Below are 57,671 nucleotides of genomic sequence, written 5' to 3' on the forward strand. Positions count from 1 at the left end.
GCTAAAAACGAAAAATTCCTGGCCTGGAAAATTTACTCCATTGTTACGGATGTTTATCACAGTAACCCGTCAAGAATGCGTGACTGGATCACCCAACCCCGTTCCACAGGATATGAAAGTCTTCACCTTACCGTTCTGGGCCCTGATAGAAAATGGATTGAAGTACAGATCCGTTCAGAAAGGATGGACGAAATTGCTGAAAAAGGAGTTGCCGCCCACTATAAATATAAGGAAGGCTATAAACAAAGCTCCGATGACCGTAATTTTGAAAAATGGGTTACGGAAATCCGTGAAGTCCTTGAGCAACAGCAGAACCTTTCTACTTCTGAACTTTTGGATAACATCAAGCTGAATCTTTATTCAAAAGAGGTGTTTGTATTTACTCCAAAAGGTGAAATTAAGATCTTACCAACCAACGCAACTGCTTTAGATTTTGCCTTCTCCGTTCACTCAGACCTGGGAATGAAATGTTTAGGGGCTAAAATCAACGGAAAACTGGTTCCGATTTCTTATGTCCTTCAAAATGGAGATCAGGTAGATATCCTTTCTTCTCAGAACCAGAAACCGAAGTCTGACTGGCTGGAATTTGTAGTAACTTCAAAAGCAAAATCCAAAATTAAAAGTTACCTGAATTCCCAGAAAAACCAACTGGTGGAAGAAGGTAAAGAAACACTGCAGAGAAAACTGCGTCATGCAAAAATCAATTTCAATGATGAGGAGATCAATAAATTACAAAAATTCTTTAATCTAAAATCATCACAGGAACTATTTCTTAAATTTCAGACCAACGAACTGGATGCAAGCAGTTTAAGAAAATATATTGAAAGTAAAAACGTATTCAATAATTTACTTTCCAGATTCAGAAAATCTCCATCCAAAAATGTTCATTTCGAGGAACCGAAAGAGCAAAACCTTGACATGATTATCTTTGGAAAAGATGAGGAAAAACTGAACTACAGCTATGCAAAATGCTGTACGGTAATCCCGGGGGACAAAATTTTCGGATTCATCACCATTTCCGATGGAATCAAAGTACACAGTGACAACTGCCCGAATGCCATTAACCTGAGAGCACAGTATGATTATCGTGTCATCCCTGCCAAATGGGTCAATGCAGAAAGCTTCAAGAACAGAGTGAAGATCGAAATCGAAGGCCTTGACAGGATGGGTATGATCAACGATATTACAACGGTCATCAGCGGAAGTATGGGTATGGATATGAAAAGTATGTCTATTGAATCCAACAACGGAGTTTTCACAGGAAACATCAATCTTGAAGTTAAGAATAAGGGGCAATTGGAGGAGACCTTCAAGAAGCTCAAGAATATTAATGGAGTCTCAAGAGTGAGACGACTACAATCGTAAACATGAATTTATCACTTTATTTTAAAAGATTTTTCAACAACAGTCAAGCCTCAGGAATTATCCTTATTTTCTGCGTGCTTATTTCATTACTTATTGCCAATTCATCTCTTGCTGAAAGTTTTCAGAACTTTTTAGACAAGGAGGTAGGAACTCATCTGTTTCAGCTGGAGTATCCTGTCAGCATCTGGATCAATGACGGTCTGATGGCTGTATTCTTCCTTCTGGTAGGACTGGAAATCAAAAGAGAGCTTGTAGAAGGTGAACTTTCTTCTTTTAAGAATGCTTCACTGCCTATTTTTGCAGCAGTGGGTGGAATGCTTGTTCCGGCGGTTATCTACAGTATTTTCAATTACGGAACGGAATACAGCAATGGCTGGGGAATTCCCATGGCTACAGATATTGCTTTTTCTCTTGCCATTATTTCTATGCTTGGGAAAAAAATCCCAAACTCAATTAAGATATTTTTAGCCGCACTGGCTATCGTAGATGATCTGGGAGCGATTCTTGTGATTGCTATTTTTTATACAGATCAGATTCATTGGACCTATCTTCTACTCTCTTTCGGAGTTACTGCTTTATTGTTTACTTTAAACTTTTTAAAGGTTACCAAAACAATATTTTATATTATTCCGGGACTGTTTTTATGGTATTTCCTTCATCACTCCGGAATTCATGCAACGATTGCAGGTGTTGTACTGGCATTTTCAATTCCTACCAATGCTTCCAATGTTGAAATTTCACCGCTGGAAAAACTGGAGCATCAGCTTCACATTCCTGTAAGCTTTTTAATCATGCCTATTTTCGCTTTGACGAATACCAATATTACTTTTTCAAGTGAAATGGTAGCAGGTGTTACAAGTACATTAGGATTAGGAATTATCTGCGGATTGATTCTTGGAAAACTGATCGGGATCAATCTATTTTCTTTGATTGCTATTAAATTAAGGCTCAGTTCTCTGCCTCAAAACAGCAACTGGACTCAGATGATCGGAGTAGGTTTGCTGGCAGGAATAGGATTTACCATGTCTATCTTTATTGCTTTATTGTCCTTTAAAGGGGAAATTCTCATCCAGGACGAGGCTAAATTTGCTATTCTGATCGCTTCCTTTATTGCGGCCATTTTAGGATTTACTATTTTAAGCATCAACTCTAAAAGAAATATGGAACCGGAAGAAGATTAATTCTTTTTCTGGTTTTCCAGCTTTCTACGATGTTCTTCATCACTTTCAAAATTGGGTTCTGTAACCTGTGCATGATACTGAACCGTTTCTTTCTGAATCTCATCCGAAAGCAGCTTTTCTATTCTGAGTTTTCTGATAGCCATATTCAATTCATTCCCGAAAAGTAAAAGATATACATTTACATTCACCCAAACCATCAAAAGGATCATACTTCCAATAGACCCGTAAAGAACGTTATACCGGGCAATATCTTTTACATAAATAGCAAAAATATAGGTCGTCACCAGAAACAGTATTGTGGTGAGAATCGCTCCGGGAATCGCCTGTCTGAACCTTGTAATTTTCACAGTCCCCAACCAATAGAATAAGGTTAAAAGGATAAAATAAAACAAAGGAAAAGAAACAAAACCAATGATACTGGAAAGGTTATCCACCAGCCATGTTACGTCATAAGCAGGGGTAAAAAGCTTCATTACAACCTCCACATAATAGACTCCGAAAAGTGTTAGAAAAACCATGGTAATGAAACCTATTGTGATAAAGAATGAAAGGATAAACTCTTTTACATCACTGAGTTTTTCTTCTGTATTTTCATTAAACCCATTAATCAGGGAAAAAGTACCATTTGTTGCAAATATGAGCGCCAATACGATTGTCAGGTTACTGATCCCTTTCATATTGGGAATAATATTGGTTTCGATATAGCCTCTCACATCGCCTTCCATATTGGATGGGAACACATTATGCATCAGTACATCAAAAATATAGAACTGTAGCTTGTCATAATGCGGCATATATGGCAGCACGGAAAGCAGGAACAGAATAAAAGGAAATAGACTCATGGTAAAACTCCAGGAAATAGCAGCTGCCTTTCGCCCTATCTTTCCTTTAAAAATCCCGGAGATATAGATCTGAAACATCTGCCAAAGCGATATTCCCAAAACGGGAATATGGATGTCATCAAAAAACTCCTGAACTTTCAGGATAAATCTGGGAACCTTTACACTCATCTATTGCTGCAATTTCGTGATTAGTCAAAAGATTAAATACCAACTCACCCAAATGATGAGTGTTTTTTGAAGATATTTTCTCGATCTCTCTTACAAATATAAACATTTTCCCTCTCCTGTTTCTCAATGTGAATTATATAGAATTGAGACTTATGGACATTCACCACAAAAATCCGGATAATTTCTCTTTTATAGATATGATCCTTTTTACATTAACTGCAGACTATTAAAATAATTAAAATTGTATTCAGCCCCTACACATTAAACTGCCGTAAATGATGATCCATATGTTTATAAACAAAAATACCGATTTCTTCTTTTGTCATCTTTCCAAAGAAATCATGAATAAAATCCGGGTTGGCATAACTATCATAGGAAGCTATTTGTCCTTTCCATTTCTTTTGAAGAGCTTCTGTGTCTCCTGATAATTCCTTTATTGCAAAACTTCCGGCAGGAGAGTTTTTGCCCATCGGCTTATCATCCTTTACCATTCCCTTAAGAACCATTTTCCCAAAGATCTTTCCTAAAAAATCCTGCTTATATCTGTATTGACTGCTTCCCAATACCCAATCATTCCAGTCCGTACAATGCTTTACCATCTGATAGAGGTTCATCTTTCCCCATTGCGCGGTATTCTTTTGAGAAAGTGTATCAATCCTGCCGATGAGCTCTTCTCTTGCGTTATTATCAAATATTGTTTTCATAATAAATCTTTTTGTAAAATTATTACAGTCCAGAAAGATCCTTACTACACAAAAATGACATCCAACAGTGTATTTTGTGCCAAAATTAATGTAACTTTAAGTACTAATAAACTGATATGAAGCACATTTCAATTATACTGTATGAAAATGTAATGTGTACAGCAGTCTCCAACACCATTGCATTGCTTACAAGCGCCAATGAAACAGCACTTAGAAATCATCTGCCTGCTCTTTTTCAAATAGAATTTATTGGGGCTGATCAAAAAGTGGTAAAAACCAATCTTCCCATACAGCTTCAATGTTCAAAAACTATAACTGATGAATTTAAGACAGATGTAGTCATTATTCCGCCTAATAATATCTCTTCTTCAGAACAGGCGGATGCATTATTAGCTGAAAATCTTCAGCTTCTTACATGGATAAAAGAAAAATATAACCAGAAAGCTGAAATAATCAGTTTGTGCACAGGCGCTTATTTTTTAGCTGAATGTGGACTGCTAAATGGTATGCCTGCCACTTCACACTGGGGCGCTTTGGAAGACCTGCAAAAAAAATATCCTTTAATCGACTTTAAGCCGGATCATGTAGTTACTCATTCTAAGGCGATCATCACAGGTGGCGGCGGATTTTCATCTTTAAATGCCCTGCTTTATTTTATAGAAAAGAACTCCACTAAGGAAATTGCAGTGGAACTCAGCAAATATTATGCATTAGACTATGGTCGTACTTCACAGAATATTTTCAGTATTTTTTCCGGACAGCGCCTCCACGATGATCATGAAATCCATCAAGCTCAAAATTATATTGAAAAAGGATTTAAAACTGACATTTCCGTAGAGCAAATTGCCAGCCGTGTCAATATGAGCAAACGAAATTTTATCCGAAGGTTTAAAAATGCAACCACTTTGAATCCTATAGAATATATTCAGCGAGTAAAAGTAGAAGCCGCCAAAAAAGCATTGGAAACCGGAGAATCCAATATTGCCGATATTACTTACAGCATTGGCTACAATGACCTGAAAACATTCAGAACTTTATTCAAACGAATCACTGGTCTTACTCCTATTGATTACAAAAACAAGTATAAGGGCAATTTAATTGATTAAAATGAAAAAGAATGGCGTCATTATCATCTTCCAACAGCCAATCTGAAATATTTATTCTTAAATTTCAACCGTTAAAAAATCACTATCTTTGCCGACTGAAAATTTTATCAATGCGAATCAGCTTACTTTGTATCGGAAAGACAGACGACAAGGAAATTACCTCTCTGATCACTTACTATCTTAACCGTCTTCCCAAGCACTGGAATTTTGAAATTACAGAGATTCCTGATGTTAAAAATGCCAAAAACTTATCTCCGGATCTTCTTAAAAAAGAAGAAGCTAAACTATTTCTGAATCATATTGATAAAAATGACCTAGTTGTGATTCTTGATGAAAAAGGAAAACAGTTTACCAGCCGTGAGTTTTCCCAGAAAATTGACAACTGGATGAATTCTTCTGTAAAAAAGGTGCATATCCTGATTGGTGGTGCTTACGGCTTTTCAGAGGATATTTACAGCAGGGCAAATGAAAAAATGTCATTATCAAAAATGACCTTTACCCATCAGATGATCCGTCTATTCATTGTTGAACAGCTTTATCGCGCAGATCAGATCCTTCAGGGGAAACCCTATCATAATGACTAAAAAAAGCCCTATCAATAATAAGGCTATATTTTTAATCCGATCTGTCTGTTAGCTTCTCCTACGACAAAAGCAACAGAATTGGCTATATTAAAACTTCGAATGAGTTTTGACATTGGAATGGTTAAATGGTGCTCAAACTGATCTAAGACTTCTTTACTCAGTCCTACACTCTCCTTTCCGAAAACCAACCAATCCCCATCCTGGAAAGTATTATCCAAATATGACTTTTCTGCATGGGAACTCATTAAGAATACCCGTGACGGATCTGGGATACTTTTTACCCATTCCTCTACATTAGCATATTCAGAGACATCAAGATGTACCCAATAATCAAGGCCGGATCGCTTCAGGTTTTTATCATTAATTACAAATCCGAAGGGATGAACCAAGTGCAGTCTGCAGCCTGTTCCCACACACAAACGACCAATATTTCCCGTATTATTAGGTATTTCAGGTTCTACAAGAACAATATTTAACATGTATTATCTTTTATATGAATAAAAAACTGCCAAAGCTAAGCGTTTGCTATATTCAGCTGTTCTTTATGTATGATTAAAATGATGATTTTCTACAACCTGTATATTCAAGTTGTCTTTTAGTCGCAGAAAAAAGTATAGCTTTTGGTGATATTATTTTCTATCACATTTAGTATAATAATCGGCTAATATTGCTTTTTCATACCCATATTTTACAGCTTTATCCAGGTTTTCACAAGCTTCTTTAGGCTTGGCTGTATTAAACAGGATCAATGCTTTTGTTACATATGACTGAGCAAACTTAGGATCAATGGCAAGGGCTTTATTGACGTCTGCAAGAGCATCCTTATTTTTTCTCATTTTTAAATAAACATCTGCCCGTCCGTTATACAGCAATGATTCTGGCTTTTCAGCAATGAGTTGATTATAGTCTTTCAGCGCATCCTCCAGCTCACCATTATTTTTTTTCAGATTGGCCAACCCTGTTTTAGCAAAAATATTATCCGGTGCAAAGTTCAGGATCTGATTAAGGTCCTTCTTGGCCAGATCTTTTTTTTCCTGACTTTCATAAATCTTGGAACGTGTAAGATAGAGATCAGTACTTTTATCATCTACTTTGAGCCCCTTTTCAATATAATCCAATGCTCTTCTTTTATCTCCTTTCTGGCTGTATAGAGAAGCAAGGTTCTCATAGACAGATACTGACATCGGGTTGGTCTTTAAGGCATTATCATACGATTTAAAAGCAGACTCTGTTTTACCCAGTCTTCTTTGTGCTGTTCCCAGATTATTATAATATTCGGATTGAATTTTTCGGATCTGTTCTTTATCTGCCAGTTTGGAATACTGTTCTTCAGCACATTTATAATCTGCTTTTTTAAAACATTCTTCGGCCATTTTTTTATCCTGGGCAAAGACATGGAATGAAAAGCTAACGAAAACTAAAAGTAATAAAGATTTTTTCATGAGGATATATTTTGTTTGTTGATTACTTTCCTGGCAAGTGCACCAAATATCACTCCCAATAAAGATCCAACAAACGCTCCCACCAAAATATCAATTGGAAAATGCACTCCTAAATATATTCGGCTGTAAGAAACCACTATAGCCCATACAAATATAGCATAAGGAAACCATTTAAGTTTATTTTTAAGCAAAATACTTAAAAAAGCGGCTAAAAAGAAGGTATTCGACGCATGGGCAGAATAAAATCCAAACTGTCCGCCACATTTCACAATTCTCATGTAGTGCTCCAGAGTGGGATCATGGCATGGTCTTAATCTTGCCACTCCATATTTGAATACGCTGGCAAGCTGATCAGAAACTGTTGCTCCCAATGCTAAGAATATAAGAATAAAAACTAAAGATTTTAGCTTATAATTTTTGTACAAAAAATAAAGGAATATAATATAAAGGGGTACCCAGATCCAGGTACTGGATATCAGCATCCAAAACTGATCAAAAGCCGGATCGCCTAAATTGTTAAGGTATAGAAACACCTGCTTATCTTCCTGAATGATTTCTTCCATACGTTATCTGCTTACTGGCCCTTCGTAGGTTTCATCATCGGCTGGCTTTGGTTTTGGAGGCTCCTGAGTGGCAGAGGTAGGCTCTGTAAGAATGTCTTTCTCGATATCCTTCATCGGGTTGAAGTCTTTAGCTGCATCTTTCACCTTCTCAATTTCACGTTTGATCTCAGAAACAGGATTATCCGTTTCCTTCATGATCTCGGTTTTAATATCTTCCACAGCGCCACGCATTTTTCTAACGCCTGCACCTAGGTCACGCGCGATCTGAGGCAGCTTATCAGGTCCGAATAATACAACGATTGCAATGGCAATCAATGCCATTTCTCCAATGCTTAATTCCATGCTGTAAAATTACGAAAGATTATACATTTATTGATGATAAACTAAAAATTTAAACAAATTTTAAGATTTTGACTGCGAGGCTGGTTTTAAGTCCTAGGTTTATGGTTTAATATTTAAGGTTTATAGTTGTACCTCTGGTATCCTGATTTACTTTCTCCCATCCCCATTCATCATCTATCTGTCTGTTATCTCTTCATTCCAACCCCTCTCCTTTTTTTAAATAGCATCTCAAACAGTAATTACATTCAAATTAACAAATAATTAATTCAAATGATTGAGAATTAATTAACATTTTATTACATTTACTATACACAATCTTAAATACATTTTATTATGAAAAAACTAGTTACTTCCTTTAAATTTATCGCTGTATTATCGGTATTAACCTTCAGCAGCTGTAGTGATGATAACAACGAAATTACAAAACAGGAAACCGTTCAGGCTAAAATCACCACTGCTGATCTTAAAAAAGAGACCACTCCTACTTCACAGACTGTTCCTGATGTTGTACAGATTCAACTGAGCGAATCTCAAAAGAACCTTGAAAAATATCTGAACAATGACCTTCAGATTGCCGGTGTGAATGTAATCGGAAAAATCTCAACTCAAAAAGGAATCGAACTGTCTCAACATCTTATTTCTGATAAAGATCAGTTTATTGCTGTGGGAAACCTTATGGATCTTTCTACTGTAAAATTGGGAAGAATTGGTGATCTGTATACAGGAGATGATCTTAGCACTGCCCAAACCGGATTAAAAGAAATGGTAACTGAAGAAATAAAAACAGGAACCAACGTTATGGAAGTAATCTGGAGCAATAAAAATGGAAAGTTTACAACGCTTTGCTTTTATAATGAATCAGGAATAATCTGGGATAATGTCCTTGGAAGCCTTACCATAATGGATACAAGAGGTACCGCCGAAGACTCTAATGCAGGAGCAACAGCAAAAGTGGCCTCTAAATGGTACAAGGAATGGTGGACTGCAAAATGGCTTTGGGGATCTAAAAGAGGTGAAGCAGGATATCAAATCACCATTTATTATACAGGCTCAAGTGTTTCCAATGCTGATGTAAATGACTGGTCCAACATCAGTTTAGGAAAGGCAAAAAGCGAAAGCAAGATCACTAAAAGAACAGGAGCTTACGGACAATGTCAGTATGCACTGGGTCTCTGTACTCCAACCGGTTCTTTAAGCTTTAATGCAAGTAAATTTTCAGTATCATTTTCAGGACTTGGAAGCAATATTGTAGCTAATGGCACAAAATCCCTCTATCCTTAAGCTATCAAAACATAATCCTACTATACTCATTACATTAATAATACAATCTAAACAATAAGATTATATCTCAGAAGGATTATAAAATTCATATTTAATCTTAAAAAATACAATGAAAAAAGCAAACATTATTTTCGTACACGGACTTTGGGCTGACGGCTCTGGTTGGAACAAACTTATTCCCACTTTATTAAAGGATGGCCACAAAGTAATTTCCGTACAAAATCCATTAACAACTCTAGAGGATGACGTATTAGCTACCCAAAAGGCGTTGGCAAGAGTGGAAGGCCCAACAATCTTAATAGGTCACTCATGGGGCGGAGCAGTAATCACTGCGGCAGGAAACGATCCAAAAGTAAAAGGACTGGTTTACGTTGCCGCACTAGCGCCTGACGAAGGGGAAAGTTTAGGGGAGCTTTCAGAAAAGTATCCCGCCGAAGCGTCAAATCACCTTGAAATTGCAGATGGCTTAATATGGATGGGACTTGAGGGAATGCAAAAGCACTTTGCAGGTGACCTTCCACAGGAGGAAACAGCATTGATGTACGCTACTCAAGGGCCTGCCTCCATAGCTTTATTTGGAGCACAGATAACAACAACACCTGCATGGAAAGAAAAACCAAACTGGTATATTATAGCAAAAAACGATCATACCATCAACCCTGAATTGGAACATTTTTTTGCTGACAGAATGAAAGCTACTACAATTGAATTGGAAAGCAGCCATGTTCCTATGATCTCACAACCGGATGCTGTATTAAAAGTGATTAGAGATGCAGCTACTTCTATACAATAGATCATTAAATTTCGTTAGAATTCAAATTATTAAAAAACCAAAGGGAGCGTGCTTCCTTTGGTTTTTATTTTTTTTAAAATTCTTTAAAATATTATTACTCTATTTTCTGCTTTAATAGATCAACTGCATTTTTTTTCAGCCCAAAAGTTTCTCTTAATATTTGGTATAACTGCTCGTTGTTTTCTACTATAACCGTTTCTTTTTCTCCAGTTCCCCGTCGTATATTTAATGTGTGGCCAGCGAGGGTATAACGTGCATTTTCATCTACTTTTGAAAGAATAAGGTTCTTTTTAAAATTGGATTCCGGGTAAGTAGAAAGATACCAATTGGAAATATCCAGATCCAGAGGTTCTACACGCTCAAGTTCAAACCGATATACTGGCAGCCAGTTTTCTCTTTGAGTCCAAAGTGTATAAGCTCCGTTTTTCTGTGAAATTTTAAATTGTTCATTAGGTGTCTGTTGAGGCTTTTCCTCATTCAGAAGTAAAGGTCCGGTAAGTGTCGCTGTTCCAAAGCCACAGTCTACAAGGTATTTCTGAGCATTTAGTTCTACAATCAGTAATAAGTGTGTTCTGGCGGAGCTGCTGTTTTCGTCTTTTCGCCACAACACTCTGCCCAACTGCAATTCTACTGTAAAGCCGATATATTTCAAGATTTCACTCAAAATCAGGTTCTGTTCATAGCAATAACCGCCCCTGGATTCAACGATTAATTTCTGAAAAATATCTTCGGGATCCAATGACGGCACTGTTCCTGTATAAGAATCTATATTTTCAAATGGAATATACTGAGGATGCAACTGATGAATATTTTTTAAAACCTCTATATTCATTTCCAAATTTCCCGAATAGTGAATTCTTTTAAGGTATTTTTCTAATTTTAATTGGTTCATAATATTCATTTATAATTCTTTTTTTAAGATATTTTTGGTGAAAACCCAACGGTCTACTGATAATTTTCCTCCACCTTCCATAAGCAAAGTTACAACTATTCCAATCGCAAGAATATCAAACTGACATCCCTCTCCTTTTTGGGTACCCAGCCAATTCATAAAAAAACCGTTATCCAGATGAGAAGAAAACATAATTCCAATCAGTAACCCTATAAATGATAAAGCCCAGAATCTGGTTGCCCAGCCCAATAACAGTGATATTGATCCCAAAAATTCTACCAAAATTACTGTACTTGCAACCATATAGGGAAGCTGCAAATTTTCTGTGAAAAATTTCATTGTTCCATCCCAACCCATTCCTCCAAATAACCCCAACGTTTTTTGAAGCCCATGAGGTATAAATACAATACCTACAGTCCACCTTAGCAAGGTTCCGGTCCAGGTATTATTCGTTTGAAAAATTAAATGTTTCATGTTAATTAAAAGAATAAAAAAGTTATAATAAAAAATGTATATTTCAATGAAACAGCCTGATCGCAGCAAATACTCCAAAATTCTGTTTACTTTCCTTAAAAGGTCCATAGTGATCCCAATTGGCACCAAGCCCAAAAGTGAGAAGTTTATAACTTACCCCAAGCCGAAGCATCAGATAACTGCGTGCGTGTGCTCCATCTTTTATAGTTTCTGAATAAAGAGCCTGAATTCGTGAATATCCTTTCCAATTTTCGTTGATTGAAGGTTTATATTCCAATAACATCATACCTTCTGCTATACTTTTTTCAGAAAACCCAATAAATCTGGGATTGAAAATGAGTAAAAATTCGGGGGTACTTAATGAATATAATATTCCTGCTGTAGGCCTAAGTCCTGTAGTAGGAGTATAATGCATTCCACCCAATACCCGGATATTCTTAATCACTTCAAAAGTTAGATTTGCCTGAATCATGGCATCATTGGAATGCTCTTCATTCCATTTTGAAGAAATGTTGGCAGCACTAAAAAAACCCAACCCTCTAATATCCTGAAAACCTTTATTGATAGTCATCTGGGTAGCAATTCCTTTATTCCCTGCTAAAGCTTCAAAGGCAATAGGAGAATTGGGAACCTGTTTATTATTTTGAGAGAAAAATAATAAGGGCATTAAGCCAATACTGAAAAGTAATATTTGTTTCATTTTCTAAGCCATCGTAATTGTATTTGCAAAATTCTCAAATACAACAAGATCAGGTTAGAACATATGCATCCATTACCAGGATAAATCAATCTTTTTTTTATAATCTGACGGACTTAGACCCGTGTGCTTTTTAAAAAGACGAGAAAAATAAGAAGCATCATCTATACCTAAGGCCACTGCAACTTCAGAAACAGTATATTGAGGTAAAGACAGCAAAGCTCTAGCCTCCATCACAAGAGCTTCAATAATAATTTCGGAAGCCGTTTTTCCAGTTGCTTTTTTTATTGTTTTATTCAAATGATTAGGGGAAACATTAAGCAGATCAGCATATTCTTTTACAGCATGTAAATTCTGAATCCGACTTGTAATTAACCTCCTAAATTTCAACACAACAGTTTCATTAGCTGATAGATACTCTTTCGGAAGCTTTTCTATAAAATGCCTGATCTCTCCCAATAAAGTAAAAAGATAAAGCCTAACCAGTTCCATACTATCACTGGTTATATACAAGCTCTCCATCTGCTTCAGGATCAGAAAAATCCTCTTCTCATGTTGATCATCCAGATAAAGTGTAGGATTGTTTTTAATCTCTGCATAACTCAGAATATCCTGCAAATATTTCAATCCTGGGCCTTCTGCAATAAAATCGTCGGAAAAATGACAATAGAAACCCTCAATATCCGGTGTGTTTTTAATGAATGTACGGATCTTATACGGAGGAAGAAGAATGATCATATTTTCCTGTACAGTAAACGTATCTGAACAAACCATTTTTTCAAGAAATCCTCTTTTGATAAACACAAAATCGTTTACCGTTTTGCGGTGTGGCTGAGAGGGAGTTTTTGCTTCACTAAGCACCTGAAGTGGCTCTATAAAGAATTCATTCAACCCTTTTTTCTGCATAGCCTTTCCTGCCCAATCCAGATTAAGGATCGTATTAAATTCATCCGGTTGGTATTGAGGAATACGTTTCACATCTTAAAAATAATGATTTTTATCCCTCCTTCCGTTAAAAGTGAGATTTATTAAATCTTTCCATTTTTCTTAAAAGCAGAGTATGTAATCACCACACTAATGGTCATTAAGATAAATGCCAGGAAGAATGGCGCTCCTGAAAATTTGAATGGTGCTTCATCATGGGTGAAGAAATAGAACAGATTGGTCATCATAGGCGGGCCAATAATAGAAGTTGCACTCATTAAGCTGGTTAATGCTCCCTGAAGCTCCCCTTGTTCATTAGAAGGGACACTTTTTGTAATCACCGATTGTAAAGCCGGACCACAGATTCCCCCCAGGCAGTAAGGAACTAAGAAAGCAAACATCATCCAGCCTTCCGAAGCAAAAGCAAATAATAACAGCCCTACAGCATACATCGCCAGGCCATAATAAATACTCTTCTGCTCTCCCAATCTTGGGGTAGTCCATCTGATCAGAAGTCCCTGTACCAAACCAACAAGCAGACCAACAACCCCTAATGAAATCCCGACCATTCTTTCTGTCCAGTTAAATTTATACATCGTAAAAAAGCTCCAGTTACTCTGTACAGCATGCCCTGCAATATAGATCAGAATCAATGCAGTGATCAGTCCTGAAATTTCTGGGTGCTTCCCTAAGAATTTAAAAGACCCTACCGGATTGGCACGTTTCCAATCAAATTCTCTTCTTTTATCTTTATCTAAACTTTCAGGAAGAATAAAGTACCCATAAAGGAAATTAAGAAGACACAATACTGCTGCTGCATAGAAAGGAACTCTTGCACCATAATGCCCCAGAACTCCCCCCAGAACAGGTCCTATAATAAATCCGAGACCAAAAGCGGCTCCTATCAGTCCAAAGTTTTTAGCCCTGTCTTCATCATTGGAAATATCAGCAATATAAGCGCTTGCCGTAGTTACACTTGCTCCGGTAATCCCAGCAATCACCCTTCCCAGGAAAAGCCACCAGATAGTTGGAGCTAACGCCAGGAAAATATAATCCACCGCAAATCCGAAAAGAGAGATCAGAATAATAGGCCTTCGCCCGTATTTGTCACTCAGATTACCTACCAACGGAGAAAAAATAAACTGTGTAAATGCATATGCAAATCCCAGCCAGCCTCCATATTTTGCAGCTTCACTGATATCTGCATGAATCAACTCTTCAATTAATTTGGGAACAACAGGAATAATGATTCCCCATCCTGTAATATCAATCAGTAAAGTAATAAATATAAAGCCTATAGCTGCTTTTTTCTTTGAATTTTCCATGATGATGCAAAATTAATCAAATCTTAAAAATAATGGTTCTAAATTTCACTACGTTAAAGAAGTATAATATTGAACAACAGAATTATATTAAAAGACCTGTTGTTTTTGTATTATTTTCAACAATCTAAAAGGCCGAAGATTAAAGATATGACAACCATAAAATAAAAAGACCTGATTTCAAATGAACATGAAACAGGTCTTTTTTATTATTAAGTTGATATATTACTAGTTACTATTAGGTTTTGCAGTGATCATACGGTTAGTGATGATGCATTTGATGAGGCAACTCTTCTTCAAGGTAACCTTTACCACATTGCTATACTGATAAGCCGTAACATCTCCATTAAGAGTTGATCTTACTCCACGGCGGTAATATGTGGTCTGTGTCACTGCCGGCGCGTCATACGTTGCAGAAGTAGCATTAGTGATGTTTGTAAATGTTACATTATCTGTTGAGCTCTGCCACTGATAGCTTGCTGTTCCTGTTAACTGAGCCGCTGCAGTTTGTGTAAATGCTGCCGGGTCACTGCTGATATCCAGACAAACTGTTTGATCAGCTCCAATCGTTCCGGGATTATTCACTGCATTTACAAAAAGTCTTCCGGGATTCGAGTTCGCCTGGAATGAACAGGTATAGAAGCTGGATTTAGCGAACACTCTATACTGATTATTGTTGAATCCTGCAGGGATATTATTAATGTTAAGCGTTGAACTGGTAACATTACTATAATTACCTCCATTGGTAAGATTCGCCCATGTAGAACCGTTTAATATCTGCCATTGGTAAGTAACATTCGCAGGAGTTTCATCAATATCTGTATTGCTTATAACTGCTGTCATCGTAGTGGATCCTCCCACAGGAACTGTTCTGTCTGAAGGTTGAGACAAATAAGTCATAGGATCTATATAATATTCTGAAAGGATATTGTAAACCTTCATTTCATTGAATGTAAAGCCAATTCCAAAGTCTGAATAAGACAGTCTGATTTCATCCCATGCAACAGTAGGCATTACTTTAATAATTTTTCTAGACTGGCTATCCCCAAAATCAAAGAAAAAGTGTCCTCCAACCGGAGTTGAATACACCTCCTGTCCGTTATTAAAGAATCTGAAACTAGCATCATTGAAACTGGCATTAAAATTAAAGCCTTCAGAAGAGAAATCTATATATACAGGCTTGTTTGCCGGAAAGTCACTTCCGGTTGTTCCCACACTGATATAAATAGGACATATCCCAGCTCCGATTCCAGGTTTAAGGGAAGCATATGAATTGACATCTATATCTGTCATATTATTGGCATTAGCTGCCACTGCTCCCACCTTTAAACAGGGGGGAAAGATAGTAATAAAATTAGCATACTGAGCGGAAGTATTAGTATCTAATAATCTCCCACAACCGCCCATAGGCAGGGAAACCATTTCCTGAGAAATCATTTTATTTGATACTAAGAGGCATAATGCCATAAAAATGTACCGTAGTATTGAATTTGTTTTCATCACGAATAATTTTAATCTGTTATTGTATACGAAAGGATACTCATCCTTAATTGAAGGATGATGCTAATGACTGTATGTCACTTAAAATTATTTGATTACAAATACAATATTCACGAAGGAACAGGCTGTGGCTGTTCCTACCACATCATAGCGCAGGATTCCATTAGCATCAATGCTTACATTCCTTAAGACACTGCTGTCAAAATCTGTTACATAATAGTACAGATCGCTAGCATTTAGAAAGAAAGGAATGGCTGCAGGAGCTCCTGTACTGGTGACTTTCGGAGTTGAAAACTGTGTCTTGTACAATTGGTATAGATCCAATGTCCTACCCGTACCTAGCGTAGAAGTATCAATGCTGATAGAGGGCATGTAGAAGAACTTAACAATGTTTCCACTGATGGGAACCCAGTTTGGGGCTGCAGGTGTTCCGATGTTTTGGGTTAATGCCTGTCTTTTCAGATCATAAACCAACAGCCCATTTGCTGGAGTGGCTACTGTAGTAAGATCAGAAATTCTGGGGATTAATACACCTTTATTAGTGCTGGTAACATCTAAAGCAGAACTTTTATCCGGGTTAGATATCCCAATCCCTGCCTGTGCAGAAATAGCGCTACCGACACAAAGTGCCGCAGCAACGAATAATTTTTCGAATTTCATTTTTGTTTTGTTTTTTGTAAATATATAATAATTTGCTACATAATTCCATATTTTTTTATTTTTTTTTAACTAAAATTATTATTTGTGCATAAACATCAAAAAATGAGTATTATTAAGGTATTACACGAAATTTTTAATCTCTAAAATTTGATTTATTCACGAATAATTCTACTTTATGTTAAATTCGATCATTTTTAACATGCAAAAATTGTTTAAAAATGCACAAGTTGGGAAATGTATTAAAAATAAGTAATGGACAATAAGAAGAATATTGATTCACAGCAAGGCAATATTATATGACATCACAAAAACAATATAATCTTACAGGTAAAGTTTCTACAAATCAATGAAAGAACAATATGCTCGAAACGAAAAGGAAATAAAAAAAGCCTTTCTTTCGAAAGGCTTTTACTAATTTATTGTAGTTTGTATTATTTTGAAGCAAGCACTTCTTTTTCGGAAGTTGTTTTTCCGTGTACCTCTTCTTCTTTTCCTTTCTTAAGGAAGTCATAGGCAATTGCCGATGCAATAAAGATAGATGAGTAAGTACCGAATCCAATACCGATTAACAGAGCAAACATGAATCCTCTCAGATTATCACCACCGAAGATGAAGATCGCAAGGATCACCAAAATCGTAGTGAATGAAGTGTTGAATGTTCTACCCAAAGTACTTGAAATAGAGTCATCAAATAATCCAGCTAATGTTATAGATTTCTTCTCTCTCAGGTATTCTCTAATTCTGTCGAAGATAATCACCGTATCGTTGATTGAGTATCCTAATACCGTAAGGATCGCAGCAATGAAATCCTGGTTGATCTCCATGTTGAACGGCATATATTTGTGAAGTAATGAATACGTTCCTAAAATAATAACCGCATCGTGGAATAATGCTGCTACAGCACCTAAAGAGAACTGCCATTTTCTAAATCTGAATAAGATATATAAGAAAATACCTCCTAATGCAGCCACTACAGCAAGAATACCGTGTGTCTGAATATCATCAGCTACTGTAGGTCCTACTTTTTCAGATGAAATGATACCAGCGTGATCTTTGTCTGCAGATTTGAAATCATTTAAGGTAATATTAGAAGGAAGATCTCCTTTTAATCCTTCAAATAGTTTCTGCTCAATTGTTTGGTCAGCTTTTAAAGATTCATCTTCAATAAGGTAATCTGTAGAGATTTTCAACTGTTTAGAGTTTCCGAAAGTCTTAGCTTCTACAGAAGAGTTCTTACCATCTTCAGTTTTAAATAGTTTTACTAATTTTTCTTCAACATCATTAGCATTAACTTCTTTATCAAATCTTACTACATAGTTTCTACCTCCTGTAAAGTCGATACCGTATTTAAATCCGTGAGTAACCATAGATATAATACAGATTACCGTTAACACAGCAGAGATAATGTAAGCATATTTTCTTTTTCCAATGAAATCGATCCAGGTATTTCTGAATAAGTTCTTCGTAGGAGGAGTCCACACAGAAAGATGTTTACCTTTGTTCAGTCTGCTGAAGATCATTACTCTTGATAATAATACAGAAGTGAACAATGTCATGATAATACCGATCATCAATGTCAATGCGAAACCTTTAATAGGCCCTGTTCCAAAGAAGAACAATACAACTGCAGTAAGTAATGTAGTAGAGTGACCGTCAATAATCGCACTTAATGCGTGTTTGAAACCGTCTTTATAAGCTTCTAAGATGCTTTTACCAGCAAATAATTCTTCTTTAGTTCTTTCATAGATAATTACGTTCGTATCTACCGCCATGGCCATCGTCAATACGATACCAGCGATACCAGGAAGCGTAAGAGTAAAATCTCCGGAATCCATAATTCCGAAAATATAGAATAAGTTAATTACCATTGCAATTACAGCGTACACTCCGGCACCACCGTAATAGAAAATGATATAAACAATGATAATTAGGAATGCGATTGCAAATGAAATCATACCTGCGTCGATAGATTCCTGTCCTAATGACGGACCTACCTGAGTAGCCTGAACTACTTTAGCACCAGCAGGTAATTTACCAGCACCTAACACGTCTACCAGTTCTTTAGCTTCCTCCTGAGAGAAGTTACCAGAAATCTGAGTTCTACCGTTAGGGATAGCATTTACAACGTTTGGAGCAGTATATACTCTGTTATCAAGAGTTACAGCTACTGGCTTCCCAACGTTTTTCTCCGTTAAAGTTTTCCATTCTTTTGCTCCTTTAGAGTCCATCTGCATATCTACAACTACTCTACTCAATTCGTCGTAGCTGATATTTGCAGTTTCTACCGCACCGTCTACCGGAGCTTTCTGGTTGATGTTACTTCTGATTGCATACAATACTAAATCATCAGGACTTGTAGCTTCAGGTTTGTAACCCCACATGAACTGTGTATATTTAATGTTTGCAGGACGTAAAGCCATTCCTACTTTGCTGTTCAAGATTTTGTTTACAGCAGCTGTATCAGACAATTTTACGTTAGCAACACCATTACTTCTTAATTTGTCAAGCTGTAAAAGGTTCATGAAGTTCACATTTTTTGCAACTCCCATAGAATCTCCTTTTGCAGCAACCATAGTTGTTAATGTCTGGAAATAAGGTGCTACTTCAGGAACCTGCTGTACTTCCCAGAACTGAAGTTTTGCAGAAGTTTGAAGCATTTTCTTTACCTTATCGATATCTTTCATACCAGGCATCTCTACAGAAATTCTAGCTGTACCAGGTACTCTCTGAACGTTTGGCTGGATCGCTCCAAGCTTATCAATTCTCGTTCTGATTACCTCGAAAGCTGTTCCTACAGAAAGATCAATTCTTCTTTTAACAATACTTTTTACCTGCTCATCAGTAGTGTTGTACTTGATTTCAGATAAAGTTGTGTTTCCGAAAAGTTCCGGGTCAGCAAGCTTTAGGTTCGTACCTTTTGCTTTGTTAATCGCATCGAACTGTTCAAAGAAATTGTCGATGTAAGATTTTGTTGAGTTTTTCTGAGCTTCATCAGTCTTATTTAAAGCCTCAATAAGAACAGGATTGGTAGAGTAATTGGTTAAATCATTAACCAAATCTCTTTGGTTAATTTCCAATAGAACGTTGATCCCTCCTTTTAAGTCAAGACCCAATTTCATTTCCTTGTCTTTAGCTTTTGAATAATAAAGCTTTGTATACCCAAGATTAAGAGTATCTTCTTTGATTCGCTTGATCTCTTTCTCGTTTCCTTTCGCAGCTTCGATCTGCGATTCAATTTTGCTGGCGTACCAGGTTGGTAATAGCTCGTTTAAGCAAATCAACCCCAGGACAATAGCAACAATTGTAATAAGCCCTTTTCCTTGCATTTTGTTATAACTACGTTAAATTAAGTCGGCAAATATAATGATTTTCTTGTATTTTATGAATTTTTAACAACAGAAATGGTTTATTTTCAGATATATCAGCATTCTGATTTCTATTTAAGATTTAACAATTATTTCGTGGTATCTTAATGAAGTTTTCAAAATTTAATTGGTATAAAATTTTCATTCATCTTTCAACACACTAACTATCAAAATATTATGAGAAATTTACTTTTTAGCCTAAGTATTGTTTCTTCCTTAATCGTTAATGCTCAAAGCATTAATTTGGAAGAATTTGCCACCGGATTAACCAGTCCGGTCGAGATTACGAATGCCAATGACAGTAGGTTATTCGTTGTTCAGCAGAATGGTATAATAAAGATTATCCAGCCTAATGGTTCCATTAATACCACCAATTTTCTGGATATTACCTCAAAAATTCTTTATGGAGGAGAAAGAGGGCTTTTAGGGCTCGCCTTCCATCCTCAATACCCAACTAATGGGTATTTTTTTGTGTATTATAACAACACTGCGGGAAATATTATCGTTGCCAGGTACAAAGTAAGTACCACCAATTCCAATGCAGCAGATCCCAACTCTGAGAAAATCCTTCTGAACATTCCAAAGCCATTCGCTAACCATAATGGTGGAAGCATTCATTTTGCCCCTGACGGAAAACTCTGGATTGTAACAGGAGATGGTGGAAGTGGTGGCGATCCTAACAACAATGCACAAAACAAAAACTCACTTCTCGGAAAAATGTTGAGAATAGATGTGAATACCACAGATCCGGTTCCATACAATATTCCTTCTGACAATCCTTTTGCCGGGGCTGGCGTTGACGGAGCAGATGAAGTGTGGGCTTACGGACTTCGGAATGCCTGGAAATTTTCATTTGATCTCAATGCAGGAAATGCTATGATTGCAGATGTAGGCCAGGGAGCAATTGAAGAAATCAACAGAATGCCCGTCACACAGGCCGGAATCAATTACGGATGGCGTTGCTATGAAGCAAATACGGCCTATAACACTTCAGGATGTGCTGCTCAGTCTTCTATGACATTCCCTGTTGCCATCTATGATCATTCTGGTGGAAAATGCTCTATCACCGGAGGCTACGTTTATGCAGGTTCTCAATATCCTTCACTTCAGGGAAAATATTTCTTTGCAGACTATTGTTCCGATCAAATAGGCATTCTGAGTACTGATAATTCGATCATATGGACCTCTGCTTACAGCGGAAACGGCTTCTCCTCCTTCGGTCAGGATTCACAAAAGGAATTGTATGTGGCAGCAGTCACCAGTGGAAAGATCTTTAAAATTACAACAGGAACTTTAGCTACTCAGGAAAATAACAGTTTAGACAAAATCAGCATTTATCCTAACCCAGCCACTGAAGAGATTTTCGTTCATGGCATCAGGGAGAAGAATTTAACACTGGAGATCATCAATACAGAAGGACGGAAAGTACTGGAATCTAAACAGGTCATCAATGGTAAAAGCATTAATATTTCCAGAATTCCAACAGGAGTTTATTTTATCAATCTGAAACTAGGAGACATGAAATCATATAGTCAGAAACTGATCATCAAATAATTTTTATTTTTAAATAAAAGTTTATGCCTCAATATTCTGTATTGGGGCATTTTTCATTAAATAAAATACTACAGAAAAGACAGGAATTAAAAAACATAATCTTTCAGGCTTTGAAAATCTTTCAATTTCCTGATCAAAAAGCATATTATTAAAAATAGAAACAGTGAGTACAGCTGACACAAAAAATAAAATCTCAAATCCGTTTACCTTTTGAAAATGTCTCACCATTTTAAACTGAGTATCCAATATCCCAAAACCAAGAAACAGAATCATATACGAAAATGACCATATCCTGAAGGTATCCCAAGCAATCGTATGCAATAGCAGAGGAAATAGTGATATTATATACAGCAGGAGAATTGTATGTTGATTCACTTTTCGGAATTGTTTATAGATTACAAAGAACATAAAAGCTATTGGAATTCCAAATTTAACAGGAATTCCGAAAGAGTAAATTTTAAAAAAAAATGTTGAACTTTCCTGTTTCAGATAATTTAAAAAGCTTTCTGTATAGGCGTCTGCAACCACACCTGAAACACGATCACTTATCAATCCGGAATATTTTAAATACTGAAAAATCAGATCACGATTGTCTTTTCCGAAAAACTCCTGATATACAGAAATTAAAAAGGTTGCTCCCATCGGAATGATGAGAAAAAAAGCTACTTTTTTCAATACTGCTGATGTAAAGACCGGCTTATGGCCTTTCCATTCATTTACCAATAAAGCAAAAAGGCAAATCGGAAGCATGATAAAGAATATAATTTCGTGTATCATCACACTGACTGTGCACAGCAAAGATGCCCACCAATATTTTTTATTCCGAATAAGAAACAGGGCCAGCATTGTCAACAGAAAAATCACATGATCCAAATACCCGATAAGATGGGCAGACAATATAGCATATTGAGACAGAAAAAAAACTACATAAAAAAGAACCTTATGAATACTGTAATTTTGTAGAGTATGCTTAACTGCAGTAATGAGTATTGTCACATATAGTAAAAATAATATCACTGCAGATAATATCTGTATCTGGTACTCATTTTTTTCAAAAAAAAATCCGAAGATCTCACCAGCAAAGCCCCTCTTGATGAATCCAAACCTATAGTCCATCAGCCAATGCGACTGAGACCATTCATTGGGCCATCTTACCGTCTTAAAAAAACTGAAAGAAAGTGTATAAATATATAGAAATATGACTAGAGCCTTATGTCTCATTCTCTATATCGTCATCGAGAAGATTCTCGTCTCCGGCTTATTTCTCATCATCCTGAGGTCAAAAACCATCGCTACATTTCTGGTGAAAGCCCTTCCCGCTTCAGTAATTTTAATTTCCTTACCGGAAATTTCAACCAACCCGTCATTTTCCATTTCCTTCAGCATTTCTAAAGCGTTATCCAGCTCAGGGAAAGAGTTGCCTGCAGTAAAAGTAGTTTCAAGCTGGCACATCAGATTTAAAATATGTCTTCTTACTATCAGGTCTTCTTCATTCAGAACGTGGCCTTTTACAACAGGGATTTTACCTTCTTCTACCATCGTCTGATATTCTTCCACTGTTTTTACATTCTGGGCAAAAGCATACCATGAATCTGAAATAGCAGACATACCAAGTCCTACCATCAGCTGGGTATTGCTTGAAGTATAGCCCATAAAGTTTCTGTGAAGTTTTTTATGGATCAGAGACTGGTATAAATCATCATGTTCCAAGGAGAAGTGATCCATTCCCACTTCAATATATCCTAAATCCTGAAGCAGTTTTTTACCATCTTCATACAGACGGCGCTTTTCTTCTCCACTTGGAAGGTCATTTTCATCAAAACCTCTCTGCCCTACTCCTTTCACCCATGGAACATGTGCATAGGAATAGAATGCCAGTCTGTCCGGCTTCAGCTCCATTGTTTTTCTGATTGTATGTTCCATCGCTTCCCAACTCTGATGTGGAAGTCCAAATACTAAATCATGGCTGATTCCTCTGTAACCAATTTCCTTAGCCCATTCGGTCACATTCTTCACGTTCTCAAAAGGCTGGATTCTGTTGATCGCTTTCTGTACTTTAGGATCATAATCCTGAACACCGAAGCTTACTCTTCTGAAGCCCAGATCGTATAAGGTTTGAAGATGTTCTTTTGTTGTATTATTAGGGTGTCCTTCAAATGAAAACTCAGGATGTTCCGCAATCTCTACTGTGGAAAAGATTCCTTCCAGCAATGTTCTCAGGTTTTCAGGAGAGAAAAATGTAGGAGTACCACCACCAAGATGCAGCTCTTTTAACTTTGGTTTTTCATTAAAAAGCTCAAGATAAAGTTTCCATTCTTTTAAAACGCTTTCCAGATAAGGAACTTCAACGCTATGCTGTTTAGTAATACGCTTATGGCATGCGCAGAATGTACACAATGCCTCACAGAAAGGCAAATGGATGTAAATAGAAATTCCCTCCTCTGCATTGGTTTCATGAAAAGACCTGATTACGCTTTCCTTCCATCCTTCCGGTGAAAATGTAGAATCATCCCAATAAGGAACGGTAGGATAAGAGGTGTAACGGGGTCCGGGAATATTATACTTATCTATTAAAGAGTTCATTTTGAAAATAAAATTTTATAAGGTGGGGAAATTTAACATTATTAAAAATCCATCCTACAAAATTAACCATTAGTTATGAATTTTAACCTATGAATTATATTAGGTTGTATTTTATAATGAGTCTAAATACGCCAACAGAGCTGGTTACAGGGATAATGATAAATTCTATCAGTTTTATTTATTTTTTTGATCCTGATTTCCTATCTGTAAAATCTAATATTACTTGTATAAAGGAACCTTAATCTGACCGGAATCTCTTTCAAGAAAATCAAGCCATGCTGTAGCAATAATCTTAAAATCTTTCAAAGGAACTACCCTATCCAGATCTTTTATACCAGGATACACAAATACAACTCCCTCAGAAGTCATTTCTATTGTACAGGTAAAAACCGTCCAGTCATTATCAACAGGAAAAGGATTACCATTCAGATAATGATCTGTCATTTCCAGTAAATCATTGATATCCATTGGTGACCTTAAAAAAGTAAACAGTTCTTCCATGGCCCCACCTCCTAAAAAAAATGGTGTTCCTAATTTAGAAACGATAAATTCTATATCATATATTTTTAAAACATCTTCTGTTTTCATCAAAAATCACTTCAGTTTCATCATCACAATCCTATCCTTCCCAGCAAAAACCACTCTGTTCCCATCAATCCACTGCCCAACATATAACCCTTTTTCATCAGAAATTTTCTTCCAGGTATTTCCAAAATCTGAAGAATAACTGATATGCTGATCTCCTACCGCAATAATCTCCTTTCCTTTTGATCCCGGCTTTATTTTCACACAGGTCGTATAGCCTGCATTCTGTCCTGAAGCCTGAATCTGCCAGGTTTCACCGCCATCATGAGTCGTTGCAATATTATTGATACTAGCACTCTGTTTTGTATAATCACCTCCTGCTGCAATTCCGAATTGATCATCATTAAAATCAATAGAATACATTCCCTGTGATGACTCTCCCTGAATAAAAGGGGTTTTAAAAACCTCCAGCTTTTCATTCTTAAGGTTCAATCTTAAGATTCTTGAAGCTTTGCCTCCGGTTGCAATCCATACATGCTTTTTGGTAGAGGAAATATTGGTATTACTGGCAGCAAAAGCAGCTTCTCCTTCATTTAGTTTTAAATCATTCTTGAACATACCCCATTTTCCGTCTTTATAAACAGCCAATTTCAATACATTGTCACTGTCCGCATCACTGAAAGTATATGCCAGTTTATCATTCACAAAATGTAAAGCATCATAGAATGCTGTTTTTGCAGAATCTGTAAAAACAATCTGGGATTTCAAGTCTTTTTTATCAATTTTGAAAAATCGGGCCGGGCTCACAATATTGATCGCATAGAATGAAGTTTTATCCTGTGCAAGCGTTCTGAATTCAAGTTTTTCATCAGAAAGTTTGATTTGTTTTTGATTTTTGGTATCGTTAATATCTACAAAACCGAATTTGGAATCTGACCCGCTGTACCAGACTTTATTGTCATACAATTCAAGAGCTCTGATGCTTATTTTATCGTTAAGAATTGTTTCAATGCTTTCCACCTGTTGAGAAAATGCAGTCATTCCTACAGACAGGAATACAATGGAAAAAATATTTTTCATATATTATTTTGATTGGTTATTTGCAACAAAAAAACCGCCGAAGCGGTTTATATTATTTAATCTTTCTGATATTTTTCAGGATTGTTAAGTTTACTGTTAGATTTTCCATAAAGGAAATACACTAAACCACCTAAGAAAAGCCATACAGCAGAAAGTTCCAATGCATGAGCACTTAAGTTAAATATTAAATATATATTAATAAATACTCCTAATGCCACAACGATTTTATAAGCTGGAACTTTGAAAGGTCTGATCAAGTTAGGTTCTTTCTTTCTCATTACCCAAACAGCAATACAAACCAATGTAAATGCAAACAGGGTTCCGAAGCTAGTCATATCTGCCAGTGTAGAAATCGGTGTAAATGCAGCGATAAAAGCCACCACTACTCCTAATAAAACAATTCCTTTATAAGGCGTTTTTGTTTTTGGATGAAGCTCTCCAAAAAACTGAGGAATCAATCCATCCTTTGCCATTCCAATAAATATTCTGGACTGTCCCATCATCATTACCATTACTACAGAGATCAATCCTACAGTAGCCGCAATGGTTACGACATTACTTGCCCAATGTTTCCCTGCAATTTCGAATGCATAAGCTACCGGCGCTTTAATGGCATCAGGATATTTTCCTTCAGGATTAAAGTCTGAATAATGCATCATTCCTGTCAAAACAAGAGACACACAAATATATAATGCTGTACAAACTAATAATGAAACAATAATAGCAAAAGGCACATCTTTTTTAGGATTGATAGCCTCTCCTGCCTGTGTAGAAACGGCATCAAAACCAATATAAGCAAAAAAGATAGCTGCAGCCCCTGAAATAATTCCTTTAATACCATAGGCTGAAACCAAATCCCCTTCTGAATTTTTAAGTTTTATCTGATCAGGAATAAAAGGTTTCCAATTTTTAACTCCATCAACTGCGTTGTAAAGATCAGTATTGGAAAAAATAATATAAACCCCTGCAATGATCACAAAAATAACAGCTGAAGTTTTCATCAAAACAATCAGGTTATTAGCTCCTGCTGCTTCTTTAGTTCCTTTTACCAATAAGGCTGTAATCAATAGAACAAGAATAAATGCAGGCAGGTTCATAGAAAATCCATCTCCTGTATAACTTGATGGATCTGAAGTAAGATAAGCCGGTAAGTGAATATTAAATATTTTCAAAAATTTGGTGAAATATCCCGACCAGCTCACAGAAACGGCCATACTGGCCATGGCATACTCCAGGATGAGACACCACCCCATGGCCCATGCAAAAATTTCACCTACTGTTCCGTATGCATAAGCATATGCAGATCCCTCAACAGGAATAATGGAGGCAAACTCCGCGTAGCATAATGCTGCAAAAACACAGGCAATACCTGCTATAATAAAGGAGATTGCAAGTGCTGGTCCCGCATGATAATAGGCTCCTGTTCCCGTAAGAACAAAGATTCCACCTCCGATGATAGCACCTACTCCTATTGCTGTTAAACTCCATTTTCCAAGGACTTTCTTCAGCTCACTTTTCTTCATATCTGCCTCATAGGCACTTAGTGGTTTTTTAACCCAAATTTTCGACATGTTTTTTTATTTATTAAGGATTTACGAAAATATAAAAATTTTAGGAATCCTCACGTTTATCGTTAAAATTTCATCATTTATTTTATATTAAAATCTTAAAAACCTAATTAACACATTATTTAATTCATTTTAAAAAGTCCATATTTTTGCTTATTTTTGATCGCATGAATTTATATGATCTTTTTGTAAAACCCTATGAAAACTATGATGCTTTACAGATTTTGCTTGAAGTATCAGGTGCCATTTTCGGAATTTTGAGCGTATATTTTTCCATTAAGAAAAATATATGGGTATATCCTACAGGCATTATTTCAACACTGATTTATGTATATATTCTTTTTAACTTTGGGCTGCTGGGAGATTGCCTGATCAATGTTTATTATACTGTGATGAGTGTCTATGGCTGGATATTGTGGGCTAAAAATTCGGAAGACCATGTGCATGTGGACGTTACGTGGGCGACACAAAAAGAATGGTTCTATGCAGGAATCCTTTTTATCCTGAGTTTAGGACTTGTCACATTTATTTATTATTATAAACCTTATATTGACAATCACTTTTCAATGGAAGGAACCAATCTTGGATTATATCATCTGGATTGGGCAAACTGGCTGGATATTTTTACCACTTCAATATTTTTAGTAGGAATGTGGTTTATGGCCAAACAGCGCATTGAGAACTGGATTTTCTGGATTATCGGAGATATTATTTGTATGCCTATGATGATTTTTAAGGGGCTTGGCATCACTTCGGTTCAATATTTGGTATTTACTATAATGGCTATCTTAGGATACCTTAATTGGAAAAAAAGTTTTAAAGAAAAAAAAGTACAATAAAGTTATGAAAAATTTATTAAAAATAGCAGTTAGCATCTTTGCTATTAGCACTTTAACATCTTGTATGGCTTATACAGACGGATATGGCAGCAATGGTTATGGTGATCCATATTATAACAATGGATCTTACTACGCTCCTTCCGGATATTATGGCAATGGCGGATATTATGGTAATGACGGCTATTATTATAGAAACAACATCAATTACTACTATGATAATGGTATGCCTTACTATTATGACACTTATAATAATTCCAGAAGAAAAGTGTATGTAGAAAGAAGAAATACAACTCCTACGGTCACTTCACAAAGACCTAATAACGGTTTCCGTAATAACAACAGCGGATCTTATAACAATGGAGGATATAACAGAAACTCTAATAACAGCAACAGTGGTGGATTCAGAAATTCAAACAGCGGTTATCAGAATAATCAGGGAAATCAGAATAACCAAAATAACGGTGGATTCAGAAACCAAAACAGCAATAGTTTTGAAAACAGAACCCTGAACGCAGGCGGATTCAGAAACTCAGGAAGTACAAATACAAACACCAATACCACTAGACCTGAATCTTCAAACGGAGGAGGTTTCAGAAACAGCTCAAGCACTCAAAGCACTCCAAACACCAGTTCAAGCAGAGAACAAAACAGTGGCGGGGGCTTTAGATAGAACAATTATAAATAACGATTATAAATAAGGAAACGAACAGTTAACACTGTTCGTTTTTCATTTTAAATATACTAATTTTGTTTCTTCATTCAGACAAAAAACAATATGGAATTTTATAAATATCAGGGAACGGGAAATGATTTTGTAATGGTAGATAACCGTGACCTTCAGTTTCCTAAAGACAAAAATATCATTGAAAAACTATGTGACAGACGTTTTGGAATAGGTGCAGACGGCCTTATTCTTCTGGAAAACGATCCTGATTATGATTTTAAAATGGTCTATTATAATTCAGACGGTGGAGAAAGTACGATGTGTGGAAACGGAGGAAGATGCCTGGTAGCTTTTGCCTTTTTTCTTGATGTTTTTGAAGACAAATGCAAATTCATTGCGATAGATGGTGAACATGAAGCAGAAATTCACAATGGGATCATTAAATTAAAGATGATTGATGTGAATACAGTCTCACATAACGGAAATGATGCAGTTCTTAATACCGGTTCTCCTCATTATGTAAAATATGTAGAAAATCTTGCCGATTATGACGTTTATACACAGGGACACGGCATCAGAAATTCAGAAAATTATAAAGAAAAAGGAATCAATGTCAACTTTGTAGAAAAAATTTCTGACAATGAAATTTTTGTAAGAACCTATGAACGAGGCGTTGAGGATGAAACTTACAGCTGCGGAACAGGAGTTACAGCTTCTGCTTTAACTTTTCTTCAAAAAGACAATCTAACTTCCGTAAAAGTTAAAACCCTAGGAGGAAATCTTAAGGTATATGCTGAAAAAAGCGGTGATTCTTTCTGCAACATCTGGCTGGAGGGTCCTGCAAAGCAAGTTTTTAAAGGTAAGGTAGATATTCTTTAAAATCAAAAACTTTTAATCAATACTATTTAGGAATGAAAAAAGCTATTCTCATTATCATTCTGCTTGTTTTTGTAGTGGCAGGATTTTTTGGTTTGAGATTTTATAATAAATACTTCGGAAATAACGTAGAAAAGGGCGGTTATATTTTGATCCCTCATAAGGCAAACTTTAATCAGATTCTTGATTCTATTGCTCCGTATATTAAGGATCACAGTTCTTTCGAAGCGGTAGCTAAAGATAAAGGACTTGTTACTAATTTTAAGGCAGGGCGTTATCATATTCAAAGTGGGAAAGGAAATACAGACCTTGTTAATATGATCAAAGCAGGTAACCAAACGGCCAATTCTTTCAGAATTGGTGATTTTGGAGATATGTACCAGATGATTGGAAAGGTTACCAAAAAAACAGAACTGGATTCTCTTCATTTTGTGAATGATCTGGATGTGGTTGCGCAGGAAAAAGGATATAAGAACATTGAAGACTTAAAGAAATATTTTTTCATTGATACTTATAATTTCTTCTGGACAGTAAGCCCAAGAGAATTTTTTGCAAAATTTGATGACCAGTACAATGATTTCTGGACCAGTGAAAGAAAAAATAAAGAACAGCAATCCGGACTTACAAGAGATCAGATTTATGCACTGGCATCAATTGTTTACAAAGAATCGGGAGGGAAGAAGGACGAAATGAAGACCATTGCCGGTTTGTATTTAAATCGATACAGAAAAGGAATGAAGCTTCAGTCTGATCCTACCGTTATCTATGCGATCAATAAACAGACAAATTTTAAAGAACCAATCAAAAGGGTATTATATAAACATTTATCTACTCCTTCTCCATACAATACCTACGCCAATGCAGGGATTCCTCCAGGGCCGATCTGCGTAGTGGATAAGAACTCAGTAGATGCTGTTTTGAATGCAGAAAACAACAATTATATATTTATGTGCGCAGATCCCGCAAGATTTGGATATCATAAGTTTACAGCCAGTGTGGAAGAACATGCTGTAAATGCAAAAGCTTATCAGGATTGGCTCAATTCAAAGAATATAAAATAAGCTTTTAGCAGGCACCAGGATTTTACAGAAAAAAACAATACATAAATCATAATATTTTGAAAATCAATTTAATACAAATTGTCAAAATATTAAGGGTTATCCTTTCACGATTTTATACAAAAAAATAACCTATGAAGAATAAGACAGAAATTGTCAATATTTTCACCAGAAAAACACTAGGACTTACGTTAGTACTTTCGGCAGCTGCAATGGCCTTTGCTCAGGAGAAGGCCGACATTTCAGGGATCATTGTCAATAAGAAGAACCAACCGGTGCCTTATGCCTCTGTAACCTTTAGTAACAAAGCCAACAAATCATTCAGTGATGCGGTATTGACCGATGAAAAGGGGCAATATAAATTACAGCTTGCTCCCGGCAGCTACGACATTACTGTAGAAGCTATTGATTACAAAAAAAGCATTATTAACAAAAACATTACCGGAGCCGGAAATATTGGCGCTTTATCTATTGAAGCTTCAACGACTTCCACATTAGACGGAAAAACACAGGAGCTCCAAGGAGTTGTTATTACAGCATCTGCAGCTAAGCCCTATAAGGTAGAACTGGATAAAAAAACGTACGATCCATCTCAGGATATTGTGAGTAAAGGAGGAAGTCTTCAGGATGTTCTTACGAATGTACCATCTGTTACAGTAGATACAGACGGAACCGTTTCTATGAGGGGAAGCTCTAATGTAAAATTCCTGATCAACGGTAAACCTTCTTCCCTATTAGGGATTGATGATGGAGCCAATGCATTGCAGAGTATTCCGGCTGACCAGATTGAAAGAATTGAGGTCATTACCAATCCTTCTTCAAAATTTGAAGCTAGTGGAACTTCCGGTATCTTAAATATTATTCTTAAAAAAAGCAAAAAAGTAGGATTTAACGGTAGTGTAGTGGGAAGTCTTGGATACTTTCCGAGAACCTCCCTTAATGCCAATTTAAGCTGGAGAAAAAACAACTGGACCTGGTTTGTAAATGGCGGTGGTGGCTATACAGAAAACAAAACCAAAAATAATGCTGAAACCACTTACCATAATATTAAATTCCCTGATATAAATCCTATCCCTACTACTCAGGAAGAAATAGATAAAATCCCTACCGTTCCTGTTCATCAGCTTCAAAACTCCACTAGTAAAACATATAATAAAAACTATAATGCAAGTGCCGGTTTTGTATATGATGTTTCTGAAAAAACGTCCATCAACTTAACAGGATTGGTGAGAACTTTTGAGGGAGACGGAAATGATCTGGTAAATACCTATGACACTTTTTACAAGTACACAAAAGACACCTCAGATCCATGGAAGCTTATGAACCCTTATACATTAAGGGATTCTAAAACTGTTTTTAATAATCTTGCTTTTCAGGGAGATGTAGGTTTGGATCATAAATTTAACGATAAAGGGCAAAACTTATCCTTATCATTAAGTTTACAACGAAACAGAAGTAATAACAATGCAGACATTCTGGAAAGTGTAGATCATGTTCCTTCTGTACAGGATATTACAAGAAGACATTCTGTAAGTAAAACGGTAATCGGAAAGGCAGATTATGAATTGCCACTAGGCGAAAATTCAAAACTTGAAGCTGGTTACAGATTGGATGTCAACAACAATACATATGATAACTTTGTAAGCACCACATCTAATAATCCACTGATTGCAGATTATAACAACAATACAGACTATCGGGAAATCTTCAATGCTTTCTATCTGCAGTTTAGGAGTAAGATTGGAAACTTCGGCTATCAGGTAGGATTAAGAGATGAAATTTCTAATGTTAAGATCCATTATATCAGCCAGAACCCTACGAAGGAGCCATTAGATAAATCCAAGAATTACAATAATTTATTCCCAAGCGTATTCTTAAGTTATGACATCGCTAAGAATAATCAGATCTTAGTTAATTACTCCCGAAGAATAGACAGACCAAGATCATTCTTTATGGTTCCTTTCTCAAGCTACACCAATAACCAGAATATTTTCGAGGGAAATATCGATTTAAATCCATCGTATGTAGATTCTTATGAAGTAGGCTATAACCTTACCAAGAAGAAGTTTACCCTGAACCCTACTTTTTATTATAGACATGCCACAGATGATACGAAAATGCTGGTCTACAGACCGGATGAAAGAAAAACAGTATTCTATACAAGACCGGAAAATCTGGGCAATGACGATCGTATCGGTTTGGATCTGAACTTTACCTATGATCCTTTTGCATGGTTCAAAATTATGGGAAGTGCAGATATATTCAGATACAAAACGACAGGAATTACTTCTTATGCTACCATAGATAAAGATGGTTTAGCACAGACAAGAGAATTAAACTTTACAGGAAGTGGTTTCTCTACAAGATTACGTCTTAATACAACGTTCAAACTGGATAAGACCTTAAGCGTACAGCTGCAAGGTTTCTATAGAGGTGGTCAAAAGACAGTCAGCCAGGACAGAAAGGATATGTATGCTGTAAACTTTGGAGCATCCAAAACCATTTGGAAAGGAGACGGAACTATTACTTTCAACATTCAGGATATCTTCAATACAAGAGGGATGGAAGTATTTAATTACACCAATGATTATACCCGTAGCAGCTTTATGCAATGGCAGCCAAGACAGTTTTCTATCTCTTTAACCTATAGATTCAAACAAGGTGAGAAAATAGAACAACCTAAGAGAAAAAAGGATATTAATTCTAATACAACTGGTGACGAACAGCAAGGCCCGATGTAATAAAACAAAAATCCCGAAATTTAGATTTCGGGATTTTTTATTATTTTACAATTTCAGCTCTCTCTTCTTTTTCTTTTTCAGCTTCATAAATTCTTTTTCTTAAGTCGCTGGTAGAAAACCTGTGGTCTCTTTTATTGTAAAAGATCTCAATACCTTTCTCTTCACAGTATTGTTTACCAGTAAAATCTCTGTCCATATAATCATCACCAATGATTCTTACATCGATAACAAAAGATTTTAAAATATCCAGTAAATCCTCTTCTGTGTAATAAGGAATAATTTCGTCCACTGCATTTACAGCTTTCAGCTGAATATAGCGTTCAACAATAGTCTGGCTTGGTTTGTTTTTGTTGGGTCTGTCGTGAGACGGATCAATCTGCAACCCTACGATCAGATAATCGCATACTGTTTTTGCTTCTTCCAGCATTTTAATGTGCCCTGCATGTAATAAATCAAATGAGGAAAATGTAATACCTATTCTTTGTGTCTTCATATTAATGTTAAAAGTTAAAACTTCGCTGAAATAAATGTTCTTTTAAACGGATAAAAAACCGGTGATTCAGGGAAGGTGTTTTGCAATTGTTGTTTATAATCGTTTTTAAATTGTTCTTTCATTTCATCAGGAAGCCTTTCTATATAAGGAAGCATAGCGGTTCCGGAAGCCCAGGTGAATACTGCTTCTGCATTTTCAAGAACATGAGGGAATACTTTCTCATAAACGGTGATTTCTCTTCCTTTATTGTCGAATATTATTCTGGCATAGTCTTCAATGTTCAAAACAGTATACTCTCTTTCCCATCCGTCATAAGCACTTTTATAAGGCTCAGCACCTGCAATCTTTCTGAGCAGCTGATGAACTACATATTCGTGGTTTGAGGGAATCTGCACTGCCAGTTGTCCACCTTCCTTAATTTTACTGATGATTCTTGGGAAAAGCTCCTTATGATTACCACACCACTGGATAGCCGCATTGGAAATAATCAGATCATAAGTATCTCCCAAATGAAGCTGCTCTTCAATACTTCTTTTTTCAAAATTCAGCCTGCTTGTTTTGAACTGAGCCGCTTTTTCAAGCATTTCTTCAGAAGAATCTATTCCTAAGACTTTAGAATCTTCTAAGTAATCCAAAAGTTTTGAGGTAAGCTCTCCCGTTCCGCACCCCAGATCTATAACGGATATTCCCGTTCTTGATTCTACCAGTTTCAACAGATCAAAGAAAGGGGCTGAACGCTCTTCTTTAAATTGATCATATATTTCAGGATTCCAAGCCATAATGGTGGTGTTTTATGAGTTTAGTTTCTCGAATTGAGATATTTCTGCCATTCCCAGACTGTCCTTAAAGACTCTTCCAGGGAAGTTTCTGATTTCCAGTTAAGTTCTTTTTCTGCTTTTGAAGGATCTGCATAGGCAATAGTAATATCCCCTTCTCTTCTCTCACAGATCTGATAAGGAACATCTACTCCATTTGCAATTTCAAAAGCTTTTACGACTTCTAAAACGGATGACCCTTTTCCAGTTCCTAGATTATAAGTATCAATCAATGTTTCACCGGACTGATCTTCCATAAGCTTCTTTAAAGCAGCTACATGAGCCTTTGCTAAGTCTACTACATAAATATAGTCACGAACAGCTGTTCCGTCCTCAGTAGGATAATCATTCCCCCAAATACTTAGTTTCTCACGAACTCCTGCAGCGGTCTGCATAACATAAGGAACTAAATTATTAGGAATTCCTATTGGTAATTCTCCGATTTTTGCTGAGGGATGTGCTCCAATGGGGTTAAAGTATCTTAATAATGATATCTTTCTGTTGTATGCCTTAGCAAAATCGATCAGGATTTCCTCACCCATTTGCTTAGTTTTTCCATAAACGCTCTCAGGCATTTTTAACGGAGTATTTTCATCAATCGGCATTACTTCTGCCTGTCCATATACAGTACATGACGAACTGAAAATAAAGTTGGAGATTTCTCTTTCTTTAAATTCCTGAAGGATATTGATGAGTGAAAACAAATTGTTTTCATAATAGTCTACAGGCTTTACCTGGCTCTCTCCTACAGCCTTTGAAGCCGCAAAATTAATACACCCATCAATATTATGAGCGTCAAAAACCTGTGAAAGAAGTTCTTTACGCTTAAGATCAAAAGGATAAAAAACTGGTTTTTTACCAGTGATCTCCTCTATATTATTTAAAATAAACCTCTCCGAATTGGACAGATCATCTACAATAACAACATCAAAGCCATTATTGATAAGTTCTACTACTGTATGAGAACCAATATATCCAAGTCCTCCTGTAACAAGTATTGCCATTTTTTAATCTTCGTGTTTTCCTATATTTTCTATTTCATTTTTTTCTATTTCCCTATGATTTAAATAAAAGATATAAAAAAAAACAAAACCGATAACTAATGTATTAAAAATAATTACAAAGTTATAATATGAATTGTTAATGTAACTTTTAATTAAGGTATAATTAGCAAAACAAACTAAAATAAGGATCACTACAGCAAAAAAATTGAGAATAATCTTGGTATATTTTAATTTGCAAAAAATGATTATTCCTGCAATTAAATTTACAATGATGTAAAGAGAGTATTTAAAAATATTTTCAAAAATACTCTCTTTATAATATCTAGAGTAAGACAAGGAATTGTAGGACATCACTGTATTGATCAAATAAAGTGAATAAATCCCCATAATAAAAAGATGAACTCCTAAAAAGAATTTATACTTTTTACCTTTAAGAAAAAATCCCTTCATCTCCTTTTATCCCATAAACTCAAGGACAGCATCTGTGATATACTTCAACTGCTCTTCATCCAGTTCCGTATGCATTGGTAAAGAAACTACCTGCCCCAAAAGCTTATCTGTATTTACAAAGTCAGCATCATTGCTTTCCTGGAAATAGGCTTTTTGTTTTCTTAATGCTACAGGGTAGTAGATCATTGCCGGAATTTCCTTTTCAGTAAGGAACTTCTGAAGTTCGTCACGTTTTCCATTCAGAATTCTTAATGTATACTGGTGGAATACATGAGTAGAGCTTTCAGATCTTTTTGGAGTTAAGATATTCGGATTTCCTGCGAACGCTTCATCATAATAGTCAGCAGCTTTTCTTCTCGCCTCGTTATATGAATCCAAGTGTGGTAACTTTTTTCTTAAAACCGCTGCCTGAATGCTGTCTAAACGGGAATTCACTCCCACCTCATCGTGATAATATCTCTCGTACATTCCATGGTTAACAATTCCTCTTAAACGGTGTGCCAGCTCATCATTATTTGTAAAAATAGCACCTCCGTCACCATAACATCCAAGATTTTTGGAAGGAAAGAAAGATGTAGTTCCTACTGTTGCCATCGTTCCGGCATATTTCGATGTTCCGTCAGAGAATGTATATTCTGCACCAATTGCCTGTGCATTGTCTTCAATTACGTATAAATTGTGCTCTTCAGCAATTTTCAGAATCTCTTCCATATTGGCACACTGCCCAAACAAATGTACCGGAATAATTGCTTTTGTTCTTGGTGTGATCGCCTTTCTTAAAGCATCTGTTGAAATAGTAAATGTATCATAATCTACGTCTACTAAAACAGATTTTAATTTAAGCAGATGAATCACCTCTACTGTTGCTGCAAAAGTAAAATCAGCAGTAATTATTTCATCCCCTTCTTTCAAATCCAGCGCCATAAGGGCAATCTGTAATGCATCAGTTCCATTTGCACATGGAATAACATGTTTTACATCTAAATAAGACTCCAATTCATTCTGGAAAGACTTTACTTCAGGACCGTTGATAAAAGCCGCGGAATCCATTACATTTAAAACTGCATTGTCTACATCATTCTTTATTTTGTAATACTGACTTTGCAAGTCAACCATCTGAATTTTTTTCATAAATAAATTATTTCTGTAAAAATAAGGATTTTAAAATCCTATCAAAAATTTTATTGATTTTGTTTTTATCTTTATACAAAAATTTATATGAAAAAAATTTTACTCTTTTGTTTCCTAACAGGTTACTCTTATAGTATTGCACAAACTCAGCTTGTTTTTGTGTATTTTAAAGACAAGCCTAATAAAGCAGTATTTTATGCTAATCCTCTTTCTGAGCTTAGCCAAAAATCGCTTGACAGACGTACAACATTAGGCATATCCCTTAATGATCAGGACGTCCCTATAGAACAATCTTACATACAAAACCTTCAGAATCTAGGATTTACCGTTACAGATTATTCTAAATGGCTCAACGGAGCGGCAGTCAACGCAACCCCTGCTCAAATTGCCACTTTGCAAACCCAGCCTTTTGTTTTATCCGTAGAAAGTTTTGCCCGAAACGGAACTCCTACAGTAAAGCAGACCCCCGTTAATAAATGGAAAAATCCTACGAATACCCAGAAGGGACTTACCAATTTTGAATATGGTTCCGGTACCTTACAGATTGACCAGGTAAACATAAGACCTCTTCACATTGCAGGCTTTACAGGAACCGGAATTTCCATTGCCGTTATTGACACAGGATTTCCTACTGTGAATACCGGAAATGCTTTTCTGAGACTACGCAACAATAATAAGATAAAGGCTGGTTATGACTTTGTTACCAAATCCAATGACATCTACAACCCTTCTCTAAATGCACATGGCACCGTTGTACTGGGAGCTATTGGTGGTTATTTGGAAAATATCTTTGTAGGTTCTGCACCGGATGCGGATTTTTATCTGTACCGAAGTGAAAATACCGCTGCTGAAATTCCTGAGGAAGAACTCTACTGGATCGAAGCTGCTGAAGAAGCAGACAGAAAGGGAGTAGAAATTATCACAACCTCACTTGGATATCAGGCATTTGACAATCCTCAATACAGTTATACTTATGCCGATATGAACGGAACCACGTCCTTTATTGCAAGGGGAGCCGGAATTGCTGCTGAAAAAGGAATTTTTGTTCTTGCTGCGGCAGGAAATTCAGGGGATAAACCATGGCATTATCTTTTAACTCCCTCAGACAACGCTAAGGTATTTACGATCGGAGCAGTAGATTCTTCAGGAAATACATCTGTATTCTCTTCTTTCGGACCTAATTCACTGGGAGTCATTAAACCGGATGGAAGTGCTAGAGGAACTGCTACTGCAACTGTTTTAGGAGATACCACCTTTACGAGTACCGGAACTTCCCTTGCTACTCCTATTGCTGCGGGAGGTGTTGCCTGTCTTCTCCAGGCATTTCCTACCATGAATAGGGATCAGCTCAAAACAAAGCTAAGACAGACGGCTTCACTTTATCCTAATCACACAGATCAGATAGGATATGGCATTCTTAACTTCGGAAGTCTTTACAATGGTGTATTAAATACTTCTGAAATTGTAAAAAAAGAAAAATTCGCGTTGTTTCCGAATCCTGTTAAAAACATTCTTAATATTGCCTCAGAAGATGACATCAGTTCGCTGGAAATTTATGACAATCTGGGAAGGCTGATAAGAAAAGTGAGTGATCAGAAGTCTGTAAGGGTTGATGATTTTGCAAAAGGTATCTACTATCTGAAAATACAGACCCTTGATAAAGGGTATTATAAGAAGTTTATAAAGGAATAATCTTCATTATTTTAAACACAAATAGCACTATTTTATCACTAATATTACGAAACTGATTATAAACCAAAAACGGGTCATTAGACCCGTTTTTTTCACTATAAATAGTATATTTTTGATAATATCGCTTTCATTAAAAGCAATTTAAGCCGAGTTTCTGCTTGCATTAATGTTTCCGAATAAAGATCTTGTCACTAATTTCTCATAAGCTTCTTTGTTTCCTTCACCTTTCTGAATTTTCATCAGTGCATATTGCTGAATACTGAGCAATGGTAAAACAATCTTTTCACGGATCTTCACTGATTTTCTGGATAACGGATCTTCTTCCTGAAGTATTTTGAAACCAGTCAATTCCAGCATAATATCTCTTGAAAGCTCATATTCACTGAAAAGAACATTCCAGAATGCTCCGAATTTAGGATTGTTTTTGATATAATAAGTTAAAGGAAAGTAAGACTTATTCATACTCATCATGGAGTTCAGGACTAAAGTTTTAAAGAAATCTGAGCCTTTATACAGTTCTCTAACTTCTTCAAACCTTCCCTCCTCTTTTAACTGCTGCATAGCATAGCCAAAACCGAAAAATCCGGGAACATTCTGTTTCAATTGTGACCAGGAACCTACAAATGGAATGGCTCTTAAATCTTCAAACTTCAATTCACTTCCGTTTCCTCTTTTAGATGGACGGCTTCCGATATTGGTTTTTCCATAATATTCCAGTGTACTCATCTCCTGAAGATAGGGAACAAACATTGGATGGGCCTTAAGATCTGAATATTTCTGATAACTGATATTTGCCAGCTCAATAATCAATGCCCGTTCTTTCTCCGTAAGATCTTTTTTGGCGTTTTTAAATACATCATTTTCTACTCCGGCAGTCAAAAGCTGTTCAAAATTGTATTTTGCCTGTTCTTTATTTCCGAAAATACTGGTAATCGTTTGCCCCTGAATGGTCAGTTCAATTTTATTATTCGCAATTGTTTTTCCCTGGGACGCATAGAAATCGTGGGTTTTTCCACCACCTCTTGCCGGAGGTCCTCCTCTGCCGTCAAAAAACACAACTTTAATATTATTCTGCTCTGAAAGTTTCGTCAGTACTTCTTTAGCCTTATAAATTTCCCAGTTGGCCTTTAGATATCCACCATCCTTGGTTCCATCAGAAAAGCCCAGCATAATGGTCTGCTGGTTTCCTCTTCTTTCAAGATGTTTTTTATATACAGGATTCTGATACAGTTCATTCATCACATGCTCTGCATTATCAAGCCCCTCCATGGTTTCAAAAAGCGGCACAATATCCATATTGATGTCTTCGTCCTGATATCCGCACACTTTAAAGAATGCATAGACATTCATCACATCTTTCACGGCATCAGAATTGGAGATAATATAACGGTTCATTCCTCTCAGCCCGTTCAGGTCCTGAATTTTGGAAACCTGAGCTACCGTCAGTAATGTATCTTTTACAATATCCTCAAAATCAGCTGCATTTACCTGTTTTAAAATCTGAATCAGCTTATTGAATTTCTGTTCGGAGTCAGCTTCTTCATTTCCGTATACTTTTGCAAAAACCTCATCAATGACTTTCTGATGAATTCTGCTGTCCTGGCGGATATCCAACGTGGCAAAATGAGTTCCAAAAATTTTCACCCGATCTCTGAAATTCACCAAAAGATCTAAGAATAGTGCATTGTGCTCATTGATCAATATTTTTTCAGCCTCATCTGTTTTCTTTAAAATATCTTCTGCTGTAATTGTTTTCCCATCAAAAATAGCCGTGTACAACTCCTCGCTTAAAGCCGTCAATACTTCAGAAACACCTCTGAAACTCAATCGCCTTCTGACGAATTTCAAATGGCTGTAATAAGACTTCAGAATGGCTGAACGAAGCTCCTCGGCTACTCTTTTGGTGACATCGGCCGTTACAAAAGGGTTTCCGTCACGGTCTCCTCCTGGCCAGAAGCCAAGCTGTATAATATCTTCATGCAGATGGAAATTTCCGTTTCCAAATGTCTTTTTAATCTTCGTAAATAATTCACCAATCGTATCATAATACACATATCTCAGATAGGAAATAATGCTTAGAGCTTCATCAATTGGTGTCGGTTTTTCCTTATTCACAAAAGGGGTTTTCCCCAGCTGCTGCAAAAGGGTATCAATCTGAGTAACGGAATCACTGGTAATGGCCCCTCTCAGATCCTGGATGATTCTCTGTACTGAACTTGGATAAAACTGTGTAGGGTGCGCTGTAAACACAACCTTTACACTGAAATCCTTTAATTTCTCACGTACTTTCTCAATTTTATGATCCTGAAAAGAACGTTCAAAAAGATTGGTCACGGTTCCGCCATCACTTTCGGAATGCAGATTGGGAAATGCAGCATCTTCAATACTGTCGAATAAAACCACCTGTCTTTCTATATATTGAATGATCTTAAAAAGCAGTTCAAGTTTCTGCTCTTCGGTCTGAAGATCGGTATGGTTTTTAAAAAATTCTTCAACAATTTCTTCGGGGGTTTTTCCTGCATCATAGCCGCTTTTGCTTTCCTCATAAAGGAAGGGAAGCAACATCCCGATATTGGTCATTTTATCATAAGGCAGGCTCATAAATAATGAATTGTAGATCTGGAATTTATTTTCCACGATCTGCCTGAATTTTTCTGCGCGTTGGTCGTGTCTCATAATAACAAATGTAAGTGATTTTGGAATTAGTTGAATTGATAAATGACAAAAAATTAAAACTTTATTCTCACCTGAAAATTTAAAATAACAATAGCAATTACAGCTTAATTTTATCCTCAAAAATTAAGTATTCTATAAATATTCAATATCTATATCTTCAATGAAACATTTTGTAACTTTGGGTTTTAATTAATTCTTAGATACAATTTTATCTGTTGTATCAAAAATTTTCGAATATGGGCTACATCAGAGAATATTACGAACAAATTGTTAAGCTACAGGAATCTGAATGGGAATTCATCGCAGGATATTTCCGTAGAAAAGTGTATGCTAAAAACGAAATTATTACGCAGCAAGGTGATACGGAAAACTATTTGTCTTTCATCGAATCCGGATTGGTAAGATTTTATATTCCTGATGATGAACATGGGTATACTTTTAGCTTCAGTTTTGAAAAGGAATTTACCTGTGCCTATGATTCTTTCCTCACTCAAACGCCTTCTGAATATGAAATGCAGGCATTAACAGAGACGGTTGTATGGCAGATCTCATTTGATGATTTACAGAAAATTTATAATCAGACCAATGTGGGAAATCATTTGGGACGTTTTGCCTCCGAGAAACTGTTTCTGGCTAAAAGCAAAAGGGAACTTTCTTTATTGAAACTTACCGCCAAAGAACGTTACTTAAAACTATTTACTGAACAGCCTGTGCTTCTGCAACGGGTTCCATTAAAATATATTGCTTCTTATATCGGAATTACTCCACAGGCTTTAAGCAGAATCCGCAGACAAATTAATTAACATAGGTTCATTGTGTATCTTCCCTCTTCTGTTGAACTTTGCAGAAAAATATTTCAATGAATTTACCTATTGTAGCCTATGGGAACCGTATTTTAAAGCAGAAATGCATACCGGTTAATGAAAACAGCCAGGAAATACAGGACCTTATTGCCAATATGTGGGAAACCATGGAAAACTCCAATGGATGTGGCCTTTCCTCTTCCCAAATCAACAACCCCCTACAGCTTTTTATTGCTGACAGCCAGATCATATTTGAAAACTTTGATACTGAAGATCAGCTTCTCTCCTTCGAAAGGAATGATAAGGGAATCAGGGAAACTTTTATTAATGCTAAGATTATAAACACTTCTGAAGAGACCTGGGAAGATTATGAAGGATGCCTAAGCATTCCCGGACTGTCTCAAAAGGTAGAAAGGCCCTGGAAAATTACCATTGAATATCTCGATCAGGATTTTATCAGACAAACCAAAACTTTTACAGGATTAACGGCGAGAATCATTCAGCATGAGTATGACCACACACAGGGAGTTTTATATATTGATCATTTGAAACCATTAACAAGAAAAATGATAGAATCGAAATTGAAGAAGATTGTCAACGGAAATATTAAAACCGGATATCCTATGACGTTTTTATAATCTTCTTAGGGCATTGAGAACATGAGTAATTTTCGTAAATTTGTTCTGAAAACACGTTTCCTTATGAAAATTATCATCACGCTTTCCCTGATCTTTTCCAATCTGCTTTTTGCACAGATCAAGGTTCCTGATGATTATAAAAAAATTCCGGATATTCTGGATACTACTGAATATCTTTACCCTTTTGTCATTCCCAATAAAGAATACGAATACTGGCGAGTACTCACCAATGACAATGATCCAGACAAGGCTATCATCTATGAAAGTCAGGCCCCTCTTTTTATGACCATTAATGAGCCTGCTCCTGAAAAAGGGTTTTTCCAGAAATGCATGGGTAATAATTGTTTTTCCTATATTCTTGCCTGTAAAAAAGACAGACCTGTTTATTTTTCCAATGAACAGCAATTAAGGGATTTCATCGGAACAGTAGATAATCTTCCGGAAGCTATTTTACTGGCCAGGACATATGGCTACACTATCGATACTAAAAACCGTTTTACAGGTTCTTATAAAATTGAAGATAACTCTATTTCCCTGTATGTTTTACAATCTAAAGGCTGTCCGGTTGTTAAAGAGTCTTTTTTAATTAAGATCAACAGAAAGACCGGAAAACTGGAAGCTAAAAGTAATGGTATTTACTCAAAAAATGAGGACTGTACCACTTTATAATATATTGGAAGGACAATAACTTTACATCTATTTTAAGATACAGGAAAATGAAAAGTTTTCAGCAAGAACGTCACTTATTTTTTGCCATGAATACGTTTTGCAAATCTAAAGGTATCCGTGGCAATTATTAGCTGTATACAATTTTATCGCAGATGAAATCCTAGCACCTTAAAAACAGCATCAAAAGGAAAAAAATAGCGACCTTGCGTTTCCAAACATTCCCTTTTTTTATCATACTCATATTGTTGGAAAACGCAAGGTCGCTAAGATGTTAAACAACATGCATATTTTAAGGCGCAAGAAAATCAAAGATTCCCGGCAAGAGTTACCCAGAATTTTTGCCAGGAATACACTAATTATTTTATTTGTGTATCCGTGGCAATTTAAAGTATTCAGGATCAGATATTAATTGCTCCTTGTCCTGATGCGATCAGATATGCTTCTTTTAATGTTTCTGAATAGGTTGGATGAGCATACGAAATACGGAACATATCTTCTGCCGTGACTTCATATTCCTGGGCAATAACGCCTTGTGCAATAAGATCTGCAGCTCGGGCTCCGATAATATGTACTCCAAGTACCTCTCCATATTTTGGATCAATCAAAACTTTTGCAAACCCATCCATATCCATCGATGCTCGGGCTCTTGCACTGGCTGAAAATGGGAACTTTCCAACATTATAAGCAATATTATTCTTTTTGAGATATTCTTCACTGTACCCTACAGATGCTACTTCCGGCCAGGTATAGACCACAGAAGGAATACGGTCGTAGTGAATATGATGATTCTGTCCGTTAATTGTTTCAGCTACCAAAACACCTTCTTCTTCAGCCTTATGGGCAAGCATTGCTCCGCCGATTACATCTCCGATGGCATAGATATTAGAAACAGACGTCCTGTTGTTTTCATTAACTTTAATGAATCCTCGGTTGTCTACCTCCACTGCTGTATTTTCTAATCCCAATCCTTTTGTATAAGGGCTTCTTCCTACAGCTACCAAAACATATTCAGCCTCCAGACTATTTTCTATTCCATTTTTATCTTTAAAAAAGACTTTTGCTGCAGACTCTGAACTTTCGGTTTTATAAACAGCCTGTCCCAAGCGGATATCAACTCCTTCTTTTTTTAGGATTTTCTGAAGATTTTTCCCCAATTCATGATCCATCGCTGTAATCAGATGATCTGCATATTCGAGAACTGTGACCTGTGTTCCGATTCTGTTGAAGATGGAGGCCATTTCTACTCCTATTACTCCGCCTCCGATGATCACCATAGATTCAGGCTTTTCTTGTAAGGATAAAGCTTCAGTGGAAGTAATGATTCTCTTTTTATCAATTTCCACTCCCGGAATAGTTGATGGTTTTGAGCCGGTTGCAATGATATAGTTTTTAGCTGTAATCTCTCTGGATTCTGTTTCATTAGTAATTTTAATAACAGAGTTATTGACGAAACCTGCTGTCCCTTTCAGACGGGTAATTTTATTTTTATTCATTAAAAAATCGAGTCCGTTGGTATTTTTACCTACCATTTCAGATTTTCTTTTGTACAGCTGAGAAAAATCCAGTTCTATTGTATCAAGCTTAATTCCATGTTCCTTAAACTTATGTTGGGCGTCTGCATAATGATGAGTACTGTCCAGTAAAGCTTTTGTTGGAATACAGCCTACATTTGTACAGGTTCCCCCCAATGTTTCATATTTTTCAATAATCACTGTTTTATAGCCTAATTGAGCACTTCTTATAGCTGCAACATATCCACCGGGTCCTGAGCCAATCACGGCAATGTCATAGTTTTCCATTTGATTTATTAATTATTTATGATTAAATTTACTTGCAAAATAAAAGCAAAATTAAAATAATTACTTTCAATTTGCAAGTAATATTTTTTAAAAAAAAAAATTAAAATAATGAGTAGAAAAAGATCAGACTGCCCTATCAGCTGTTCACTGGAAATATGGGGCGATAAATGGTCACTATTAATCATCCGTGATCTGATGCTTAAAAAGGAATGTACTTATGGAGAACTTCAGAAAGCTGATGAAAAAATTGCGTCCAATATTCTGGCTACAAGGCTTCAGAACCTTATGGAAAATGGAATTATTGACAAAAGGGATCATCCGGACAATAAGCTAAAAATATTATACTATCTTACAGAAAAAGGAATTGATCTGGTACCTATTATTGTTGAAATCAACCTATGGGGAGACAAATATCTGACGATTCCGGATGACAGGAAAAAGTTGTTGGAAGACATCAAAAAGGATAAAGAAGACTTTATCAAAAGAGCGAAAGTCTACCTTTCCAATAAGTCCCAATAAATACAATCAAATAATAATCCGTTACCAACAGATTGGTAAACAGGTTTTGATAGCTTTCATGAAAATCAGTGATAGCAATTTTAAAATTTCATTAACTCAATTTTCCCTTTTCATTCCGTAAATTTGGGTTAAATAAATTTAGAACAATGCTTAATTTCGAGTTTAAAAATCCGACCAAAATACTTTTCGGAAAAGGAGAAATCGCTAAAATTTCCAATGAAATCCCTAAGGATGCTAAAATATTAATGATCTATGGAGGTGGAAGCATAAAAAATAATGGGGTCTATGATCAGGTAAAAGAAGCTTTAAAAGACCACGAGCTTTACGAATTCGGTGGTGTTCCTGCCAATCCTGAATATGAAGTTTTGATAAATGCACTCAGTTTTATCAAAGAAAAAAACATCAATTATCTTCTTGCTGTAGGCGGGGGATCTGTGATTGACGGAACTAAGTTCATCTCTGCTGCAGCCAATTATAATGGTGAGCCTTGGGATATTCTGAGAAAACAAGTGAGAACCTTTGAAGGTGAAGGCATGCCATTCGGCAGTATCCTAACGCTTCCTGCAACCGGATCGGAAATGAATTCAGGATACGTGATCTCAAGAAGAGAAACTAATGAAAAGCTTTCTTCAGGAGGACCTGGACTTTTTCCGCAATTCTCTGTTTTGGACCCTGAAGTAATCAGATCCATTCCTAAAAATCAGATTGTAAACGGAATTACTGATGCCTATACTCATGTATTGGAGCAATATATGACGGCTCCGTCTTCTGCTGATCTTCAGGAAAGAATTGCAGAAAGTATCTTAATCAGCCTTCAGGAAACGGCTCCTAAAGTATTAGCAGATGACTTCAATTATGACGCTGCCGGAAACTTTATGTGGTGTTGTACTATGGCATTAAACGGACTGATTCAGAAAGGAGTTATTACAGACTGGGCTGTACATGCTATGGGCCATGAACTGACAGCATATTTCGGTATTGATCACGCAAGAACACTAGCAATCATCGCTCCTTCCCACTACCGTTATAATTTTGACGATAAAAAAGGAAAATTGGCCCAATATGCTGAAAGAGTATGGGGAATTAAAGACGGAAGTATTGAAGAAAAAGCGGAGCTGGGAATCAAAAAACTTGAAGAGTTCTTCCACAGCCTTCATATCAAGACCAGACTTTCTGAATATACCGAAGATTATAAAGGAACTGCTGAAAAAGTGGAGAAAGCTTTTACAGACAGAAACTGGATAGGCCTTGGGGAGTATAAAAAACTAACTCCTCAGGATGCTTCTAAAATTGTAGAAATGAGCTACTAGAGGTTTTTGAGCTCAAGATTTAAAGTTTTGAATTGAAGTACATATTTTGAATTTTGGCTAAAGCCATATGAATATAAATTTTATAATTAGAGCGGGCTTTAGCCCGCTCTAATTGATTTTGATATCCGTATGAATAATTGCCATTTATGAAAAGGCTGAGCTAAAGCCCACCCCTATTGATATTCATATACAAACGGATATGCATATAGGATAATAATTGTTCAACGACAAGATCTTTTATCTTTTACAAATAATTCCCAATCTCTTATTTTTTAATTCCTCTATTACTCTTTCTTCTTATCCATAAACATTCGTTTAAAAAAAGATCATTTCATTACTTATATTTCAAATTTATTTATATTTTAGCATATTCTTAAATTTGTGAAAATGAAAAAACAGCTACTTTTATTTGCCTTTTCAGCTCTGGCACTTACTTCTTGTAATGACGATAACCTTACAGCCTATGAAATGGACATTATGAAAGGGGATTGGAAAGAAGTAAAGACAGAAATTATTTCAGGAAAAGATAATAAAACTGTGCTTGAAACGACAACTCCGGAAGGATGCAGTGCTAACAATATCCTTTTTTTCAGAACAGACTATTATGTAAGCTATACTGCTTATGATGGAAATCCAGATGGTACCAATTGCCAGTTTGCCGCTAAAAATGAAGGCAAATATACTTATAATACAGATTCTAAACTTCTCAACATCCAGCTTAGCGGAGAAGATGTTGAAAATATGAGTTTCAAAGTTGATATGCTGACTAATACGGAACTTAGACTGGTACAGCAAACCGGCAACTATGATAAGGATGGAGACAAGATTATAGACATCACTTACATTACTTACAAAAGATAAAACCTAAACTCCCGTTGATCGGGAGTTTTTTATTACTTTTATCTCAAATTTTAAAACTGAATATAATGAAGAAGATTCTATCAGCATTTCTATTGCTGTGTTTTATTATTGCCTTTTCACAGGAAAAAAAACCAATGTTCTGGCATGACATCCAGGAATTCAAAAAACAAGATCAACAAAAACCACCCCCTCAAAATGCTATTTTATTAATAGGAAGCTCATCTTTTACCAAATGGACTGATGTAGCGGATTATTTCCCTACTAAAACCATCATCAACAGAGGGTTCGGAGGTTCCAGACTTACAGATCTTAATTATTTTGCGAATGACCTGCTCTCCCCGTATCAGCCTAAGCAGATTATTATCTATTGTGGAGAAAATGACTTCGCTGATAACCATCAGCTGAAGGCACAAAAAGTAGTAAAAAGATACAAAAGCTTCTACAAAAAAATACGTGAACGATTTCCTAATATTGAGGTGGATTATATTTCAATGAAATACTCCCCCAGCAGAGAAGTCCTTTGGCCTCAGATCAAAGAAGCCAATGCCAGGATTGAAGCTTTTATGAAAAAGCAGCCACATTCTGAGTTTATAGATGTAACCAAAGCAATGGAAGATGCTAACGGAAGGGTAAGAAAAGATATTTTTGTGGAAGATATGCTCCACTTTAAACCGGAAGGCTATCAGATCTGGACTAAGGTGATGACTCCTTATATGAAATAAACCCAATCCTATGATAAAAAAAACAATAACCATTTTACTTTTTATTTTACCATTTTCTCTTTCGTTTTCTCAAGAAAAACTTGATGAAAAAAAGATTATTCAGGAACTTTCGGAGAATGCATGTAAGTGTGCTGATTCTATTGCTTTGTCTAACCGGAAAAAGGAAGATATTATAAAAGATGTTCATGAATGTATTGATAAATACACTGGAGCTCTTCAGCTATCATCCCTCTTGTCAGGAGCAGAAAAGCTTTCAGAAACAGCACCTGAGGTGAATGGGAAAAAGCAGATTAACCTGACTTTTAATTCCGATAAGAACTCAAAACAGTATATAGACAACTACAATAAACTGGAACGCTATCTGATGCAAAACTGTGAAAGTGTAAAGAAGGCTACAAAAACTACAGAAACCAATTATGACAAGTTTTCAAAAAATGAAGTTGCAGTTGATTTCTATCAGAAAGCAGTTGAAGCTTCAAAAAAGGAAAACTGGAAGGAAGCTATTCAAAATTACGAGCAAGCTGTAAAGACTGATTCAAAATTCATATATGCCTGGGATAATCTTGGGATTTGCTATAGAAGAGTTGGTGAATATGATAAAGCACTGAATGCTTATAAACAGTCTTTGGCTATTGATCCAAAAGGTAAAATGCCTTTACAGAATATAGCAATGACCTATATTTATAAAAAGGAATACCAAAAGGCTATTGATGCTTATAATGATTTGGATAAAGTGTATCCCGGAGATCCGGAAGTTTATTATGGAATGGGACAAACCTATTTTTCTTATTTGAAAAACAGCGAAAAAGGACTTGATTATATCTGCAAAGCTTACAGGATCTATACTGAGCAGAAATCACCTTACCGCTCTGATGCAGAAACAATAATAGGTCATATCTACAAAAGTATGAAAGAGGAAAATAAGGTGGATAAGTTTAAAGAAATTTTGAAAAATAATAAAATTGACTTCGAGTAAAAATGAAAGCTTCCCAAAATCTGCTGATTTATAATAAGGCTGAAGAAATCTAAAAACGTCACGCATTACTACAAATCTGAAGACTGGAAGAGGAGGAGGACGAAAAACATCAACCTTTACTGCAATCAACAAAACTGATAAAAAAAACGATTCCCATATCAGGAATCGTTTTTTTATTATTTCTTTTTCTTCGATTTAGAAATTGATTTTTGCTGTGCTCTGTTAGCCCCAAATTTCTTAGGTGCTTTTCTTTTTGAAGGCCCACCCCAGTTTTCTTTTGTATTCTTGGCTTTTTTCTCATGGAAAGCGCCTCCTCCATCATTCAGTTTTACCTGAGCCGGGTTCTTCATTATTACCTCATCTTTCTCAGAAGCAATTTTGTTTGGATTAATTTTAACCTCTTCAGGGAAGTCATAAAACTTTAAATCTTTATCCATCAAAAGCTCGATATCAAGAATTAAAGGCTCTTCTTTTTTAGTAACAAAAGTTATTGCCTTACCTTCTTTATCAGCTCTACCGGTTCTACCGATTCTGTGAATATACTGTTCAGGAATATCAGGAGTTTCAAAGTTGATAACGTGAGTAATGTTTGAAATATCAAGACCTCTCGCCATTACATCGGTAGTAATAAGACCTCTGATTTCTTCGTTTTCAAAGCTCTTCATCGCCTTAAGCCTGTAGTTTTGAGACTTATTGGAGTGAATCACATCAAACTGTTCAGGGAAAAGCTCATCGATCTTAGTGAAAAGAAGATCTGCATGTTTTTTATTATTATTAAAAATCAACACTTTAGACATGTCTGTGTTACTCTTCAGTAAATGTTCAAGAAGGTTGATCTTGGTATTGAAATTCTCAACTTTATAAGCAGTCTGCTCGATCTTTTCAAGCGGAGTTCCTGATTTTGCCAATGAAATTTCTACAGGACTTGCGAAATACTCATCCAGCATATCATCTACAGCTTCTGTCATCGTTGCAGAGAAAAGGATATTCTGTCTCTTTTCTTTCATCATTTCGAAAATGTGAGTCAGCTGTGGTCTGAAACCAAGGTTCAGCATTTCATCAAATTCATCAATGATAAGCTTCTGAACTTCTTTAAGGGAAATAGCATTGTCTATGGAAAGGTCCATCACCCTACCCGGTGTTCCTACTAAAATGTCACAACCATCATTGAATAAAAGTTTCTGTGTATTGATGTTTTTACCACCATATATTCCGATAACTCTTGCGGTAATATTTTCAGTCAGTGTCTCAAGAATTTCCGTCACCTGTACTACCAATTCTCTTGTAGGAACCAGTACCAAAACAGTTGGATTTCCAGTTTTACTGTATTTCCAAGTCTTCAGAACGGGTAAAAGATAAGCCAGGGTTTTCCCTGTTCCGGTTTGTGCAATTCCCATTACATCTCTTCCAGAAAGGATTGGCTTTAAACTCTTCTCCTGAATGGGAGTAGGCTCAAATAATTCTAAATCTGCTAAAACATCAAGAACTTTAACCGGTAGGTCAAAATCTGCAAAAGTGAGTTTTTCCATTTTGCAAAGATAAGTATTAATATGTAGAATGTAAAATCGGGTTTTTGAGATGACCGATGGCAAAGACAGGAATCCCAGATCAAAAGAGTGAAAGCCTGAGAACTGAGCCCAAAACCTTCAGCTTTATACTTTGAGCCTTAACCTCATCAGTTAACCTTTACGCTTTTACTGCTTATTTTAATATCATCATCTTTCCATTCACTGGTAGTGATGATAACATTTCCTTTCTTTTTAGGATCTTTTTTAATTGGAAACTTGTCTTCTTCCCACTGGTTGCAATGTGTGGAAATAGGATCTACGAGCAGTTTCCATTCTGTTTTGCTTAATGTGTAAACGTAGAAAGAATGCCAGCAGCTTGTACACCAATTGGGATAAAAACCAATCTCGTCCTTTCCGTCATTGTTAAGATCTCCCAGATTGTATAAAGCTCCCCCTTTAGCCATCGAAATAGTGAACGGCTTTATATTTTTATCACTGAAATACATCGTGGTATCACATTTTCCATCACATTCATCAGTACAATCACTGACCTTAGCATAGACATATTCCTTTGTTCCGTTTCCGTCAAAATCTCCTTGAGTTTTCTCTTCAGTTCCTTCCTGAGCCATAGCAAATATGCCACAGAAAAGCATAATAGGTATCATTAGTTTTTTCATTGTTATATTTTGGGGCGAAGTTTTGGAGGTAAGATTCTAGGTATAGAAAATATATAATCTAAAATCCCGAATCTTATAACCTGCTATTTCCTTGTTACTCTCAACAAAAGTATTAATATTAAAATAATTGAAAAAACGAAACCTAAAACCGCAACCACAGACAGCTCTCCTATTCTTGGTCCGGATTCTGAAGAAAAAACAATGGCTGTTGCAATAATATTTGCTCCTAAAATCATGGCTAAAATCAGGTTAATCACACTGGATTTTATCAGCTGGTTTGTCTTTTCAATATTTTTGATCTCACTGGAGACCGTAAATTTATTTTCATCCAGTTTTTGAAGTACAGAGCGGAGTTCTTTTGGAATTTCATCCACATTATCCGTAAAATTCATCATCCGGTCCATTCCTGTTTTCAAAAGGTTCTTCGGACTTATTTTCTTGGTAAAAATCTTTTTAGTGTAAGGGTGAAGGCTTTTGACAATATCCAGATCCGGGTTAATATTTCTCCCCACTCCTTCTATCAGGCTGATTCCCTTAAATAAAAGGTAGAAATAATCTGGCATGTACAATCTGTTATCCTTTAAAATATCCTTCATCTTATTGATAATAACCTGAACATTAATCTCCTGTAATGAGGAACTGTGAACAAAATTCAGAATATCTTCCACATCATTTTCAAATCGTCTTTCATCTGGGATTTCATAGCTAATCGCCATTTTTTTGAGATAACGGACAATTTTGTGTGGATTTTTAGAAACAAAACTTACGATCAGGTTTTCAAGGATTTCCTTATCGTTGGGCTGGATTTTTCCAACGGCTCCAAAATCAATAAAGACAATTTTCCCATCTTTTTTCACTAAAATATTCCCTGCATGCGGATCAGCATGAAAGAAACCATAGTCTAAAATCTGGGAAACAAAGAGTCTTAATCCTGCTTCAGAAACTTTTACAGGATCAATACCATTAGCCAGAAGAACAGATTTATCAGTTACCTTTATACCATCGATGAACTCCATACAAAGAATATTGTTATTGGAATAGTCTTCGTAAATTTTAGGAACATAGGTTTCTTTGTTATTCTTAAAATTCAGGCGAAACTGCTGGATATTATTTCTTTCATTCGTCAAAGAAACTTCTTCCAATAATGATCTTTCAAAAGTGGAAATAGCCTGTTTGAGATTCAGCTTCTCTCCTATTTCTGAATAGGCGGAAATTATTTTTTCAATATCTTTAATGAGCAGTAAATCATCTTCAATAACGGATTGTACGTCTGGTTTTCTAAGTTTCAAAATGACTGGACTTCCGTCCAGCAAAACAGCTTTATAAACCTGTGCAATGGAGGCTGTAGCCAGCGGTTCTTTCTGGATTTCCAGAAAATGATCTTTCACAGAAATATTGAATTCACTTTCCAGTGCTTCTTCCACGTCCATATCTACCGTTTCCACCTTATCCTGCAACTTTTGCAGCTCCTGAATCAGTTCCGGTGGCAGCAGATCTTCCCTGTTACTGAAAGTCTGTCCCAGTTTTACAAAAGTAGGTCCCAATTCTTCCAATGCCAATCTGATTCTTTCATAAACGGTTCCTTTGGAAATAATTTCATCTGAATTCCCGGAAACATCTTCCTGCTTATTTCCGCCATTCATTCTTGCGAGAATATCTTTAAATCCGTATTTGCTTAATACGGAAATCAGTCTTGCGGATCTTTTCAGTTTTCTTTGCTGCTTGTCAAACATAGTGTATCAATAGTAGGTGCAATGTACTCCAAAAACTGTTCCTAATACTAATTTAAACTGAATATAAAAGGTTAATAGGGGGAAGATGGAAGCTTGAGGCTGGAAGTTACTTGTAGTTGTATAATTACCGAATATCTTTTCATCAAATATTCCAGAAAGATGAAAACCGGAGTATAATTATTCTTTAAGGTGTTTATTCTTCCTGTCTTCAAATCTGTTTGCTGTCCTGAATTTAAGACAAAAACAGAAATTCACGATAAAGAGATTAAAAATATAATCACATAATCAGCATTTTACATTATTATTTACAAGCATAATAAAGAAACAATGTTACGTATAATAATATTTTATATATTTACGAAGTACAAACTTAAAACAAACCAATAAAAGTATTACAACATGAAAAATTTACGTAACAGCAAACTTTCAAGAGAACAATTAAAAAATGTTTCAGGAAGCGGAATTATTATCGGTGGTAAGTGCTCTCACCAGTGCTGTCCTACTGACGGACTTCCAAAATGCCCGGGAATGATTTGTCCTGCGGTAGTTTGCCCACAGTATTTATAAGATACACATTTAAATTTTAGGTAAAATAAAAACAGAATGCATTTGCATTCTGTTTTGTTATTTAAATTCCGCTACTCTATTATTTAATAGGTGTTAAGTATAGTTTTAATCCAAATTTTACTATATACCTATGAGCACTGTCCTGCTGTTATAATATCCCAGAATACATATAAAAAAACAGAAATAAATCTACACTTTTGTATTTTTACAAGAAACTAGTTTTTATTATGAAATTAAAAGTTCCCGGAACTGAAGGATACACCGCTGCTCTCGACAAATTTATTGAAGCAACAGTTTCAATAGACTTTACAGAATTACATCACGATTTCATTCCCTTTATCCCAAAAAGCCCTAGCAGGATTCTTGATCTTGGGGCCGGAATAGGTAAAGATTCTTCTGTATTATCTGCTATGGGACATTCAGTGACTGCTGTAGAACCATCTGAAGCTCTTTTTAAAGCAGGGAAAAAATTATATCCTAATTTTGGGATCAATTGGATTCAGGATGCATTGCCAGAACTTAAGTTTTTAAGTCCTGACGTAAAGTTTGATTTTATTCTGGTATCTGGAGTATGGCATCACCTCAGCCCGGAAGAACAGCATTTTTCAATGATAAAAGTTTCACAGCTTCTGACAAAAAAAGGAATTCTTGCTCTTAGCTTAAGAAATGGTCCTGCGGGTGTTGGAACTCATATTTTCCCAACTTGTACAATATCTACCATACAACAGGCTGAACAAACTGGGCTGAAAGCTCTTTTAACCCTCGAAAAACAACCCAGTCTTCTTCCAGGAAAAGAGCCTGTCATCTGGTCACGCCTAGTATTTCAAAAAATCCAATGAAAAAATTACCCTGAGATTTCTATTTAAGATAGGTTTCATAAAGGTCTTTTCTCCGGTCTTTCATCACCTGAACGGAACCGTTGTGATGAAGATCCTTCAATAAATTAAGGTCTACATCTACAATTAAGGTCATTTCCGTATTAGGAGTTGCCTCTCCTTTCACTGCATTGGATGGAAAGGCAAAATCTGAGGGAGTAAATACAGCTGCCTGTCCAAATTGGATATCCATATTATTTACTTTCGGAAGATTTCCTACACAGCCTGCAATGGCAACATAACATTCATTTTCTATAGCTCTGGCTGCAGCACAGTGGCGCACTCTCATATAAGCGTTCTGTGTATCGGTAAGATAAGGAACAAACAGTATCTTCATGCCCTGGTCAGCTAAAATTCTTGGCAATTCAGGGAATTCAACGTCATAGCAGATCACGAGTCCTATTTTACCACAGTCTGTATCGAAAACTTTGATTTCATTTCCTCCTTTCATTCCATAATATCTCTTTTCGTTCGGAGTAATATGGATTTTTCTGTATTCATCCTTACGACCATCACGGTGAAGAAGGTAGCTTACGTTATACAAATCATTAGTCTCATTATCAAAAACAGGCATACTTCCGGAAATAATATTGACATTATAGCTGATAGCCAGTTCGGAAATTTTCTTTTTAATATCTTCAGTAAGCTTTGCCAACTCTATCATACTGTCTCTTTCTGAAAGGTTATTGAAAGGCGCCAGCAATGGTGTATTGAAAAGCTCCGGAAACAATACGAAATCTGACTTGTAATCTCCCATTACATTCACAAAGAACTCTACCTGTTCATAAAAGGCCTCTATATCTTTGAAATGCCTCATCTGCCACTGTACCAATCCAAGACGGATGATACTGTCCTGCATGGTATTCGGGTTTTTGCTGTAGTAAATATTGTTCCATTGCAGAAGCACTGCATTTTCTCTTGACGCTTCATCTTCTGGAAGATATTTTTTTAACACCCTGATTGGCAGAAAATTATTGGAGAGCTGAAAAGACAACACAGGATCATAAATCTCTTTATCTCTTACTCTTCGGATATATTCTCTTGGAGAAAGCTCATGGCTGTGTTTGTGATAATTCGGGATTCTTCCACCCAGGATAATTGATTTCAAGTTTAAAAGTTCACATAATTCCTTTCTGGCATCATAGAGTCTTCTTCCCAAACGCAGTTCACGGAATTCAGGGTCTACAAAAACTTCTATTCCATATAAAACATTTCCTTTTGAGGTATGGGTATTAAAGGTATAATTTCCTGTAATATCACTATAGGTATGATCGTCACCGAATTCGTCATAATTTACAATAATAGAAAGCGCTACTGCAGCCAGTTTTCCATCTACCGTAATACAGATTTGCCCATCAGGAAACATTCTTGTGAGTTTTTCTATACTTTTTTTAGACCATATGGATTCCGACATTTGTGGATAAGCCCTTTTCATTGTTGCTGCCAGTTCATCATAATCCTGAACATTCAGGGGTCTTGTATCTATTTGCATTTGATGTAATTTTACTTAAATTTAGGAAAAATAACCTGAACAATCCCAATAGATACGTCCTGTTATAGATTTTTTAACAAGTAATCATCCCTTGACCAAAATCATATTTGAGAATAATTCCCAACAAAAAAATCCTGCCCAAACGGGCAGGATTTATATTTAAAATTCAAGTCAAAAATTATTCCCACTCAATCGTTGCAGGTGGTTTGCTTGAAATATCGTAAGCTACTCTGTTGATTCCTCTTACTTCGTTGATGATTCTGCTTGACACAGTATCTAAGAACTCATAAGGAAGTCTGCTCCATGTTGCCGTCATAAAGTCGATGGTGTTAGCAGAACGAACTACTGCTGTGTATTCGTAAGTTCTTTCATCACCCATTACTCCTACAGATTTTACAGGAAGCAATACTACGAAAGCCTGGGATACTTTTTCGTAAAGGTCGTTTTTGTATAGTTCTTCGATGAAGATATCATCAGCTTCCTGAAGGATTCTTACTTTTTCTGCATCTACAGCCCCCAATACTCTGATTCCTAATCCAGGTCCTGGGAAAGGGTGTCTGTATACCAT

At 36.1% G+C, this 57,671-nt stretch carries 53 protein-coding genes (2 of these 53 cut by a window edge); 23 read left to right on the forward strand and 30 right to left on the reverse strand.

Translation table 11 applies throughout. The annotated features are described in order from the left end of the window. Together WH267_RS08510 and nhaA are read left to right on the forward strand one after the other, a co-directional pair. On the forward strand, positions 1 to 1,365 hold the 3' portion of the coding sequence (locus WH267_RS08510; protein ID WP_115972306.1) for a RelA/SpoT family protein. The gene continues 846 nt to the left of window position 1, outside the view; only the last 1,365 of its 2,211 coding nucleotides appear in the window; its start codon lies off the left edge, out of view; its stop codon occupies positions 1,363 to 1,365. Between the two features lie 2 nt (positions 1,366 to 1,367). Next, positions 1,368 to 2,546 (forward strand): Na+/H+ antiporter NhaA, encoded by a 1,179-nt coding sequence (gene nhaA / locus WH267_RS08515; protein ID WP_340007355.1) that lies wholly within the window; start codon positions 1,368 to 1,370, stop codon positions 2,544 to 2,546. On the opposite strand, the gene WH267_RS08520 is transcribed toward nhaA, so the two are convergent. Both WH267_RS08520 and WH267_RS08525 read right to left on the reverse strand, forming a co-directional pair. Continuing rightward, positions 2,543 to 3,556 (reverse strand): YihY/virulence factor BrkB family protein, encoded by a 1,014-nt coding sequence (locus tag WH267_RS08520; protein ID WP_340007357.1) that lies wholly within the window; start codon positions 3,554 to 3,556, stop codon positions 2,543 to 2,545. The two genes, nhaA and WH267_RS08520, sit on opposite strands and share 4 nt — an antisense overlap. A gap of 254 nt (positions 3,557 to 3,810) precedes the next feature. Beyond that, the gene (locus tag WH267_RS08525; RefSeq protein WP_123319664.1) at positions 3,811 to 4,260 is read right to left on the reverse strand and encodes a DUF1569 domain-containing protein; all 450 of its coding nucleotides are present in this window, start codon (positions 4,258 to 4,260) and stop codon (positions 3,811 to 3,813) included. Between the two features lie 116 nt (positions 4,261 to 4,376). Here WH267_RS08525 and WH267_RS08530 point away from each other — a divergent pair, with 116 nt between their 5' ends. After that, positions 4,377 to 5,366: a GlxA family transcriptional regulator gene (locus tag WH267_RS08530; protein WP_340007360.1), complete on the forward strand. Its 990-nt coding sequence runs from the start codon at positions 4,377 to 4,379 to the stop codon at positions 5,364 to 5,366. A 110-nt stretch (positions 5,367 to 5,476) separates the two neighbouring features. Next, complete coding sequence (locus WH267_RS08535) at positions 5,477 to 5,950, forward strand: 23S rRNA (pseudouridine(1915)-N(3))-methyltransferase RlmH (RefSeq protein ID WP_123319666.1); 474 nt, start codon at positions 5,477 to 5,479, stop codon at positions 5,948 to 5,950. Between the two features lie 23 nt (positions 5,951 to 5,973). On the opposite strand, the gene WH267_RS08540 is transcribed toward WH267_RS08535, so the two are convergent. From WH267_RS08540 to WH267_RS08555, 4 genes are all read right to left on the reverse strand, one after another. Continuing rightward, positions 5,974 to 6,429: a tRNA (cytidine(34)-2'-O)-methyltransferase gene (locus WH267_RS08540; protein WP_123319667.1), complete on the reverse strand. Its 456-nt coding sequence runs from the start codon at positions 6,427 to 6,429 to the stop codon at positions 5,974 to 5,976. 150 nt (positions 6,430 to 6,579) lie between these two features. Beyond that, on the reverse strand, positions 6,580 to 7,392 hold the full coding sequence (locus WH267_RS08545) for a tetratricopeptide repeat protein (RefSeq protein WP_340007364.1): 813 nt from the start codon (positions 7,390 to 7,392) through the stop codon (positions 6,580 to 6,582). Beyond that, the gene (locus WH267_RS08550) at positions 7,389 to 7,955 is read right to left on the reverse strand and encodes a phosphatase PAP2 family protein (protein ID WP_115972312.1); all 567 of its coding nucleotides are present in this window, start codon (positions 7,953 to 7,955) and stop codon (positions 7,389 to 7,391) included. The genes WH267_RS08545 and WH267_RS08550 overlap by 4 nt, the downstream gene beginning before the upstream one ends. 3 nt (positions 7,956 to 7,958) lie before the next feature. Then, on the reverse strand, positions 7,959 to 8,297 hold the full coding sequence (locus tag WH267_RS08555) for a Sec-independent protein translocase subunit TatA/TatB (RefSeq protein ID WP_115972313.1): 339 nt from the start codon (positions 8,295 to 8,297) through the stop codon (positions 7,959 to 7,961). 333 nt (positions 8,298 to 8,630) lie between these two features. On the opposite strand from WH267_RS08555, the gene WH267_RS08560 reads away from it, so the two are divergent. Beyond that, the gene (locus tag WH267_RS08560; protein ID WP_340007366.1) at positions 8,631 to 9,578 is read left to right on the forward strand and encodes a hypothetical protein; all 948 of its coding nucleotides are present in this window, start codon (positions 8,631 to 8,633) and stop codon (positions 9,576 to 9,578) included. A gap of 109 nt (positions 9,579 to 9,687) precedes the next feature. Then, positions 9,688 to 10,371 (forward strand): alpha/beta hydrolase, encoded by a 684-nt coding sequence (locus WH267_RS08565; protein WP_115972315.1) that lies wholly within the window; start codon positions 9,688 to 9,690, stop codon positions 10,369 to 10,371. Positions 10,372 to 10,465: 94 nt separating this feature from the next. On the opposite strand, the gene WH267_RS08570 is transcribed toward WH267_RS08565, so the two are convergent. From WH267_RS08570 to secD, 8 genes are all read right to left on the reverse strand, one after another. After that, the gene (locus tag WH267_RS08570; RefSeq protein ID WP_340007369.1) at positions 10,466 to 11,263 is read right to left on the reverse strand and encodes an arylamine N-acetyltransferase family protein; all 798 of its coding nucleotides are present in this window, start codon (positions 11,261 to 11,263) and stop codon (positions 10,466 to 10,468) included. A gap of 9 nt (positions 11,264 to 11,272) precedes the next feature. After that, entirely contained in the window at positions 11,273 to 11,737 is a 465-nt protein-coding gene (locus WH267_RS08575) for a DoxX family protein (RefSeq protein WP_115972317.1), read from the reverse strand. 43 nt (positions 11,738 to 11,780) lie between these two features. Continuing rightward, positions 11,781 to 12,437, reverse strand: a complete 657-nt coding sequence (locus tag WH267_RS08580) for a hypothetical protein (protein ID WP_340007371.1) — start codon at positions 12,435 to 12,437, stop codon at positions 11,781 to 11,783. 72 nt (positions 12,438 to 12,509) lie between these two features. Next, positions 12,510 to 13,412: a helix-turn-helix domain-containing protein gene (locus tag WH267_RS08585; protein WP_340007373.1), complete on the reverse strand. Its 903-nt coding sequence runs from the start codon at positions 13,410 to 13,412 to the stop codon at positions 12,510 to 12,512. A 50-nt stretch (positions 13,413 to 13,462) separates the two neighbouring features. Next, complete coding sequence (locus WH267_RS08590; protein WP_123319674.1) at positions 13,463 to 14,683, reverse strand: TCR/Tet family MFS transporter; 1,221 nt, start codon at positions 14,681 to 14,683, stop codon at positions 13,463 to 13,465. A 225-nt stretch (positions 14,684 to 14,908) separates the two neighbouring features. Beyond that, entirely contained in the window at positions 14,909 to 16,180 is a 1,272-nt protein-coding gene (locus WH267_RS08595) for a hypothetical protein (protein WP_340007376.1), read from the reverse strand. 87 nt (positions 16,181 to 16,267) lie between these two features. Further along, positions 16,268 to 16,840 carry a hypothetical protein gene (locus WH267_RS08600; RefSeq protein ID WP_340007379.1) on the reverse strand — a complete coding sequence of 191 codons (573 nt, stop codon included), beginning with the start codon at positions 16,838 to 16,840 and terminating at the stop codon, positions 16,268 to 16,270. A gap of 431 nt (positions 16,841 to 17,271) precedes the next feature. Continuing rightward, positions 17,272 to 20,166: a protein translocase subunit SecD gene (gene secD, locus WH267_RS08605; RefSeq protein WP_340007381.1), complete on the reverse strand. Its 2,895-nt coding sequence runs from the start codon at positions 20,164 to 20,166 to the stop codon at positions 17,272 to 17,274. Between the two features lie 216 nt (positions 20,167 to 20,382). On the opposite strand from secD, the gene WH267_RS08610 reads away from it, so the two are divergent. Then, positions 20,383 to 21,759 carry a PQQ-dependent sugar dehydrogenase gene (locus WH267_RS08610; protein WP_340007383.1) on the forward strand — a complete coding sequence of 459 codons (1,377 nt, stop codon included), beginning with the start codon at positions 20,383 to 20,385 and terminating at the stop codon, positions 21,757 to 21,759. 21 nt (positions 21,760 to 21,780) lie between these two features. Here the strand turns inward: WH267_RS08610 and WH267_RS08615 are convergent, their stop codons facing one another. From WH267_RS08615 to WH267_RS08635, 5 genes are all read right to left on the reverse strand, one after another. Continuing rightward, positions 21,781 to 22,536 (reverse strand): hypothetical protein, encoded by a 756-nt coding sequence (locus WH267_RS08615; protein ID WP_340007385.1) that lies wholly within the window; start codon positions 22,534 to 22,536, stop codon positions 21,781 to 21,783. Between the two features lie 447 nt (positions 22,537 to 22,983). After that, entirely contained in the window at positions 22,984 to 24,342 is a 1,359-nt protein-coding gene (hemN, locus tag WH267_RS08620; RefSeq protein ID WP_123319680.1) for an oxygen-independent coproporphyrinogen III oxidase, read from the reverse strand. A gap of 219 nt (positions 24,343 to 24,561) precedes the next feature. Next, positions 24,562 to 24,930: a hypothetical protein gene (locus WH267_RS08625; RefSeq protein WP_340007387.1), complete on the reverse strand. Its 369-nt coding sequence runs from the start codon at positions 24,928 to 24,930 to the stop codon at positions 24,562 to 24,564. A gap of 6 nt (positions 24,931 to 24,936) precedes the next feature. After that, positions 24,937 to 25,947 carry a WD40/YVTN/BNR-like repeat-containing protein gene (locus tag WH267_RS08630; protein WP_340007389.1) on the reverse strand — a complete coding sequence of 337 codons (1,011 nt, stop codon included), beginning with the start codon at positions 25,945 to 25,947 and terminating at the stop codon, positions 24,937 to 24,939. 56 nt (positions 25,948 to 26,003) lie between these two features. Further along, positions 26,004 to 27,518 (reverse strand): amino acid permease, encoded by a 1,515-nt coding sequence (locus WH267_RS08635; RefSeq protein ID WP_340007391.1) that lies wholly within the window; start codon positions 27,516 to 27,518, stop codon positions 26,004 to 26,006. A 164-nt stretch (positions 27,519 to 27,682) separates the two neighbouring features. Here WH267_RS08635 and pnuC point away from each other — a divergent pair, with 164 nt between their 5' ends. The 5 genes from pnuC (at position 27,683) to WH267_RS08660 (ending at position 33,693) form a co-directional block, all read left to right on the forward strand. Beyond that, positions 27,683 to 28,354, forward strand: coding sequence for a nicotinamide riboside transporter PnuC (gene pnuC, locus WH267_RS08640; protein ID WP_340007393.1), 672 nt, complete (start codon positions 27,683 to 27,685; stop codon positions 28,352 to 28,354). A 4-nt stretch (positions 28,355 to 28,358) separates the two neighbouring features. Beyond that, the gene (locus WH267_RS08645; protein ID WP_340007395.1) at positions 28,359 to 29,024 is read left to right on the forward strand and encodes a hypothetical protein; all 666 of its coding nucleotides are present in this window, start codon (positions 28,359 to 28,361) and stop codon (positions 29,022 to 29,024) included. A gap of 105 nt (positions 29,025 to 29,129) precedes the next feature. After that, positions 29,130 to 29,897 (forward strand): diaminopimelate epimerase, encoded by a 768-nt coding sequence (gene dapF / locus WH267_RS08650; RefSeq protein ID WP_340007397.1) that lies wholly within the window; start codon positions 29,130 to 29,132, stop codon positions 29,895 to 29,897. 32 nt (positions 29,898 to 29,929) lie between these two features. Then, a complete protein-coding gene (gene mltG / locus WH267_RS08655) occupies positions 29,930 to 30,955 on the forward strand; it encodes an endolytic transglycosylase MltG (RefSeq protein WP_340007400.1) in 1,026 nt (341 codons plus the stop codon). Positions 30,956 to 31,086: 131 nt separating this feature from the next. Continuing rightward, a complete protein-coding gene (locus WH267_RS08660) occupies positions 31,087 to 33,693 on the forward strand; it encodes a TonB-dependent receptor (protein WP_340007402.1) in 2,607 nt (868 codons plus the stop codon). 40 nt (positions 33,694 to 33,733) lie between these two features. On the opposite strand, the gene WH267_RS08665 is transcribed toward WH267_RS08660, so the two are convergent. The 4 genes from WH267_RS08665 to WH267_RS08680 all read right to left on the reverse strand — a co-directional run bounded on the left by WH267_RS08665 (position 33,734) and on the right by WH267_RS08680 (position 37,586). Then, a complete protein-coding gene (locus WH267_RS08665) occupies positions 33,734 to 34,186 on the reverse strand; it encodes an adenylyltransferase/cytidyltransferase family protein (protein ID WP_115973870.1) in 453 nt (150 codons plus the stop codon). Between the two features lie 14 nt (positions 34,187 to 34,200). Beyond that, entirely contained in the window at positions 34,201 to 34,965 is a 765-nt protein-coding gene (locus WH267_RS08670) for a methyltransferase domain-containing protein (protein WP_340007405.1), read from the reverse strand. Positions 34,966 to 34,985: 20 nt separating this feature from the next. Further along, positions 34,986 to 36,005, reverse strand: a complete 1,020-nt coding sequence (gene galE / locus WH267_RS08675) for a UDP-glucose 4-epimerase GalE (protein WP_340007407.1) — start codon at positions 36,003 to 36,005, stop codon at positions 34,986 to 34,988. Positions 36,006 to 36,461: 456 nt separating this feature from the next. Then, the gene (locus WH267_RS08680) at positions 36,462 to 37,586 is read right to left on the reverse strand and encodes a DegT/DnrJ/EryC1/StrS family aminotransferase (protein ID WP_123319688.1); all 1,125 of its coding nucleotides are present in this window, start codon (positions 37,584 to 37,586) and stop codon (positions 36,462 to 36,464) included. Positions 37,587 to 37,673: 87 nt separating this feature from the next. Here WH267_RS08680 and WH267_RS08685 point away from each other — a divergent pair, with 87 nt between their 5' ends. Beyond that, positions 37,674 to 39,278, forward strand: coding sequence for a S8/S53 family peptidase (locus tag WH267_RS08685; RefSeq protein WP_115973865.1), 1,605 nt, complete (start codon positions 37,674 to 37,676; stop codon positions 39,276 to 39,278). Between the two features lie 141 nt (positions 39,279 to 39,419). Here the strand turns inward: WH267_RS08685 and WH267_RS08690 are convergent, their stop codons facing one another. Beyond that, positions 39,420 to 41,954, reverse strand: coding sequence for a phosphoenolpyruvate carboxylase (locus WH267_RS08690; protein WP_340007411.1), 2,535 nt, complete (start codon positions 41,952 to 41,954; stop codon positions 39,420 to 39,422). 236 nt (positions 41,955 to 42,190) lie between these two features. Here WH267_RS08690 and WH267_RS08695 point away from each other — a divergent pair, with 236 nt between their 5' ends. From WH267_RS08695 to WH267_RS08705, 3 genes are all read left to right on the forward strand, one after another. After that, positions 42,191 to 42,757 carry a Crp/Fnr family transcriptional regulator gene (locus WH267_RS08695; RefSeq protein WP_340007413.1) on the forward strand — a complete coding sequence of 189 codons (567 nt, stop codon included), beginning with the start codon at positions 42,191 to 42,193 and terminating at the stop codon, positions 42,755 to 42,757. A gap of 56 nt (positions 42,758 to 42,813) precedes the next feature. Further along, a complete protein-coding gene (def, locus tag WH267_RS08700; protein ID WP_340007414.1) occupies positions 42,814 to 43,395 on the forward strand; it encodes a peptide deformylase in 582 nt (193 codons plus the stop codon). A gap of 63 nt (positions 43,396 to 43,458) precedes the next feature. Beyond that, the gene (locus WH267_RS08705) at positions 43,459 to 44,064 is read left to right on the forward strand and encodes a hypothetical protein (RefSeq protein WP_340007416.1); all 606 of its coding nucleotides are present in this window, start codon (positions 43,459 to 43,461) and stop codon (positions 44,062 to 44,064) included. A 398-nt stretch (positions 44,065 to 44,462) separates the two neighbouring features. On the opposite strand, the gene lpdA is transcribed toward WH267_RS08705, so the two are convergent. Next, complete coding sequence (gene lpdA / locus WH267_RS08710) at positions 44,463 to 45,863, reverse strand: dihydrolipoyl dehydrogenase (RefSeq protein WP_340007419.1); 1,401 nt, start codon at positions 45,861 to 45,863, stop codon at positions 44,463 to 44,465. A 108-nt stretch (positions 45,864 to 45,971) separates the two neighbouring features. Here lpdA and WH267_RS08715 point away from each other — a divergent pair, with 108 nt between their 5' ends. The 5 genes from WH267_RS08715 to WH267_RS08735 all read left to right on the forward strand — a co-directional run bounded on the left by WH267_RS08715 (position 45,972) and on the right by WH267_RS08735 (position 50,251). Continuing rightward, the gene (locus tag WH267_RS08715; RefSeq protein ID WP_115973860.1) at positions 45,972 to 46,382 is read left to right on the forward strand and encodes a winged helix-turn-helix transcriptional regulator; all 411 of its coding nucleotides are present in this window, start codon (positions 45,972 to 45,974) and stop codon (positions 46,380 to 46,382) included. 146 nt (positions 46,383 to 46,528) lie between these two features. Next, a complete protein-coding gene (locus tag WH267_RS08720) occupies positions 46,529 to 47,692 on the forward strand; it encodes an iron-containing alcohol dehydrogenase (RefSeq protein WP_340007421.1) in 1,164 nt (387 codons plus the stop codon). A 387-nt stretch (positions 47,693 to 48,079) separates the two neighbouring features. Next, positions 48,080 to 48,553, forward strand: a complete 474-nt coding sequence (locus tag WH267_RS08725; RefSeq protein ID WP_115973858.1) for a lipocalin family protein — start codon at positions 48,080 to 48,082, stop codon at positions 48,551 to 48,553. 65 nt (positions 48,554 to 48,618) lie between these two features. Beyond that, positions 48,619 to 49,275, forward strand: a complete 657-nt coding sequence (locus WH267_RS08730) for a GDSL-type esterase/lipase family protein (protein ID WP_115973857.1) — start codon at positions 48,619 to 48,621, stop codon at positions 49,273 to 49,275. A gap of 10 nt (positions 49,276 to 49,285) precedes the next feature. Further along, positions 49,286 to 50,251, forward strand: coding sequence for a tetratricopeptide repeat protein (locus WH267_RS08735; protein ID WP_340007424.1), 966 nt, complete (start codon positions 49,286 to 49,288; stop codon positions 50,249 to 50,251). A 176-nt stretch (positions 50,252 to 50,427) separates the two neighbouring features. On the opposite strand, the gene WH267_RS08740 is transcribed toward WH267_RS08735, so the two are convergent. From WH267_RS08740 to WH267_RS08750, 3 genes are all read right to left on the reverse strand, one after another. Next, positions 50,428 to 51,780, reverse strand: a complete 1,353-nt coding sequence (locus WH267_RS08740) for a DEAD/DEAH box helicase (protein ID WP_340007426.1) — start codon at positions 51,778 to 51,780, stop codon at positions 50,428 to 50,430. Between the two features lie 146 nt (positions 51,781 to 51,926). Continuing rightward, positions 51,927 to 52,436 carry a hypothetical protein gene (locus WH267_RS08745; protein ID WP_228455721.1) on the reverse strand — a complete coding sequence of 170 codons (510 nt, stop codon included), beginning with the start codon at positions 52,434 to 52,436 and terminating at the stop codon, positions 51,927 to 51,929. Positions 52,437 to 52,519: 83 nt separating this feature from the next. Next, positions 52,520 to 54,169, reverse strand: a complete 1,650-nt coding sequence (locus WH267_RS08750; protein ID WP_340007430.1) for an ABC1 kinase family protein — start codon at positions 54,167 to 54,169, stop codon at positions 52,520 to 52,522. Positions 54,170 to 54,568: 399 nt separating this feature from the next. Between WH267_RS08750 and WH267_RS08755 the strand changes: the two genes are divergently transcribed. After that, the gene (locus tag WH267_RS08755; protein WP_185018818.1) at positions 54,569 to 54,736 is read left to right on the forward strand and encodes a hypothetical protein; all 168 of its coding nucleotides are present in this window, start codon (positions 54,569 to 54,571) and stop codon (positions 54,734 to 54,736) included. Between the two features lie 227 nt (positions 54,737 to 54,963). Further along, complete coding sequence (locus WH267_RS08760; protein WP_340007433.1) at positions 54,964 to 55,575, forward strand: class I SAM-dependent methyltransferase; 612 nt, start codon at positions 54,964 to 54,966, stop codon at positions 55,573 to 55,575. Positions 55,576 to 55,594: 19 nt separating this feature from the next. On the opposite strand, the gene WH267_RS08765 is transcribed toward WH267_RS08760, so the two are convergent. Both WH267_RS08765 and guaA read right to left on the reverse strand, forming a co-directional pair. Further along, positions 55,595 to 57,103 (reverse strand): carbon-nitrogen hydrolase family protein, encoded by a 1,509-nt coding sequence (locus tag WH267_RS08765; protein ID WP_115973852.1) that lies wholly within the window; start codon positions 57,101 to 57,103, stop codon positions 55,595 to 55,597. Between the two features lie 178 nt (positions 57,104 to 57,281). Next, positions 57,282 to 57,671: the 3' end of a glutamine-hydrolyzing GMP synthase gene (guaA, locus tag WH267_RS08770; RefSeq protein WP_115971129.1), read on the reverse strand. The gene runs 1,140 nt beyond the window's last position; only the last 390 of its 1,530 coding nucleotides appear in the window; the start codon falls outside the window, past its right edge — the gene reads right to left on this strand; it ends in the stop codon at positions 57,282 to 57,284.

Origin of the sequence: Chryseobacterium sp. MYb328 (genome assembly GCF_037572595.1) — a bacterium.
Lineage (GTDB): Bacteria > Bacteroidota > Bacteroidia > Flavobacteriales > Weeksellaceae > Chryseobacterium > Chryseobacterium pennae.

Bases quoted from the DNA above. Each gene is read 5' to 3' on its own strand.
- nhaA (WP_340007355.1), top strand. From the start codon at position 1,368: ATGAATTTATCACTTTATTTTAAAAGATTTTTCAACAACAGTCAAGCC.
- WH267_RS08520 (WP_340007357.1), bottom strand. From the start codon at position 3,556: ATGAGTGTAAAGGTTCCCAGATTTATCCTGAAAGTTCAGGAGTTTTTT.
- WH267_RS08525 (WP_123319664.1), bottom strand. From the start codon at position 4,260: ATGAAAACAATATTTGATAATAACGCAAGAGAAGAGCTCATCGGCAGG.
- WH267_RS08530 (WP_340007360.1), top strand. From the start codon at position 4,377: ATGAAGCACATTTCAATTATACTGTATGAAAATGTAATGTGTACAGCA.
- WH267_RS08535 (WP_123319666.1), top strand. From the start codon at position 5,477: ATGCGAATCAGCTTACTTTGTATCGGAAAGACAGACGACAAGGAAATT.
- WH267_RS08540 (WP_123319667.1), bottom strand. From the start codon at position 6,429: ATGTTAAATATTGTTCTTGTAGAACCTGAAATACCTAATAATACGGGA.
- WH267_RS08545 (WP_340007364.1), bottom strand. From the start codon at position 7,392: ATGAAAAAATCTTTATTACTTTTAGTTTTCGTTAGCTTTTCATTCCAT.
- WH267_RS08550 (WP_115972312.1), bottom strand. From the start codon at position 7,955: ATGGAAGAAATCATTCAGGAAGATAAGCAGGTGTTTCTATACCTTAAC.
- WH267_RS08555 (WP_115972313.1), bottom strand. From the start codon at position 8,297: ATGGAATTAAGCATTGGAGAAATGGCATTGATTGCCATTGCAATCGTT.
- WH267_RS08560 (WP_340007366.1), top strand. From the start codon at position 8,631: ATGAAAAAACTAGTTACTTCCTTTAAATTTATCGCTGTATTATCGGTA.
- WH267_RS08565 (WP_115972315.1), top strand. From the start codon at position 9,688: ATGAAAAAAGCAAACATTATTTTCGTACACGGACTTTGGGCTGACGGC.
- WH267_RS08570 (WP_340007369.1), bottom strand. From the start codon at position 11,263: ATGAACCAATTAAAATTAGAAAAATACCTTAAAAGAATTCACTATTCG.
- WH267_RS08575 (WP_115972317.1), bottom strand. From the start codon at position 11,737: ATGAAACATTTAATTTTTCAAACGAATAATACCTGGACCGGAACCTTG.
- WH267_RS08580 (WP_340007371.1), bottom strand. From the start codon at position 12,437: ATGAAACAAATATTACTTTTCAGTATTGGCTTAATGCCCTTATTATTT.
- WH267_RS08590 (WP_123319674.1), bottom strand. From the start codon at position 14,683: ATGGAAAATTCAAAGAAAAAAGCAGCTATAGGCTTTATATTTATTACT.
- WH267_RS08595 (WP_340007376.1), bottom strand. From the start codon at position 16,180: ATGAAAACAAATTCAATACTACGGTACATTTTTATGGCATTATGCCTC.
- WH267_RS08600 (WP_340007379.1), bottom strand. From the start codon at position 16,840: ATGAAATTCGAAAAATTATTCGTTGCTGCGGCACTTTGTGTCGGTAGC.
- secD (WP_340007381.1), bottom strand. From the start codon at position 20,166: ATGCAAGGAAAAGGGCTTATTACAATTGTTGCTATTGTCCTGGGGTTG.
- WH267_RS08610 (WP_340007383.1), top strand. From the start codon at position 20,383: ATGAGAAATTTACTTTTTAGCCTAAGTATTGTTTCTTCCTTAATCGTT.
- WH267_RS08615 (WP_340007385.1), bottom strand. From the start codon at position 22,536: ATGATACACGAAATTATATTCTTTATCATGCTTCCGATTTGCCTTTTT.
- hemN (WP_123319680.1), bottom strand. From the start codon at position 24,342: ATGAACTCTTTAATAGATAAGTATAATATTCCCGGACCCCGTTACACC.
- WH267_RS08625 (WP_340007387.1), bottom strand. From the start codon at position 24,930: ATGAAAACAGAAGATGTTTTAAAAATATATGATATAGAATTTATCGTT.
- WH267_RS08630 (WP_340007389.1), bottom strand. From the start codon at position 25,947: ATGAAAAATATTTTTTCCATTGTATTCCTGTCTGTAGGAATGACTGCA.
- WH267_RS08635 (WP_340007391.1), bottom strand. From the start codon at position 27,518: ATGTCGAAAATTTGGGTTAAAAAACCACTAAGTGCCTATGAGGCAGAT.
- pnuC (WP_340007393.1), top strand. From the start codon at position 27,683: ATGAATTTATATGATCTTTTTGTAAAACCCTATGAAAACTATGATGCT.
- WH267_RS08645 (WP_340007395.1), top strand. From the start codon at position 28,359: ATGAAAAATTTATTAAAAATAGCAGTTAGCATCTTTGCTATTAGCACT.
- dapF (WP_340007397.1), top strand. From the start codon at position 29,130: ATGGAATTTTATAAATATCAGGGAACGGGAAATGATTTTGTAATGGTA.
- mltG (WP_340007400.1), top strand. From the start codon at position 29,930: ATGAAAAAAGCTATTCTCATTATCATTCTGCTTGTTTTTGTAGTGGCA.
- WH267_RS08660 (WP_340007402.1), top strand. From the start codon at position 31,087: ATGAAGAATAAGACAGAAATTGTCAATATTTTCACCAGAAAAACACTA.
- WH267_RS08665 (WP_115973870.1), bottom strand. From the start codon at position 34,186: ATGAAGACACAAAGAATAGGTATTACATTTTCCTCATTTGATTTATTA.
- WH267_RS08670 (WP_340007405.1), bottom strand. From the start codon at position 34,965: ATGGCTTGGAATCCTGAAATATATGATCAATTTAAAGAAGAGCGTTCA.
- galE (WP_340007407.1), bottom strand. From the start codon at position 36,005: ATGGCAATACTTGTTACAGGAGGACTTGGATATATTGGTTCTCATACA.
- WH267_RS08680 (WP_123319688.1), bottom strand. From the start codon at position 37,586: ATGAAAAAAATTCAGATGGTTGACTTGCAAAGTCAGTATTACAAAATA.
- WH267_RS08685 (WP_115973865.1), top strand. From the start codon at position 37,674: ATGAAAAAAATTTTACTCTTTTGTTTCCTAACAGGTTACTCTTATAGT.
- WH267_RS08690 (WP_340007411.1), bottom strand. From the start codon at position 41,954: ATGAGACACGACCAACGCGCAGAAAAATTCAGGCAGATCGTGGAAAAT.
- WH267_RS08695 (WP_340007413.1), top strand. From the start codon at position 42,191: ATGGGCTACATCAGAGAATATTACGAACAAATTGTTAAGCTACAGGAA.
- def (WP_340007414.1), top strand. From the start codon at position 42,814: ATGAATTTACCTATTGTAGCCTATGGGAACCGTATTTTAAAGCAGAAA.
- WH267_RS08705 (WP_340007416.1), top strand. From the start codon at position 43,459: ATGAAAATTATCATCACGCTTTCCCTGATCTTTTCCAATCTGCTTTTT.
- lpdA (WP_340007419.1), bottom strand. From the start codon at position 45,863: ATGGAAAACTATGACATTGCCGTGATTGGCTCAGGACCCGGTGGATAT.
- WH267_RS08715 (WP_115973860.1), top strand. From the start codon at position 45,972: ATGAGTAGAAAAAGATCAGACTGCCCTATCAGCTGTTCACTGGAAATA.
- WH267_RS08720 (WP_340007421.1), top strand. From the start codon at position 46,529: ATGCTTAATTTCGAGTTTAAAAATCCGACCAAAATACTTTTCGGAAAA.
- WH267_RS08725 (WP_115973858.1), top strand. From the start codon at position 48,080: ATGAAAAAACAGCTACTTTTATTTGCCTTTTCAGCTCTGGCACTTACT.
- WH267_RS08730 (WP_115973857.1), top strand. From the start codon at position 48,619: ATGAAGAAGATTCTATCAGCATTTCTATTGCTGTGTTTTATTATTGCC.
- WH267_RS08735 (WP_340007424.1), top strand. From the start codon at position 49,286: ATGATAAAAAAAACAATAACCATTTTACTTTTTATTTTACCATTTTCT.
- WH267_RS08740 (WP_340007426.1), bottom strand. From the start codon at position 51,780: ATGGAAAAACTCACTTTTGCAGATTTTGACCTACCGGTTAAAGTTCTT.
- WH267_RS08745 (WP_228455721.1), bottom strand. From the start codon at position 52,436: ATGAAAAAACTAATGATACCTATTATGCTTTTCTGTGGCATATTTGCT.
- WH267_RS08750 (WP_340007430.1), bottom strand. From the start codon at position 54,169: ATGTTTGACAAGCAGCAAAGAAAACTGAAAAGATCCGCAAGACTGATT.
- WH267_RS08755 (WP_185018818.1), top strand. From the start codon at position 54,569: ATGAAAAATTTACGTAACAGCAAACTTTCAAGAGAACAATTAAAAAAT.
- WH267_RS08760 (WP_340007433.1), top strand. From the start codon at position 54,964: ATGAAATTAAAAGTTCCCGGAACTGAAGGATACACCGCTGCTCTCGAC.
- WH267_RS08765 (WP_115973852.1), bottom strand. From the start codon at position 57,103: ATGCAAATAGATACAAGACCCCTGAATGTTCAGGATTATGATGAACTG.